At 68.4% G+C, this 54,827-nt stretch carries 57 protein-coding genes (2 of these 57 only partly in view); 31 read left to right on the top strand and 26 right to left on the bottom strand.

All coding sequences use genetic code 11. The annotated features are described in order from the left end of the window. The 4 genes from ACO06I_RS10935 to ACO06I_RS10920 all read right to left on the bottom strand — a co-directional run. Positions 1-763 carry the 5' portion of an MFS transporter gene (locus ACO06I_RS10935; RefSeq protein ID WP_421932595.1) on the bottom strand. Its footprint begins 407 nt before the window's first position, so the window shows 763 of its 1,170 coding nt (coding positions 1-763); it begins with the start codon at positions 761-763; its stop codon lies beyond the left edge, outside the window. Beyond that, positions 764-1,420 (bottom strand): TetR/AcrR family transcriptional regulator, encoded by a 657-nt coding sequence (locus ACO06I_RS10930; RefSeq protein ID WP_304698700.1) that lies wholly within the window; start codon positions 1,418-1,420, stop codon positions 764-766. 73 nt (positions 1,421-1,493) lie between these two features. Continuing rightward, positions 1,494-2,684, bottom strand: coding sequence for a vWA domain-containing protein (locus tag ACO06I_RS10925; protein ID WP_421932594.1), 1,191 nt, complete (start codon positions 2,682-2,684; stop codon positions 1,494-1,496). 92 nt (positions 2,685-2,776) lie between these two features. Beyond that, positions 2,777-3,766 carry an aldo/keto reductase gene (locus ACO06I_RS10920; protein ID WP_421932593.1) on the bottom strand — a complete coding sequence of 330 codons (990 nt, stop codon included), beginning with the start codon at positions 3,764-3,766 and terminating at the stop codon, positions 2,777-2,779. A 98-nt stretch (positions 3,767-3,864) separates the two neighbouring features. Between ACO06I_RS10920 and ACO06I_RS10915 the strand changes: the two genes are divergently transcribed. Beyond that, entirely contained in the window at positions 3,865-4,749 is an 885-nt protein-coding gene (locus ACO06I_RS10915; RefSeq protein WP_421932592.1) for a LysR substrate-binding domain-containing protein, read from the top strand. On the opposite strand, the gene ACO06I_RS10910 is transcribed toward ACO06I_RS10915, so the two are convergent. Both ACO06I_RS10910 and ACO06I_RS10905 read right to left on the bottom strand, forming a co-directional pair. Beyond that, a complete protein-coding gene (locus ACO06I_RS10910; RefSeq protein ID WP_421932591.1) occupies positions 4,746-5,255 on the bottom strand; it encodes a recombinase family protein in 510 nt (169 codons plus the stop codon). The genes ACO06I_RS10915 and ACO06I_RS10910 overlap by 4 nt on opposite strands. A gap of 135 nt (positions 5,256-5,390) precedes the next feature. After that, positions 5,391-5,945 (bottom strand): GNAT family N-acetyltransferase, encoded by a 555-nt coding sequence (locus tag ACO06I_RS10905; RefSeq protein WP_421932590.1) that lies wholly within the window; start codon positions 5,943-5,945, stop codon positions 5,391-5,393. Positions 5,946-5,983: 38 nt separating this feature from the next. On the opposite strand from ACO06I_RS10905, the gene ACO06I_RS10900 reads away from it, so the two are divergent. The 4 genes from ACO06I_RS10900 (at position 5,984) to dxs (ending at position 10,054) form a co-directional block, all read left to right on the top strand. Beyond that, positions 5,984-6,910, top strand: coding sequence for a histone deacetylase family protein (locus ACO06I_RS10900; RefSeq protein ID WP_421932589.1), 927 nt, complete (start codon positions 5,984-5,986; stop codon positions 6,908-6,910). Between the two features lie 69 nt (positions 6,911-6,979). Then, complete coding sequence (locus tag ACO06I_RS10895; RefSeq protein WP_304698706.1) at positions 6,980-7,222, top strand: exodeoxyribonuclease VII small subunit; 243 nt, start codon at positions 6,980-6,982, stop codon at positions 7,220-7,222. Beyond that, positions 7,222-8,103, top strand: a complete 882-nt coding sequence (locus ACO06I_RS10890) for a polyprenyl synthetase family protein (protein WP_421932588.1) — start codon at positions 7,222-7,224, stop codon at positions 8,101-8,103. Before ACO06I_RS10895 ends, ACO06I_RS10890 begins: the two co-directional genes overlap by 1 nt. Before the next feature lie 25 nt (positions 8,104-8,128). After that, complete coding sequence (gene dxs / locus ACO06I_RS10885; protein WP_421932587.1) at positions 8,129-10,054, top strand: 1-deoxy-D-xylulose-5-phosphate synthase; 1,926 nt, start codon at positions 8,129-8,131, stop codon at positions 10,052-10,054. On the opposite strand, the gene ACO06I_RS10880 is transcribed toward dxs, so the two are convergent. The 8 genes from ACO06I_RS10880 to flgF are packed head-to-tail and all read right to left on the bottom strand — an operon-like array spanning position 10,051 to position 14,833. Then, positions 10,051-10,470, bottom strand: a complete 420-nt coding sequence (locus tag ACO06I_RS10880; protein ID WP_421932586.1) for a type II toxin-antitoxin system VapC family toxin — start codon at positions 10,468-10,470, stop codon at positions 10,051-10,053. The two genes, dxs and ACO06I_RS10880, sit on opposite strands and share 4 nt — an antisense overlap. Continuing rightward, entirely contained in the window at positions 10,467-10,718 is a 252-nt protein-coding gene (locus ACO06I_RS10875; RefSeq protein ID WP_421932585.1) for a type II toxin-antitoxin system Phd/YefM family antitoxin, read from the bottom strand. The genes ACO06I_RS10880 and ACO06I_RS10875 overlap by 4 nt, the downstream gene beginning before the upstream one ends. A 41-nt stretch (positions 10,719-10,759) precedes the next feature. Next, entirely contained in the window at positions 10,760-11,257 is a 498-nt protein-coding gene (locus ACO06I_RS10870) for a hypothetical protein (RefSeq protein ID WP_421932584.1), read from the bottom strand. A gap of 32 nt (positions 11,258-11,289) precedes the next feature. After that, positions 11,290-11,763: a hypothetical protein gene (locus ACO06I_RS10865; RefSeq protein WP_421932583.1), complete on the bottom strand. Its 474-nt coding sequence runs from the start codon at positions 11,761-11,763 to the stop codon at positions 11,290-11,292. A gap of 47 nt (positions 11,764-11,810) precedes the next feature. Next, on the bottom strand, positions 11,811-12,533 hold the full coding sequence (gene flgH / locus ACO06I_RS10860; protein WP_421932582.1) for a flagellar basal body L-ring protein FlgH: 723 nt from the start codon (positions 12,531-12,533) through the stop codon (positions 11,811-11,813). Between the two features lie 14 nt (positions 12,534-12,547). Further along, positions 12,548-13,288 carry a flagellar basal body P-ring formation chaperone FlgA gene (gene flgA, locus ACO06I_RS10855; RefSeq protein ID WP_421932581.1) on the bottom strand — a complete coding sequence of 247 codons (741 nt, stop codon included), beginning with the start codon at positions 13,286-13,288 and terminating at the stop codon, positions 12,548-12,550. Positions 13,289-13,292: 4 nt separating this feature from the next. Beyond that, positions 13,293-14,081, bottom strand: a complete 789-nt coding sequence (flgG, locus tag ACO06I_RS10850) for a flagellar basal-body rod protein FlgG (protein WP_421932580.1) — start codon at positions 14,079-14,081, stop codon at positions 13,293-13,295. Positions 14,082-14,095: 14 nt separating this feature from the next. Beyond that, entirely contained in the window at positions 14,096-14,833 is a 738-nt protein-coding gene (gene flgF, locus ACO06I_RS10845) for a flagellar basal-body rod protein FlgF (RefSeq protein ID WP_421932579.1), read from the bottom strand. Positions 14,834-15,058: 225 nt separating this feature from the next. Between flgF and ACO06I_RS10840 the strand changes: the two genes are divergently transcribed. Genes ACO06I_RS10840 through ACO06I_RS10820 form a run of 5 tightly spaced genes read left to right on the top strand, consistent with a single transcriptional unit; the run spans position 15,059 to position 21,215 of the window. After that, entirely contained in the window at positions 15,059-15,655 is a 597-nt protein-coding gene (locus tag ACO06I_RS10840) for a flagellar basal body-associated FliL family protein (RefSeq protein WP_421932578.1), read from the top strand. A 26-nt stretch (positions 15,656-15,681) separates the two neighbouring features. Continuing rightward, on the top strand, positions 15,682-16,749 hold the full coding sequence (gene fliM / locus ACO06I_RS10835) for a flagellar motor switch protein FliM (RefSeq protein ID WP_304698724.1): 1,068 nt from the start codon (positions 15,682-15,684) through the stop codon (positions 16,747-16,749). Beyond that, positions 16,746-17,288 (top strand): DUF6468 domain-containing protein, encoded by a 543-nt coding sequence (locus ACO06I_RS10830; RefSeq protein WP_421932577.1) that lies wholly within the window; start codon positions 16,746-16,748, stop codon positions 17,286-17,288. The genes fliM and ACO06I_RS10830 overlap by 4 nt, the downstream gene beginning before the upstream one ends. Next, entirely contained in the window at positions 17,285-18,274 is a 990-nt protein-coding gene (locus ACO06I_RS10825) for a MotE family protein (RefSeq protein ID WP_421932576.1), read from the top strand. Before ACO06I_RS10830 ends, ACO06I_RS10825 begins: the two co-directional genes overlap by 4 nt. A gap of 4 nt (positions 18,275-18,278) precedes the next feature. After that, entirely contained in the window at positions 18,279-21,215 is a 2,937-nt protein-coding gene (locus tag ACO06I_RS10820) for a tetratricopeptide repeat protein (protein ID WP_421932575.1), read from the top strand. Here ACO06I_RS10820 and fliP read toward each other — a convergent pair whose 3' ends face one another. Both fliP and ACO06I_RS10810 read right to left on the bottom strand, forming a co-directional pair. Beyond that, the gene (gene fliP / locus ACO06I_RS10815) at positions 21,216-22,013 is read right to left on the bottom strand and encodes a flagellar type III secretion system pore protein FliP (RefSeq protein ID WP_421932574.1); all 798 of its coding nucleotides are present in this window, start codon (positions 22,011-22,013) and stop codon (positions 21,216-21,218) included. It lies immediately after the preceding gene. Then, positions 22,013-22,282, bottom strand: a complete 270-nt coding sequence (locus ACO06I_RS10810) for a flagellar biosynthetic protein FliO (RefSeq protein WP_421932573.1) — start codon at positions 22,280-22,282, stop codon at positions 22,013-22,015. The genes fliP and ACO06I_RS10810 overlap by 1 nt, the downstream gene beginning before the upstream one ends. 107 nt (positions 22,283-22,389) lie before the next feature. On the opposite strand from ACO06I_RS10810, the gene flgB reads away from it, so the two are divergent. From flgB to cckA, 9 genes are all read left to right on the top strand, one after another. Beyond that, positions 22,390-22,809 (top strand): flagellar basal body rod protein FlgB, encoded by a 420-nt coding sequence (flgB, locus tag ACO06I_RS10805; protein WP_421933621.1) that lies wholly within the window; start codon positions 22,390-22,392, stop codon positions 22,807-22,809. Between the two features lie 10 nt (positions 22,810-22,819). Further along, positions 22,820-23,239: a flagellar basal body rod protein FlgC gene (flgC, locus tag ACO06I_RS10800; RefSeq protein ID WP_304698734.1), complete on the top strand. Its 420-nt coding sequence runs from the start codon at positions 22,820-22,822 to the stop codon at positions 23,237-23,239. A gap of 11 nt (positions 23,240-23,250) precedes the next feature. Further along, positions 23,251-23,556, top strand: coding sequence for a flagellar hook-basal body complex protein FliE (locus ACO06I_RS10795; RefSeq protein ID WP_421932572.1), 306 nt, complete (start codon positions 23,251-23,253; stop codon positions 23,554-23,556). Between the two features lie 23 nt (positions 23,557-23,579). After that, on the top strand, positions 23,580-24,353 hold the full coding sequence (locus ACO06I_RS10790) for an ATP-binding cassette domain-containing protein (protein WP_421932571.1): 774 nt from the start codon (positions 23,580-23,582) through the stop codon (positions 24,351-24,353). After that, the gene (locus ACO06I_RS10785) at positions 24,350-25,888 is read left to right on the top strand and encodes a glycine betaine ABC transporter substrate-binding protein (protein WP_421932570.1); all 1,539 of its coding nucleotides are present in this window, start codon (positions 24,350-24,352) and stop codon (positions 25,886-25,888) included. The genes ACO06I_RS10790 and ACO06I_RS10785 overlap by 4 nt, the downstream gene beginning before the upstream one ends. A gap of 128 nt (positions 25,889-26,016) precedes the next feature. Beyond that, positions 26,017-26,280 carry a flagellar biosynthesis protein FliQ gene (fliQ, locus tag ACO06I_RS10780; RefSeq protein WP_304698743.1) on the top strand — a complete coding sequence of 88 codons (264 nt, stop codon included), beginning with the start codon at positions 26,017-26,019 and terminating at the stop codon, positions 26,278-26,280. 10 nt (positions 26,281-26,290) lie between these two features. After that, positions 26,291-27,049, top strand: coding sequence for a flagellar biosynthetic protein FliR (fliR, locus tag ACO06I_RS10775; protein ID WP_421932569.1), 759 nt, complete (start codon positions 26,291-26,293; stop codon positions 27,047-27,049). 1 nt (position 27,050) lies between these two features. Further along, a complete protein-coding gene (flhB, locus tag ACO06I_RS10770) occupies positions 27,051-28,157 on the top strand; it encodes a flagellar biosynthesis protein FlhB (RefSeq protein WP_421932568.1) in 1,107 nt (368 codons plus the stop codon). Between the two features lie 132 nt (positions 28,158-28,289). Then, a complete protein-coding gene (gene cckA / locus ACO06I_RS10765; protein ID WP_421932567.1) occupies positions 28,290-30,356 on the top strand; it encodes a cell cycle histidine kinase CckA in 2,067 nt (688 codons plus the stop codon). 256 nt (positions 30,357-30,612) lie between these two features. Here cckA and ACO06I_RS10760 read toward each other — a convergent pair whose 3' ends face one another. Continuing rightward, positions 30,613-31,611, bottom strand: coding sequence for a hypothetical protein (locus tag ACO06I_RS10760; protein ID WP_421932566.1), 999 nt, complete (start codon positions 31,609-31,611; stop codon positions 30,613-30,615). After that, on the bottom strand, positions 31,608-33,206 hold the full coding sequence (locus ACO06I_RS10755; RefSeq protein ID WP_421932565.1) for a P-loop ATPase, Sll1717 family: 1,599 nt from the start codon (positions 33,204-33,206) through the stop codon (positions 31,608-31,610). The genes ACO06I_RS10760 and ACO06I_RS10755 overlap by 4 nt, the downstream gene beginning before the upstream one ends. 375 nt (positions 33,207-33,581) lie before the next feature. Between ACO06I_RS10755 and ACO06I_RS10750 the strand changes: the two genes are divergently transcribed. After that, complete coding sequence (locus ACO06I_RS10750) at positions 33,582-34,568, top strand: SDR family oxidoreductase (RefSeq protein WP_421932564.1); 987 nt, start codon at positions 33,582-33,584, stop codon at positions 34,566-34,568. A 45-nt stretch (positions 34,569-34,613) separates the two neighbouring features. Here ACO06I_RS10750 and ACO06I_RS10745 read toward each other — a convergent pair whose 3' ends face one another. Beyond that, the gene (locus ACO06I_RS10745; protein ID WP_421932563.1) at positions 34,614-34,895 is read right to left on the bottom strand and encodes a hypothetical protein; all 282 of its coding nucleotides are present in this window, start codon (positions 34,893-34,895) and stop codon (positions 34,614-34,616) included. A gap of 175 nt (positions 34,896-35,070) precedes the next feature. On the opposite strand from ACO06I_RS10745, the gene ACO06I_RS10740 reads away from it, so the two are divergent. Beyond that, a complete protein-coding gene (locus tag ACO06I_RS10740) occupies positions 35,071-37,041 on the top strand; it encodes a DEAD/DEAH box helicase (protein ID WP_421932562.1) in 1,971 nt (656 codons plus the stop codon). 18 nt (positions 37,042-37,059) lie between these two features. On the opposite strand, the gene ACO06I_RS10735 is transcribed toward ACO06I_RS10740, so the two are convergent. Beyond that, positions 37,060-38,340 carry a M20/M25/M40 family metallo-hydrolase gene (locus ACO06I_RS10735; RefSeq protein WP_421932561.1) on the bottom strand — a complete coding sequence of 427 codons (1,281 nt, stop codon included), beginning with the start codon at positions 38,338-38,340 and terminating at the stop codon, positions 37,060-37,062. A 96-nt stretch (positions 38,341-38,436) separates the two neighbouring features. On the opposite strand from ACO06I_RS10735, the gene ACO06I_RS10730 reads away from it, so the two are divergent. After that, positions 38,437-39,030, top strand: coding sequence for a response regulator (locus tag ACO06I_RS10730; protein WP_421932560.1), 594 nt, complete (start codon positions 38,437-38,439; stop codon positions 39,028-39,030). Beyond that, on the top strand, positions 39,027-39,485 hold the full coding sequence (locus ACO06I_RS10725) for a hypothetical protein (RefSeq protein ID WP_421932559.1): 459 nt from the start codon (positions 39,027-39,029) through the stop codon (positions 39,483-39,485). Before ACO06I_RS10730 ends, ACO06I_RS10725 begins: the two co-directional genes overlap by 4 nt. Here ACO06I_RS10725 and ACO06I_RS10720 read toward each other — a convergent pair. Continuing rightward, a complete protein-coding gene (locus ACO06I_RS10720; RefSeq protein WP_421932558.1) occupies positions 39,482-41,116 on the bottom strand; it encodes an AMP-binding protein in 1,635 nt (544 codons plus the stop codon). The genes ACO06I_RS10725 and ACO06I_RS10720 overlap by 4 nt on opposite strands. 157 nt (positions 41,117-41,273) lie before the next feature. Here ACO06I_RS10720 and ACO06I_RS10715 point away from each other — a divergent pair, with 157 nt between their 5' ends. After that, positions 41,274-42,293, top strand: a complete 1,020-nt coding sequence (locus ACO06I_RS10715; protein ID WP_421932557.1) for a calcium-binding protein — start codon at positions 41,274-41,276, stop codon at positions 42,291-42,293. A gap of 111 nt (positions 42,294-42,404) precedes the next feature. On the opposite strand, the gene ACO06I_RS10710 is transcribed toward ACO06I_RS10715, so the two are convergent. Then, the gene (locus ACO06I_RS10710; protein ID WP_421932556.1) at positions 42,405-43,109 is read right to left on the bottom strand and encodes an SOS response-associated peptidase family protein; all 705 of its coding nucleotides are present in this window, start codon (positions 43,107-43,109) and stop codon (positions 42,405-42,407) included. 154 nt (positions 43,110-43,263) lie between these two features. Here ACO06I_RS10710 and ACO06I_RS10705 point away from each other — a divergent pair, with 154 nt between their 5' ends. Both ACO06I_RS10705 and ACO06I_RS10700 read left to right on the top strand, forming a co-directional pair. Then, entirely contained in the window at positions 43,264-45,126 is a 1,863-nt protein-coding gene (locus ACO06I_RS10705; protein WP_421932555.1) for a DUF885 domain-containing protein, read from the top strand. 29 nt (positions 45,127-45,155) lie between these two features. Further along, a complete protein-coding gene (locus ACO06I_RS10700) occupies positions 45,156-46,979 on the top strand; it encodes a DUF885 domain-containing protein (RefSeq protein ID WP_421932554.1) in 1,824 nt (607 codons plus the stop codon). A 4-nt stretch (positions 46,980-46,983) separates the two neighbouring features. Here the strand turns inward: ACO06I_RS10700 and ACO06I_RS10695 are convergent, their stop codons facing one another. Continuing rightward, positions 46,984-48,606 carry an EAL domain-containing protein gene (locus tag ACO06I_RS10695; protein ID WP_421932553.1) on the bottom strand — a complete coding sequence of 541 codons (1,623 nt, stop codon included), beginning with the start codon at positions 48,604-48,606 and terminating at the stop codon, positions 46,984-46,986. Positions 48,607-48,858: 252 nt separating this feature from the next. Here ACO06I_RS10695 and ACO06I_RS10690 point away from each other — a divergent pair, with 252 nt between their 5' ends. Further along, positions 48,859-49,338, top strand: coding sequence for an NUDIX hydrolase (locus tag ACO06I_RS10690; RefSeq protein ID WP_421932552.1), 480 nt, complete (start codon positions 48,859-48,861; stop codon positions 49,336-49,338). Here the strand turns inward: ACO06I_RS10690 and ACO06I_RS10685 are convergent. Further along, a complete protein-coding gene (locus ACO06I_RS10685) occupies positions 49,335-50,852 on the bottom strand; it encodes an ATP-binding protein (protein WP_421932551.1) in 1,518 nt (505 codons plus the stop codon). The two genes, ACO06I_RS10690 and ACO06I_RS10685, sit on opposite strands and share 4 nt — an antisense overlap. A gap of 159 nt (positions 50,853-51,011) precedes the next feature. Here ACO06I_RS10685 and ACO06I_RS10680 point away from each other — a divergent pair, with 159 nt between their 5' ends. Both ACO06I_RS10680 and ACO06I_RS10675 read left to right on the top strand, forming a co-directional pair. Next, on the top strand, positions 51,012-52,112 hold the full coding sequence (locus ACO06I_RS10680; protein ID WP_421932550.1) for a phosphatidylinositol-specific phospholipase C1-like protein: 1,101 nt from the start codon (positions 51,012-51,014) through the stop codon (positions 52,110-52,112). 76 nt (positions 52,113-52,188) lie between these two features. After that, positions 52,189-52,965: a sulfotransferase gene (locus ACO06I_RS10675; protein WP_421932549.1), complete on the top strand. Its 777-nt coding sequence runs from the start codon at positions 52,189-52,191 to the stop codon at positions 52,963-52,965. A 13-nt stretch (positions 52,966-52,978) separates the two neighbouring features. On the opposite strand, the gene ACO06I_RS10670 is transcribed toward ACO06I_RS10675, so the two are convergent. Next, complete coding sequence (locus ACO06I_RS10670; RefSeq protein WP_421932548.1) at positions 52,979-53,380, bottom strand: GFA family protein; 402 nt, start codon at positions 53,378-53,380, stop codon at positions 52,979-52,981. A 1-nt stretch (position 53,381) separates the two neighbouring features. Further along, positions 53,382-53,633 (bottom strand): hypothetical protein, encoded by a 252-nt coding sequence (locus tag ACO06I_RS10665; protein ID WP_421932547.1) that lies wholly within the window; start codon positions 53,631-53,633, stop codon positions 53,382-53,384. Positions 53,634-53,766: 133 nt separating this feature from the next. Here ACO06I_RS10665 and ACO06I_RS10660 point away from each other — a divergent pair, with 133 nt between their 5' ends. Together ACO06I_RS10660 and ACO06I_RS10655 are read left to right on the top strand one after the other, a co-directional pair. Continuing rightward, positions 53,767-54,615 (top strand): TylF/MycF/NovP-related O-methyltransferase, encoded by an 849-nt coding sequence (locus tag ACO06I_RS10660; RefSeq protein WP_421932546.1) that lies wholly within the window; start codon positions 53,767-53,769, stop codon positions 54,613-54,615. Between the two features lie 14 nt (positions 54,616-54,629). Then, on the top strand, positions 54,630-54,827 hold the 5' end (the start) of the coding sequence (locus ACO06I_RS10655; protein ID WP_421932545.1) for a class I SAM-dependent methyltransferase. 381 nt of this gene lie beyond the right edge of the window; 198 of the gene's 579 nt are visible here — the first part of the coding sequence; it begins with the start codon at positions 54,630-54,632; the stop codon falls past the right edge of the window.

Raw genomic sequence — 54,827 nt, 5'->3', positions numbered from 1 at the left:
GGGCGGCGCTGATGGCGGCGACGAACAGGGCCACGCTGGAGGCGGGCAGGCCGGTCTGCGACCCGAAGATCGGCCAGAACCCCTCCAGCCCGCCGCCGAAGGCGTTGCTCAGGGCGGCGAAGGCGATGAAGCCCAGGATCGGCGGCGCCCCGGCCACGGTGTGGAAGCCCTGCTTGAGCAGGGCCAGGTAGTGTCGCCCGACCCTCAGGGTCTGGCGGGCGCGGGGCAGGGCCAGGGCGGCGGCGGCGGCCCCCAGCACGCAGACGATGCTCGCCAGCAGGATGGCGGTGTAGCCGAACCGCACCGCCACCGAGGCGCTGAGCGAGGCCAGCAGCACGGCGACGAAGCCCACCCCCTGGGCGCGGCCCATGACGCGGGAATAGTCCTCGGCCCGCTCCTCGCCGTGCAGTTCGTCATAGACCAGGGCCTCGAACACCCCGTTGGTGAAGGCGCTCTTGGCCCCCCACAGCACCATGCCCAGCAGGCAGCCGGCGAAGCTGGGCCAGACGATCCAGGCGGCGAAGCCGATCACCCGCAGAATCTGGGCCCCGGCCAGGATCCAGCGCCGCGACCAGCGATCGGCCAGGACGCCGGAGGGGATCTGCAGCAGGAAGGCGGTGATCGACCAGGCCATCAGGGTGGCCGAGACCTGCACCGGCGTCAGGCCGCGGGCGACGAACATCACCGTATAGAGGGGGTAGATCAGGACGAAGGCGTCCAGCGCCTTGAAGGCGTAGACCCGGCCGACGAAGGGCCTGGCCACCTAGGCCAGGAAGCCGGCCTCGGCGAAGTCGAGCATCCGCTTCAGCAGGCCGTCGATGTCGCTCTCGCGGGTGGCGCCGTCCGACAGCACGTGCAGGCGGTCGAACTCGGCGAAGCGGTTGTTGTGGACCATGCCCAGGCAGAAGTGCAGCCGCCAGTAGACGCTTTCCCGGGGCAGGTCGGGCCGGGCGGCGATCAGGGCGTCGGCGAAACGGGCCAGGTGGGAGACGTCGTTGGTCAGCGCCTCGCGCATCTCGGCGGTCCCCTCGCTGCGCGAGCGGATGATGAACTGGACCGAGATGCGGCGGTCGTTCTCCGGCGAGGCCCAGCGCAGCGGCGGGGCGAACAGGGCCTCCAGGATGTCGCGCACCGGCGGCTTGCCGTTGTGGCGGTCGCGGGCCTCGTGCAGCATCCGGGCCCGCTCGCGGTTCAGCTCGGCGGTGCGCCGGCGGAAGATCTCGAACAGCAGGGCGTCCTTGGACCCGAAATGGTAGTTCACCGAGGCCAGGTTCACCCCGGCCTCGGCGGTGATGTCGCGCACCGAAACGTTCTGGAAGCCGTGCAGGGCGAACAGCCGCTCAGCGGCGGCGAAGACCGCGGCCTTGGTCGCGGCCTCGTTGGGCGGGTCCGGGTCGTTGGCCGGCACGGGGTCGGTCACAGGCGAATCCTTCACGGTTGCCGGCAGCTTAGCAGGCTCGCGTCGGTCGCAAACGATTGTCCGCGTGCGACCTTTAGCGCGACAGCTCCCGCATGGCCTTGTCGAGCCCCTCGATGGTCAGGGGATACATCCGGTCGCCGACCAGCTGCTTCATGACCTCGATGGAGGGGGTGTAGTCCCAATGCCGTTCGGCGGTGGGGTTCAGCCAGACCATGTTCTCGTAGATGTTGGCCACGCGATCCATCCAGACCGCGCCGGCCTCCTCGTTCCAGTGCTCCACCGAGCCGCCCGGATAGGTGATCTCGTAGGGGCTCATGGTGGCGTCGCCGACGAAGATGACCTTGTAGTCGTGGCTGAACTTGTGGAGCACGTCCCAGGTGTTCAGCTTCTCGGCGTGCCGGCGACGATTGTCCTTCCACACGCTCTCATAGAGGCAGTTGTGGAAGTAGTAGAACTCCATGTTCTTGAACTCCGACCGCGCGGCGGAGAACAGCTCCTCACAGACCTTGATGTGGCTGTCCATGGAGCCGCCGATGTCGAAGAAGATCAGGACGCTGATCTTGTTGCGGCGCTCGGCGCGCAGGTTGATGTCCAGATAACCCTTCTCCGCGGTGCCGCGGATGGTGGCGTTCATGTCCAGCTCTTCGGGGGCGCCCTCGCGGACCCATTTGCGCAGGCGGCGCAGGGCGACCTTGATGTTGCGGGTGCCGAGCTCGACGGAGTCGTCGAGGTTCTTGTACTCGCGCTTGTCCCAGACCTTGATGGCCTTGCCGTGCCGGCCCTTCTCCTGGCCGATGCGGACGCCCTCGGGATGGTAGCCGTTGGCGCCGAAGGGCGAGTCGCCCTTGGGGCCCTGGCCGCCCTTGCCCTCGTCGCCTTCGCCGCCGTCCTTGCCTTCCTTGGCGTCCTTCATGCGCTGGGCCAGCGCCTCCATCAGCGCCTCGAAGCCGCCCATGGCCTCGATCTGGGCCTTCTCCTCATCGGTGAGGAACTGGTCCGACAGCTTCTTCAGCCACTCGGCCGGGATGTCGGAGACGCCGATCCCATCGACCTTCTCCAGCCCCTTGAAGACGTGGCTGAACACCTGGTCGAAGCGGTCGAGATTCTTCTCGTCCTTCACCAGGGCCGAGCGCGACAGGTAGTAGAACTCGTCCACCGACCGGTTGATGACCACCTTGTCGAGCGCCTCCATGAGCATGAGGTACTCTTTCAGCGTCACCGGGACCTTGGCTTCCCGAAGCTCGGTGAAAAAGCGCATGAACATGGCGGGTTTCCCTAATAGGGGGACGAACGATTGTTTGATCCCCGAAGATGGAGGCCCGCGCGCCTTATGTCCAGTATGGCGCGCGGGAGGGATCAGCGTTCGCTGTCGAGCATGGCCATCTGGGCCGAGGCATAGCGATCGCCCGCGGCGGCGCCCTTGGGGGCGGCCGTCTCGATGGCCGTCAAGTCCGCCGGGGTGAGGACCACCTCCAACGCGCCCAGGGCTTCGGTCAGCCGGTCGCGGCGGCGGGCGCCGATCACCGGGACGATGTCGGTCCCCTTCGCAAGGACCCAGGCGATGGCGATCTGGGCGACGCTGACGCCACGGGCCTCGGCCACGGCCCGCAAAGCCTCCACCAGGTCCAGGTTGCGGTCCAGGTTCTCGCCCTGGAAGCGGGGGCTGTGGGCGCGGAAGTCACCGGCGGAAGGAGCCTCCTTCGTCCAGTGGCCACTGATCAGGCCGCGTGAGAGCACGCCATAGGCGGTGATCCCGATCCCCAGTTCGCGGCAGGCCGGCAGGATGGCGTCCTCGATGCCCCGGGAGATCAGCGAGTACTCGATCTGCAGGTCGGCGATGGGGTGGACGGCGGCGGCGCGGCGGATCGTCTCGGCGCCGACTTCGGAGAGGCCGATGTGACGGACATAGCCCGCCTTCACCAGGTCGGCGACGGCGCCGATGGTCTCCTCGATCGGCACGGAGGGATCGAGCCTCGCGGGGCGGTAGATGTCGATGTGGTCGACCCCGAGACGCTTGAGGCTGTAGGCGACGGCGGTCTTCACGGCCTGGGGACGGCCATCGAAGCCGAGGAAGGCGCCGGCCGGATCGCGCTGGGCGCCGAACTTCACGCTCAACAGGACCTGGTCGCGGCGGCCCCTCAGGGCCTCGCCGATCAGCATCTCGTTGTGGCCCATGCCGTAGAAGTCGCCGGTGTCGATGAGGTTGATCCCGGCCTCCAGGGCCGCATCGATGGTGGCCAGGCTCTCGGCGCGGTCGGAAGGACCATAGAGGTCCGACATGCCCATGGCGCCGAGACCGAGGGCGGAGACCGTGGGGCCGGTGGTTCCGAGTTGGCGGGTGATCATGGGGCGCTCCTTCGTGTGATGACGAGGGCGGTTATGCGCCTGAGGACATCGTGCGATAAGTCGGCCGATATCAAACAGACTGTGCGGAAAATCGTACAATGAGTTCTCTGGACGATCTCGACGCCTTCGCCGCCGTGGCCCGGCATCGCAGCTTCCGCCGGGCGGCGGCGGCGCGCGGGGTCTCAGCCTCGACTCTCAGCCAGGCCCTGCGGGACCTGGAGGCGCGGCTGGAGGTGCGGCTGCTGAACCGGACGACGCGGAGCGTGGGGCTGACCGAGGCTGGCGCCCGGCTGCTGGAACGCCTGTCGCCAGCCCTGGCCGATATCGCCGCCGCCATGGACCAGGTCCATGCCGAGCGCGGGGTGCCGGCCGGCTCGGTGCGGATCAACGCCCCGGAGCCGGCGGTGGAGCTGGTGCTGGCGCCCATGGTGGCCCCCTTCCTGGCGGCCTATCCGCAGGTGCGGCTGGAGATCATCGCCGAGACCGCCTTCGTCGACATCGTCGCCCAGGGCTATGACGCCGGCGTGCGCTGGGGGGAGAGCCTGGCCCAGGACATGATCGCCGTGCCGATCGCCGGCCCGCAGCGATTCTGCGTGGTGGCCTCGCCGGAGCTCATCGCCCGGACGGGCGTGCCCCAGAGGCCGCAGGACCTGCTGGCCCAACCCTGCCTGCGCACCAGATTCCCCAGCGGAGTCCGGCCGGCCTGGGAGTTCCAGCGGGACGGCAAGGACCTGAAGATCGAACCGGAAGGGCCGCTCACCTCCAGCAGCACGCGCCTGCAGCTGGCCGCGGCTCTGGCCGGGGTCGGCTTCTTTTCCACCTTCGAAGGCCATGTGACCGAGCACATCGCGGCGGGCCGGCTGGTGAGCGTGCTGGAGGACTGGCTGCCGCCGTTCCCAGGCCCGTTCCTCTACTATCCCAGCCGCCGCCACGTGCCCGCGGCGCTGCGGGCCTTCATCGACTTCGCCCGGGTCAAATCCTAGGCGGTCGCGCGGGCCTCGACGTCGCGCAGCTTGCGCCAGACGGTCATGCGCGAGACCCCGAGACGCCGCGCGATCTCGACGGGGCCGACGCCGGCGGCCTGCAGGGCTCGAATCTCGTCGACAGCCGACTGGCCGCGGCGACGCCGGACGCCGCCCATGGGTTCCACGGCCAGCACGGCCTGGAGCGCCGCGCGCAGGGCCCGGCCGCCCTCGCCCTGGCTGGAGATCTCGGGTTCGACGATATAGACGCTGGCCTTGCGCTCCTCGAGGCGGTCGATGACGTCGAGCACGTCGCGGCTGGCGCCGCCCAGGTGTTCCAGGCGGGTGACGACGAGCTGATCGCCCTCGCCGATGAAGTCGAGAATCGAGCTCAGCACCGCGGACTCGTCCATCATCGGGCCAGCAGGCTCCTCAGCCCGGACCACGTGACATCCGTTCGCTTTCAACGTCGCCGTATCGTCCGCGGAGCGTTCGTCACGCAACCGGACATATCCAATTCTCAGCATCCCACCCGTCGCTTTCAGCTACTGCGATGATTGACCGCAAAGTCGCAAAAGCTGGCCGCGCCGTCAAAGCGTAGAAGCTTAAATCTCCGCAATAATTCTCCGGTTATCGGCGTTCACCTACCGCTTGGCTGCAAACTAGGCAGGCAAACTGACGGGTTTGTGAGAAAAACTATCCGCGCGCCGACAAAGAATGAACTCCCGGTCTGTCGTCGACCCGACCTTGAAGCCGTACTCGCCCACCTTCTCGAAGCCGGCGCGCTGATAGAATCGCTGCGCACCGTGGTTCTCCGACCAGACTCCGATCCACAGGTCGCGCGGTCCGTCCTCCAGCATCCAGGCCATGGTCTCCTGGAACAGCCGCGTCCCGGTCCCGCCGTTCTGCCAGGCCTTGAGCAGGTAGAAGCGCTTCAGCTCCCGGCTCCCGGGCGTCACCGCCTCGTGGGGCAGTTCGCAGGGGCCGCACTGGGCGTAGCCCACCGCCTCGCCCTGCGCCTCCACGATCCAGGCGGCCCGGGCGGGATCGGCGAGGTCGGAGGCCATCTTCTCCACCCCGTAGGCGGCGGCCAGGAAGCGGGCGAGGTCGGCGGGATCGTAGAGGTGGGCGAAGGTGTCGCTGAAGGTCCGCGCCCCGAGGGCGGCGAGGACCGGGGCGTCGTCGGGGCGGGCGCGGCGGATCTTGATATCGGACATTTCGGGTCGGGACGGTTTCAGGGTTAGGATCGATTCCAATGACTGTCGCGCTCTACACCCATGCGGACATGCTCGACCACCGCCCTGGTTCCGGCCACACGGAGCGGCCCGAACGACTGTCGGCGGTGATCGACGCCCTGAGCGACGCCTCGGATCTGGACCTCGAGCCCTGCGACGCCCCCCTGGTGAGCCCGCAGGACCTGGCCCGGGTGCACCTGCCGGCCTATGTCCAGGCCATCTTCGAGGCCGCGCCGACCCAGGGCCGGCTGATGCTGGACGCTGACACCTACATGTCGCCGGGCAGCCTGAACGCCGCGCGCCGGGCCGCGGGCTCGGTGGTCCAGGCGGTGCAGGACGTGGCCGCCGGTCTGCAGGGGCGGGCCTTCTGCGCCGTGCGGCCGCCCGGCCACCATGCCGAGCCGCACAAGCCCATGGGCTTCTGCATCTTCTCCAACATCGCCGTCGCCGCCCGGGTCGCCCAGGCCGCGGGCCTGAAGCGGGTGGCGGTGGTGGATTTCGATGTCCACCACGGCAACGGCACCCAGGCGGCCTTCGCCGGCCACGAGGACCTGTTCTTCGCCTCGGTCCAGCAGTGGCCCATGTGGCCCGGCACCGGCCACCCGGACGAGCCGGTCCCGGCCAACATCAAGAACGCCGTCGTTCCGCCCGGCGCGCCGGCGGAGGCGTGGCGCAAGGCCTTCGAGAGCCTGATGCCCCACGTCGACGCCTTCGCCCCCGACCTGATCCTGATCTCAGCCGGCTTCGACGCCCACGCCTTCGATCCCGTCGGCGACGCCCACCAGAACCTGGAGGCCGAGGACTTCGCCTGGGCGACCCGGGCCATCGCCTCGGTGGCGGCCCGGCACAGCCACGGCCGCATCGTCTCCTCCCTGGAGGGCGGCTACGGCCTGGAGGCGCTGGGCCGTTCGGCCCTGGCTCACGTTCGCGCGTTGTCCGACGCCTAACGTCGGGCGCCCCGTTGCAGGGCGGATCGGGCCTCTCTAGGTTGGCCGTCCTTACCTCCAGGAACCGACATGGCCGACGCCGCTGACATCGAAGGGCTTTCGTTCGAGCAGGCCCTCGCCGAACTCGAGAAGATCGTGGCCCAGCTGGAATCGGGCCAGGCGCCGCTGGAGCAGTCCATCGAGCTCTATGAGCGCGGCGCCAAGCTGAAGGCCCACTGCGAGTCGCGGCTCGAGGCCGCCCGCCTGCGGGTCGAGAAGATCGTCATGGGCGCCGACGGGGCGCCGGGGGTCGAGGCGGCGGAATTCAACTGATGCCCGAACTCGCCCACCGCGTGACCGAGGCCGCCGACCTGGTCACCGTGGCGCTGGACGAGCTGCTGCCTCGGGCCGATGGCCCGGAATCGCGGCTGACCGAGGCCATGCGCTACGCGGCGCTCGGGCCCGGCAAGCGGCTGCGGCCCTTCTTCGCCATCGAGACCGGCAAGATGTTCGACTTGGACGAGCGTCCGGTTCTGCGGGCGGCCTGCGCCGTGGAGTGCGTCCACGCCTACAGCCTGGTGCACGACGACCTGCCGGCCATGGACGACGACGACCTGCGCCGCGGCCGGGCCACGGTGCACAAGGCCTATGACGAGGCCACGGCCATCCTGGCCGGCGACGCCCTGCAGACCGCCGCCTTCGAGATCCTGGCCCATCCCGACACCCACAAGGACGGCAATGTGCGGGCCGAGATGGTGGTGCGCCTGGCCCACGCGTCGGGCGCCAAGGGCATGTGCGGCGGCCAGATGATCGACCTGCTCGGCGTGCGCGACGACCTCGGTGCGGTGGCGCGCATGCAGCGGCTGAAGACCGGGGCCCTGATCGCCGTGGCCTTCGAGCTGCCCCTGATCATGGCCCACGCCGGGGAGGGCGAGCGCCACGCCCTGATGGCCTTCGCCCAGGACCTGGGCCTGGCCTACCAGATCGTCGACGACCTGCTGGACCACGACGGCGAGGACGCCGTCCTGGGCAAGAAGGCCGGCAAGGACGCCGCCAAGGGCAAGGCCAACTATGTCACATTGCTGGGCGCCGACGCCGCCCGCGAGCGGCTCAATTTGCTGATCGAACAGACCAAGGCGCACCTCGACCCCTTTGGTCCGCGGGCTGAATTCCTGCGGGCCAGCGTCGATTTCGTGCTAGAGCGCCGAAACTGATTTCAGAGAGATCTGTTCGCGTAACATGCCGCCCCATACGCCTCTGCTCGACCAAGTCGCCTCGCCTGCCGATATGCGGGGTTTCAACGCCGCCCAGCTCAAACAGCTGGCCGACGAACTGCGGGCCGAGATGATCGACGTCGTGTCCCAGACCGGCGGGCACTTCGGGGCGGGCCTCGGGGTGGTCGAGCTGACCGTGGCCCTGCACCATGTCTATGAGACGCCCAAGGACATCCTGATCTGGGACGTCGGCCACCAGGCCTATCCGCACAAGATCCTCACCGGCCGCCGCGATCGCATCCGCACCCTGCGCCAGGGGGGCGGCCTTTCGGGCTTCACCAAGCGGTCCGAGAGCGAATACGACCCCTTCGGCGCGGCCCACGCCGCCACCTCGATCTCGGCGGCGCTGGGTTTCTGCGCGGCCCGCGACGCTCGCGGCAAGGACAACAGCGTCGTGGCGGTGATCGGCGACGGCTCGATGAGCGCCGGCATGGCCTATGAGGCGATGAACAACGCCTGCGAGACCACGGGCCAGCTCACCGTCATCCTCAACGACAACGACATGTCCATCGCCCCCCCGGTGGGCGGGATGAGCGCCTATATGGCGCGCCTGGTCTCCGGCGGCGGCTACCAGTCCCTGCGCCACCTGGGCAAGTCGATGGCCAAGGTGTTGCCCAAGCCGCTGCAGGAAGCCGCCCGCAAGGCCGAGGAATACGCCCGCGGCATGGTCACCGGCGGCACCTTCTTCGAGGAGCTGGGCTTCTACTATGTCGGCCCCATCGACGGGCACGACCTCGACGCCCTGGTGCCGATCCTCAAGAACGCCCGCGAGATCAAGGACCGTCCGGTCCTGGTCCACGTGGTGACCCAGAAAGGCAAGGGCTACGCCCCGGCCGAGAGCGCCGCCGACAAGCTGCACGCGGTGGCGAAGTTCGATGTCGTCACCGGCCAGCAGGCCAAGTCCACCGCCCCGGCGCCGCCCCAGTACACCAAGGTCTTCGCCCAGGAGCTGATCAAGCACGCCGAGCGTGATCCGACCATCGTGGCGATCAACGCCGCCATGCCCTCGGGCACGGGCCTGGACCTGTTCGGCAAGCGGTTCCCGGACCGCACCTTCGACGTCGGCATCGCCGAGCAGCACGCGGTGACCTTCGCCGCCGGCCTGGCCGCCGACGGCATGAAGCCCTTCTGCGCCATCTATTCCACCTTCCTGCAGCGCGGCTACGACCAGGTGGTCCACGACGTGGCGATCCAGCGCCTGCCGGTGCGCTTCGCCATGGACCGGGCGGGCCTGGTGGGCGCCGACGGGCCGACCCATGCCGGCTCCTTCGACATTGGCTTCATGGGCGCCCTGCCGGGCATGATCCTGATGGCGCCCTCCGACGAGGCCGAGTTGGCCCACGCCATCTCCACCGCCGTGGCCATCGACGACCGGCCCTCGGCCTTCCGCTATCCGCGCGGCGAAGGCGTTGGCGTGGCGATCCCCGACCTGGCCGCGCCCCTCGAGATCGGCAAGGGCCGCATCGTCCGCGAGGGGACCACGGTGGCCATCCTGTCGCTCGGCACCCGTCTGGCCGAGAGCCTGAAGGCCGCCGACCTGCTGGGGGCGCGAGGCTTCTCCACCACGGTGGCCGACGCCCGCTTCGCCAAGCCGCTGGACATCGAGCTGCTGCTGCGCCTGGCCCGCGACCACGAGGCCCTGATCACGGTGGAGGAGGGCGCCATGGGCGGTTTCGGCGCCTTCGTGCTGCAGGCGCTCGCCGAGCACGGCGCGCTCGATCGCGGCCTGAAGGTGCGCACCCTCGTCCTGCCCGACATCTTCCAGGACCACGACAAGCCCGAGATCATGTACGCCCAGGCCGGCCTCGACGCCGAAGGCATCGCGCGCGGCGCCCTCCACGCCATGGGCGTCGACAACGTCGCCGCGGCCGGCGCGGGACGCCGGGCCTAGACTGGCGCCAGCGCGACCCCGAGCGCAAAGGCCGCCTCGGCCATGCGCTTGTCGAAGGTCGCAAGGCTTGCGCCCAGCCGTTCGGCGATGGCGATGTTCAGCGCGTCCGGCGCGCGCAGGTTCATGTCGAGCCGTCTCAACCACACCTCGGTGGCCTTGATGTCCTGTGGCGCGGTTTCCGTCAGGGGTGACGATGCGGTCCAGGCGTCGAAATTGCTGAAGATGCGGGACGCCTCGGCCGCCGACAGATCCCCGGTGCGCACAGCGCGGGAGATGACCGAGGCGAACTCCGCTCGGGCGAAGTCGCTGATGACCACCTCGGGCAGGGCGGTCAGGACATAGGCGCGGGCGCGGTCGGAAAAGAGATCGTGGGTGAACAGCGCCACCAGGACGCTGGCGTCGAAATAGACGCTCACCGCCAGTCTTCATCCCGCATGCGGGATACCAGGACGCCGGCGTCTTCGCGGGAGGTCGTTCGGCCCACCCGACGGGCGTCCAGCCACTCGACATCAGCCGGGGTCATTCGCCGCGCCGGCGCCTTGACGGCCTTCAGCTCGACCATCGGCTTGCCATGTCGCGTGATCACAACAGCCTCGCCCTTCAGGGCGCGGTCGATCAGGTCGGACAGGTTGTTCTTGGCCTCGACGACGCTGTGTTCGCTCATGGCCGCAAATATAGCCATCCGATGGCCATTTTGTCCAGATGTCAGCGGCAGGCGCTGAGGAAGGGCCGAACCTGCTTCAGCGGGGCCGGCGGGGCGTCCTTTGTCTCGTTCAGGCCCGTCAGGGTGATGACCCCGGTCTTCCTGAAGGATGCGATGACCGGCGCGCGGGTGGCGACCTCCGCCGACAATAGCGAGCCGCCGTCCAGGTCGTTGGCCGACGCCTGACCCCGTAGGGTCGCCGAGGCGGCGCCCGAGGCGATGGTGACGCTGGCGGGCCAGGGGGCCGGGCGTCCAATCTTGTCCACCCAGACCTCGCCCTGCCGGTGGTCGGCGAGCTTGGCGGCGACGGCGAAGCTGGCCGTGATCTGGCCGGTTTGGCGCGGGCAGCGAAGGGCGATGACCACGTCGTCGGAATTGGGCGCGCCATAGACCAGGGTCACGTCCGGCAGGGCCTTGTCATTGCCGAGGGTCCAGACGCGGCCCTCCTGCGCCTGGGCGGCGGAGGCGGTCAGCATCAACAGGGCGAGAGCGAGCTTCATGCGGAGAGGCTATCACCGCATTCGGGCGGCCTCTAGGCGCGGCAGGCGGCGAAGAAATCGTTCACCGCCGCGCGCTCCGGCCCGCGGACCGGCATGGCGGCCTTGCGGCCGCCCGCGACCACAGCCAGGTCGCCGGTGGCGGCGAAGCTGGCCAGCGCCGGATCGGTGACCGCGGCCCGGGCCTCCACATAGGACGCGCCCTCGCCCATGCCGGGCGTGGCGTCGGCGGCGAGGCGGCTGTTGTGGTCGCGGGAGGTGATTTCGATGGCGTCGGAGGGCGCGTCCACCGGGGCGGTCATGGAGACCAGGACCCGGCCCGACCGGGGCTGGCAGGTCATCATGATCAGCACGTTGTCGCTCTGCGGCTGGCCATAGGCCAACTTGGCGCCTTCGCCCTCGGCGTGGTTCAGGGACCAGGCCATGCCGGGCAGGCCGCTCTGGCCCTGGTGGGCGCAGGAGGCGAGCAGGCAAGAAATGCCCAGTCCGATGATCGCGCGACGTTTCATGAGCGACGCTCCCTTCGGTAAGGGGAACGCCGCCGGTGCGCTTCGGTTCAGAAGGGCGTGAAGCGCTCCACCAGGGACTGGACCGCCGGGGTCTTCTGCACGCGGCTGATGTCCCCGCGGCCGCCGTAGCTGATGCGGGCCTCGGCGATCTGGGTGTGCTTGACGGTGTTGGCCGAGGAGATGTCCTCGGGCCGCACGATGCCGGCCACGGTGAGCTGGCGCAGCTCGGAGTTGGTGCGCACCTCCTGGGTGCCCTGGATCACCAGGTTGCCGTTGGGCAGGACGGCGGAGACCACCGCGGCGATGGTCAGGGAGATCTTCTCCGACCGGGTCACGGCGCCGGAGCCGGCGTTGGAGGAGTTGGAATTGGTCTCGATCCCGCCCGCCAGGTCCGTGCCCGGGGGCAGCAGGCGGCCGAGGCTGCCGGTCAGGCCGTACAGCGACGGCGCGGCGGCCTTCATGCCGGCTGTCCGGCTGCTGTTGGAGGCGTTGGAGGTCTGGGCGCTGTCGTTGATGTCGATCTGGACGGTGAGGATGTCCCCCACCTTCGACGCGCGCTGGTCGATGAAGAAGGCGCGCGCGCCCGAGCGCCACAGGGAGTTGGCCGAGGCCGCCTGGCCCTGGTTGCTGGCTAGGTAGACCTGCTCCTGCGGCACGAGGGCGGAGGGATAGCCCACCGGCGCCAGGGTCGGGCCGACCACGGCCTCCTTCACGGTGGAGCAGGCGGCGAGGGGAACGAGGGCGGCGATGGCGAGGATGGCGAGACGCATGGGGGACGCTTTCTCTAACGCTGGGCGTACTGGGCGCGGCCCAGCGACTTGAGTTGATCGGCGGCGGGGCCGACCACGGCCTGGCCGGGTCCGCTGGCCGTGGCCTGGATGATCTTCTTCGACGCGGTGTTCTGGACCGCGACCGTGTCGCCGATCCCGGCGGCGGCCATGGCCTTGCCCTCCAGGGCCAGGGTCACGCCCCCGGCCTCGTAGGTGACGGTGACCGCGTCGCCGGCCTTGATGACCTGGGGGGCGGAAACGTCGCGGCTGGAGACGGCCGCGCCGGCGCGCAGGGGACGCCGCGCGGCCATGCCGATCACGGCCTCGGCGTCGCGGGGGGCGTCGGCCGGGGCGGCGGCGGCCTTGGCCCAGACCACGTCCTGGGGCTGCACCATCTCGCCGGCCGACAGGCTGCGGGCATAGGTGAGAATCTCGACATTGCCGCGGGTTACGGGCGCGCTGGCGCCGCCGTCGGACCCGGCGCGGACGACGATGCGGCGGATGCCCTCGGCGTTGGCCCAGTCGAGGCCCGCGCGGCGGGCGGCCGACTGCACGGCGCCGGCGTCGAGCACGGCCGAGGTCCCGGGTCGCGAGGCCACCGCGATCTTGCCGGCGCCGCCGGCCCCATCGAACAGGTCGCCAAGGGTGATGACCCCGTCGGAGTCGAAGGTGTCGGACCGCAGGGTCACGGCCTGGCCGGCCAGGGCCGGCGCGGCGGCGAGGGTGAGGGCGCAGGCCAGGATCAGGATGCGCATCGCCCTAGCCCTTCAGCTGGTTGGCGGCCTGCAGCATCTGGTCGGCCGAGGAGATGACCTTGGAATTCATCTCGTAGGCTCGCTGGGCGACGATCAGGGAGGTGATCTCGGTCACAGCGTCGACGTTGGACGCCTCGGTGTAGCCCTGCAGTAGGTTGCCGAACCCCGCGTCGCCGGGGACGCCGGTGGTGGCCGCGCCGGAGGCGCCGCTCTCCATGAACAGGTTGTCGCCGATGGCCTCCAGGCCCGACTCGTTGATGAAGGTCGCCAGCTCGATGCTGCCCACGACGCTGGGGGTCGGAGACCCGGGCTTGGTGACCTGGACCTGGCCGGTCTTGGAGATGATGACGTCGGTGGCGTCCGACGGGATCGTGATGGCGGGCTGGATCTGGTAGCCGTCCTCGGTGACCATCTGGCCCTGGTCGTTCACCGACAGGTTGCCGGCGCGGGTGTAGGCGGTCTCCCCGGAGGGCTTGAGCACCTGCAGGTAGCCGCGGCCTTCGATGGCCAGGTCGTAGCGGTTGCCCGTGGCGGTCAGCGAGCCCTGCTCGGTGATGCGATAGACCGAACCGGCCTTCACGCCGCCGCCGACCTGGACCCCGGTGGGAACGATGGTGCCCTGGTCCGAGGACTGGGCGCCGGCCCGTTCCAGGGTGTTGTAGAGCAGGTCCTGGAACTCGGCCCGTTGGCGCTTGAAGCCGACGGTGTTCATGTTGGCGATGTTGTTGGAGATGACCTCGACATTGAGCTGCTGGGCAGCCATGCCGGTCGCGGCGGTGCGAAGTGCTTGCATCTCTTAGACTTTCCTTACTGGACGCGACCCATCCGCTCGATCGAGCGGCGGGACAGGTCGGCGTTGGAATCCATCATCTTGGCCATCGACTCGTAGGCGCGGGTGACTTCCATCATCCGGGTGATCTCGAGGACCGTGTTGACGTTCGAGCTCTCGAGCATGCCCTGGTGGACGCGGGCGTCCGGGGCGGCCTGGGGCTGCTGGTTGGAGGTGTTGCGGTAGAGATTGTCGCCGGCCTTCTCGAGCACCGAGAGGGTGTCGAAGCGGACCACGCCGACCTTGCCGATGCGTTCCGTGCCCTGGCTGACCGTGCCGTCCGTGGCGATGGTGAGCGGGCCCTTAATGGGGTCGACCGTGATCTCGCCGCCACCCTCGTCGAGGACGGCCTCGCCGTCCTGGGTGGTGACTTTGCCGGCGTCGTCCATCCGGAAGTGGCCGTCCCGGGTGTAGCGCTCGCCCTCGGCGGTGCTGATCTTGAAGAAGCCCTGGCCTTCGATGCCGAGGTCGAAGGGCGCGTCGGTCTTGTGCAGGGCGCCGCCGGTGAAGTCGCGGGCGACGCCGGAATCCAGCACGAACTTCACCGGCTTGGGGCCGCCCTGGGTCATGGCCGGAGAGCGTGCGGCGGTCTCGAGCATCAGGCTCTCGACCTTGAAGCCGGTGGTGTCGGCATTGGCGATGTTGTTGGCCACGATGTCGAGTTCGCGGCGCAGCGTCATCTGCCTCGACAATCCGACGTAGAGGGCGTTGTCCATCGAAGGCGCTCGAACCTTTAACCTGCGACACTTTCGTCGAAGCCAGGACTGCAAGGTTCGGGCCAGTCCAAAAAAGCTGCAAAAACAACAGATAAGAAGGTTAACGCGGGCCTTCCGGCCAATTCTGCCGGGCAGGGTTGGACCGCCCCTTCGCGCCCCGAAAAAACCAGTCCTTAACCATGTCGGCCCCATGCACAGGGGGTAAGATTCTAAGGAGCCGCGCGCGTGGCCAAGGACAAGGTCAAGGAAGCCCCCGAGGGCGAGGCCGCCGCCGAGGGCGAGGACGGCGCGGTCGTGGGCAAGAAGAAGCTGCCCATGAAGATGATCATCATCGCCGGCGTCGCCGCGGTGCTGGTCCTGGGCGGCGGCGGAACCGCGGCCTTCATCTTCCTCAAACCCAAGCCCGACGAGGCTCACGCCAAGGCCGACGAGCACGGCAAGGACAAGAAGAAGGAAAAGAAGGGCGAGAAGGGCAAGGAAGAAAAGACCATCGGCACCATCGCCGAGGGCCCGGACGGCGTCCTGTTCTACACCATGCCCAATGTGGTGGTGAACATGCAGACCGCCGACGGCCGCGCCACCTTCCTGAAGCTGAAGCTCACCCTGGAGGTCCCCGATCAGGAGACCGTCGACCTGCTGGAGCCGAACATGCCCAGGCTGCAGGATATGTTCCAGACCTTCCTGCGCGAACTGCGGCCGGAAGACCTGCAGGGCAGCCAGGGGTCCTACCAGCTGCGCATGGAGATCCTGCGCCGGGTGAACCTCGTCATCGCCCCGTCAAAAGTAAATGCGGTCCTCATTGAGGAGATGTTGATCAACTAGGGCCTATCCCTGGTTGGCGTGCTCCCATGGACGATGAACTCGAAAACCCCAACGCCGCCGAGGGCGAGAACTGGTCGGACGCGGAAGCGTCCGGCGAGAGCCTGATCGGGTCTGAGCGTATCCTCAACCAGGATGAGATCGACAGCCTGCTGGGCTTCGATCTGTCTGACGAGGAGGCGGCCGAGCGTTCGGGCATCCGCGCCATCATCAACTCCGCGCTCGTCTCGTACGAACGCCTGCCGATGCTGGAAATCGTCTTCGACCGCCTGGTGCGGTACATGACGACCTCCCTGCGCAACTTCACCTCCGACAACGTCGAGGTCAGCCTCGACAACATCTCCTCGATCCGCTTCGGCGACTATCTGAACTCGATCCCCCTGCCGGCCATCCTGTCGGTGTTCAAGGCCGAGGAGCTGGAGAACTACGGTCTGCTGACCGTCGACTCCAACCTGATCTATTCCATCGTCGACGTGTTGCTGGGCGGCCGCCGCGGCACCGCGGCGATGCGCATCGAGGGCCGCCCCTACACCACCATCGAGCGCGTGCTGGTGCAGCGGATGGTCGAGGTGGTGCTGGCCGACGCCAAGCTGGCCTTCGAGCCTCTGACCCCGGTGACCTTCACCCTCGACCGCCTGGAGACCAATCCGCGCTTCGCCGCCATCGCTCGGCCGCCGAACGCCGCGATCCTGGTCAAGCTGCGGGTGGACATGGAGGACCGCGGCGGCCGCATCGAGCTGCTGCTGCCCTACGCCACCCTCGAGCCCATCCGGAAGATGCTGCTGCAGCAGTTCATGGGCGAGAAGTTCGGCCGCGACAACATCTGGGAAGGCCACCTGGCCACCGAGCTCTGGACCACCCAGATGGAGGTCCGTGCCGTCCTCGACGAGCAGCAGATCAGCCTCAAGGAGGTCCTGAACCTCGAGGTCGGCCAGACCATCATGCTGAACGCCACCCCCGACAGCCTCATCGAGCTGCGGGCCGGAACCATTCCCCTGACGCGGGGCCGCATGGGCCGCCGCAACCACCACATCGCCGTCCGTGTGGAGGCGCCCCTGACGCCCCACGCCCGGCGCGCCATCCAGAGGTTGAAATGAGCCTGATCGCCATTGGGATGAACCTCATGCTGGCGGGCCTGCTGGTCGCCGCCCTGATGATGGGTTTCCGTCTGAACATCCGCCTGAAGCACCTGCGCGACAGCCATGACGGCTTCGCCCGCGCCGTGGCGGAGCTGGACGTCGCCGCCGCCCGCGCCGAACAGGGCCTGGCCGATCTGCGCGCCGCCACCGACGAGGCCACCGACGCCCTGGCCGACCGTATCGAGAAGGCCCGCGCCCTGACCGCCAAGCTCGATCGCCAGCTGCAGGGCGCGCCCCAGGCCGCGGCGGCGAGCTCGCCCCGCGCCGCCCGCGTCGCCTTCCGCCAGGAAGAGGCCGAGGTCGATGTGGCCGACGTCGAGCGCGTCACCCACCGCCTGGGCGCCCTCCTGTCGGCGGCCCGCGAGCCCCGCGTCCGGCCCGAGCCCGAGCGGTTCGTGCGGCCCGACGTCGCCCCGACGCGCCAGCGTCCCCGTTTCGAAGACGACCTGTTCGATGGTCCCGCCGAGCGCGTGACCATGGGTGGAGCCCGCCGATGAAGAACATCCCCCGCATCCTGCCCCTGGTGGGCATCGCCGCCGCCGGGGTCCTGGCGGTCAACGCCATGGCCGGCGCCCGCTCGCTGCCCGACATGATCTCCGGCGCCAAGGCCTTCGCCGAGGAAGCCGCCAAGCCGCTCAAGGGCGCCAAGGGCGAGAAGGCCGCCGAGGAGAAGGCGACCGAGGGCAAGGCCGGCGCCGAGGGCGCGGCCATCGGCTCGGCCCTGGACGCCTCGACCCTGGCGCCCGCCGCGCCGCGGGCCCCGGCCGTCTGCGCCCCCACCGCCGCCGAACTGGCCAAGGAGGCCGGTCTCTCGCCGGCCGAACTGCAGATCCTGCAAAGCCTCGGCTCCCGCCGCGGCCAGCTGGATCAGCGCGAGCAGGACATGGACGTCCAGCTCGCCCTGCTGGCCGCCGCCGAGGCCAAGCTCGACGCCAAGGTCAAGACCCTGACCGGGCTGAAGGGCGACGTGCAGTCGCTGCTCAACCAGGCCGACGGCAAGGAGCAGGCCGAGGTCGACCGGCTGGTGAAGGTGTTCGAGGGCATGAAGGCCAAGGACGCCGCCCCGCGCATGGTGCTGCTGGACGACTCCGTGCGCCTGCCCATCGCCGGCAAGATGAAGGAACGCGCCCTGTCGGCCATCATCGCGGCCATGCCGCCGGCCGAGGCCAAGCGCCTGACCGAGAGCCTGTCGCGCCGCTTCGCCGACGCCCGCAAGGTGGCCGCCTCCGCCGACGCGGCCGCCACCAACGCCGCGGCCTCCACCCCCTCGGCGCAGCAACTGGCCGCGGCCGATCCTACCGCCGAGAAGGCCGCCGCGCCGCCCGCCGCCAAGCCCAAGGCCAAGGCCGCGCCCAAGAAGGTCGCCGCCCGCAAGCCCGCCGCCAAGGCCGCCCCGGTCAAGCAGGCCGCCGCGACCCCGGCGACCCCGGCCGCCGCCCAGCCCGCGGCTCCCGCCGCGGCGGCTCCGCCGAAGGCCGGCTAGTTCCTTGAGCCTGCGCCGGGCCCTTCACTCCAGCGTCGCGGCGATCTGCATCGCCGGGGTGATCGCGCCTGCGGGCGTGGCCGCCACGACGCCGGTGCAGGTCGCCCCCCGCGGGCCGCTGGACGTGCATGTCGCCCAGGCCAAGGACTTCTCGCGCATCGAGCTGCACTGGGCGGGCGGCGCGCGGACCATCACCAAGCGTGACGGCCAGGTCCTGACCCTGAAGTTCAACCGGGACGCCAATCCCGATATCGCCCGCCTGCGGGTCGATCCCCCCCGCTGGCTGAAGACCGCCGAGGCGCGCCATTCCGCCGGTGGTCTGGAACTGGTCCTCACCCTGGCCGACGACGCCGAGGCCAAGGTTGGAACCGCCGACGGCGCCACCTATGTCAATCTCTTCGAACGGCCGCCACCCCCGGAGCCGGAGATCGCCGAGACCGCGCCGCCGGTGGGCGAACCGGAGCCGGCGCGGCCCAACCCGATCCCCGCCGGCGGGGTCGTCCAGATGGACGCCAAGCTGGTCAACGGCCAGGTGTTGCTGAGTTTCCCCTGGGCCAATCCCAACGGCGCGGCGGTGTTCCGCCGCGGCGACGCCATATGGGTGGTGTTCGACGCCCCCGCCGACCTCGACGTCTCCAGGGCCCCTCGGGGCCTTCGCCAGTTCTCGAAGGTGCAGAGCTTCAAGGGCGCCGACTATTCGGCGGTGCGCATCGCCGCCCCCAAGGGCACCCCCTTCTTCGCCTCGTCCGTGGGCGCGGTCTGGACCGTCGCCATCGGCCCCGGCGCCCAGAGCCAGAGCAGCCAGGTCCGGATCGTCCGCGACGATGTCGGCGGCCCCGCCGCCCTGAAGGCCGTGGTCTCCGGAACCACCCGGACGGTGAGGGTCGATGATCCGGTGGTCGGCGACGCCCTGTCGGTGGTCACCGCGCTCGGCCCCTCCAAGGGCGTGCCGAGCCGTCGCGAATACGTCCAGATGGCGGTCCTGCCCTCGGCCCAGGGCCTGGCCCTGGAATCCTATGTCGAGGACCTGTCCCTCTCCCACGATGGCGATCTGGTGCAGATCGGGCGTCCGGCCGGCCTGACCCTGTCGCCCGCCTCGGCCGGGGTGGAGCGGGCCGAGGCCGAGCTCGGGGCGCCGCAGCCGGCGGGCATGCCGGCCCTGATCGACTACGCCAATTGGCCGAAGACCGGCCATGGGGGCTTCCTCGCCCGCTACAACGGCCTGCTCAACGCCTCCATGGAGGAGGCCGCCCAGGGCCGCGACGCCCCCGTGGCCGCGCGGATGGCGCTGGCCCGCTTCCTGGTGGGCTCGGAGCTGTCCTTCGAGGCCATCGGGGTGTTGAACGACACCGCCCGCACCCACCAGGAGCTGCTGGAGGACCCGGAGTTCCGCGGCCTGCGCGGCATCGCCCGGGTGATGGCGCGCCGGTACAAGGAGGCCCAGGCCGACTTCTCCGCCCCGATCCTGGCCGACGATCCTTCGGCGGCCCTGTGGCGCTCCTATATCGCCGCCCAACTGGCCCAGTGGCCGGAGGCCCGCAGCCAGTTCGCCGCCGGGGCCGAGGCCTTCAACCAGTTCACGCCGATCTGGAAGGCGCGCTTCGCCCGCGCCGACGCCGAGGCGGCCCTGGCCCTGGGGGACATCGACGGCGCCGACGCCCGCATCAAGCTGGCCCTGATGGACCGCACCGAACCCCTGGAGGAGCTGGCGACCCGTCTGATCCAGGCCAAGGTGGTGGAGGCCCAGGGTCATCCCGACCGCGCCCTGCGCATCTACGCCGCCCTCACCGGCGCCCCGGTGGAATCGATCTCGGCGCCGGCCCTGCTGCGGGCCACCCAGATCCGCATGACCTCGGGCAAGATCACCCCGGTCCAGGCGGCCGACGTCTTCGACGGCCTGCGCTATCGCTGGCGCGGCGACTCCACCGAGCTGGAGACCATCCGCGCCCTGGGCCAGCTCTACCTGAACCAGGGCCGCTATCGCGAGGCCCTGGAGGCGTTGCGGTCGGCGGGCCAGCGCCTGCCCGACCTGCCCGAGGCCTTGCAGCTTCAGAGCGACTTGGCAAACGCCTTCCGCAGCCTGTTCCTGGACGGCGCCGCCGACGGCCTCGAGCCGATCCAGGCGCTCGCCCTGTTCTTCGACTTCAAGGAGCTGACCCCCCTGGGCGCCGACGGCGACCTGATGGTCCGCCGCCTGGTCCGCCGGCTGGTGGACGTCGACCTCCTGGACCAGGCCGCCGACCTCCTGAAGTACCAGGCCGACAACCGCCTCGACGGCGTGCCGCGCGCCCAGGTGGCCACCGACCTGGCGGTCATCTACCTGATGGACCGCAGGCCCGAGCAGGCGCTGGGGGCCATCAACGCCTCGCGCACCACCATCCTGCCCATCGCCCTGAACAACGAGCGCCGCCTGGTGGAGGCCCGCGCCCTGATGAACCTCGGCCGCCTCGACGCCGCCTTGGAGGTGATCGAGCGCGACACCTCCAAGGAGGGCTCGGACCTGCGTGCCGAGGTCGTGTGGAAGAAGAAGGACTGGGCCGGCGCCGGCATCCTGTTCGAGAAATCCCTCGGCGACCGCTGGAAGGGCCCGGGCCCGCTGGCCAGCGACGAGGAGGGCAAGCTGCTGCGCGCCGGCGTCGCCTACAGCCTGGCGGGAGAGGACATCGCCCTGACCCGCCTGCGCGAACGCTATCAGGGCTTCACCGAGCAGGCGCGCAATCCCGACGCCCTGCGCGTGGCCCTCTCCGGCGTCCAGGACGGCCGGCTCAGTGTCGCCGACTTCGGCCGCATCACCGCCGACAACGAGGCCTTCGCCGGCTGGGTCAGCAAGATGAAGGTCAAGTTCCGCGACAGGCCCGCGCCCGTCGGCCTGCGCACGGCGGCCACCCCGGCGCCGGCCAAGACCGCCCAGGCGGCGGCTCCGGCGGCGAAGAAGGGCTGATCAGCCCCCGCCGGCCCCGCGCTGGAAGCTCTCCACCAGGCTGCCCGCCACCAGCCGCCAGCCGTCCACCAGGACGAAGAAGATCAGCTTGAAGGGCAGGGACACCACCACCGGCGGCAGCATCATCATGCCCATGCTCATCAGCACGCTGGCCACCACCAGGTCGATCACCAGGAAGGGCACGAAGAGCAGGAAGCCGATCTCGAAGGCGCGCTTCAGCTCCGAGATCATGAAGGCCGGAGTGACCACCCGGATGGGGATCTCCTGCACGGTCTTGGGCCGCTCGATCTTGGACAGGCGCACGAAGAGGGCCAGGTCCTCGCGGTCCACCTGGGCCAGCATGAAGGTCTTCAGGGGATCGCTGGCGGCGTCGAAGGCCTGGGGCAGCTCGATCTGCTGGTCCAGCAGGGGCTTGATCCCCTCGTCATAGGACCTCTGCATGGTGGGGCCCATGACGATGGCCGACAGGAACAGGGCCAGGCTGATGATCACCGCGTTGGGCGGGCTCTGCTGCAGGCCCAACGCCGTGCGCAGCAGGGACAGGACCACCACGATCCGCACGAAGGAGGTGGTCATGATGACGATGGAGGGGGCCAGCGACAGGACCGTCAGCAGGCCCATCAACTGGACCACCCGCTCGGTCAGGCCAGCGCCGGTGCCGAGGTTGATGTTCACCGCCTGGGCCAGGGCGGTGGCGGGGACCACGAGGCTGGCCAGGGTGGTGAGCGCCGCCAGCAGGAAGGCCTTGCGCCAATCCTCGGCGCGCAGCTCGGTGACGGACTTGAACATTCCGGCCATCAGGCGCGGCCCTTCTTCACGGGGGGCAGGACCTGGCCCTCCCCCAGCAGCAGCAGACGTTCCTCGCCGTCGCAGGAGACCAGGACCAGGCGCCGGGCGGGATCGAGCACCAGGCTTTCCACCACCGCGAGCCGGCGGTCCTTGCGGGTAGGGGCCAGGCGCGCCAGCGCCTCCGGCCCGAACCGGCGCAGGGCGACGGCGGCCAGGCCCACGAGCCCTAGGGTCACGGCCAGGGCGAACACGGCCCGGGCGAAGATGGCGAAGTCCATCGCGATGAGACGATTAAGGAGACGGCCGGCCGAAAGCGCCGGTCGGGCCCAGGAGTGCCGCAAGGGTCTTAAGGAGCGATTAACCCTATTTATTCACCATGTTCGGCATGGATATCGGCGACATCCCCCTGTTCTCGATGCTGCGCAGCCGGCTCGGCTATCTGTCCGAGCGGCAGAAGCTGATCGCCCAGAACGTCGCCAACTCCGAGACCCCGGGCTTCGCGCCCAAGGATCTGAAGCCCTACGACTTCGCCGCCCAGATGAAGCTGGCCACCGGCGGGGCCGGGATGCAGGCCGTGACCCAGCCGGGTCACATGCTGCCCCCCAGCCAGAGGGGCGGGGCGACCCGGGCCTTCAAGGCCCAGACCATGAAGGACTCCGAGACCACGCTCGACGGCAATTCGGTCGTGCTGGAGGAGGAGATGCTGAAGATGTCCGACGCCCGCATGAGCTACGACGCGGCCATCGGCTTCTACCAGAAATCCCTGAACCTGCTGCGGATGGCCGCGCGGGCGCCGGGTCGCTAGGACGCCTTAGATGCCTGAGATCAAGCCCGTCAGCGGCGCCGCCCAGGCCATCGCCACCTCGGCCCTGCGCGCCCAGCAGGCGCGGATGCGGATCATCGCCGAGAACCTGGCCAACGCCAATTCCACCTCCAAGACGGCCGGGGGCGATCCCTATCGCCGCCAGGCGCCGGTGCTCACCGCGGTGAAGATCGACGGCGCCATGGGGGTCCGCATGACCCGCGTCGCCCAGGACATGAGCGACTTCAAGACCGAGTATGAGCCCGGCCATCCCTCGGCCGACGCCAAGGGCTATGTGAAGACGCCCAATGTCGACCCGCTGATCGAGGCCCTCGACATGAAGGAGGCCCAGCGGGCCTACGAAGCCAACCTCAACGTGATCGAGACGGCGCGCGCCATGGAGACGCGCACCCTCGATCTGCTGAAGCGATAGGACCCTAGGCCATGATGACCGCGCTCGCCGCCGCCAAGGCCTACGCCTCCACTCAGGGGATCGGCGGCTCCAAGCCGATCGGAGGCTCCGCCGAGGGCGGGCTCGACTTCGGCGCCATGGTGAAGTCGGCCATGACCGACGCCATGCAGGCCTCCAAGCATGCGGAAAACCAGATCAAGGCCAATGTGGCCGGCAAGGCCGAGCTGATCGACGTGGTCACCTCCATCTCGGCGGCCGAGGCCAGTCTGGAGACGGTGATGGCCGTCCGCGACCAGGTGATCAGCGCCTATCAAGAAATCATGCGTATGCCGATCTGAGCTTCGTTCGCTAAGGTCCGGGCATGGCCCAGACCGCGATCGAACTTTCGTCCATCGAGAAACGCTACGGCGCGCACGCCGCCCTGGCCGGCGTCAGCCTGGCCATCGCGCCCGGCGAGTTCGTGGCCCTGGTGGGGCCGTCGGGGTCTGGCAAGACCACCCTGCTCAAGACCATCAACGGCCTGGTGACCCCCGACGCCGGGACCGTGCGGGTGATGGGGGAGGACGCTGGCGCGGTCCCCGTCCACGTCCTGCGCCGGCGGATCGGCTACGTCTTCCAGGAGATCGGCCTCTTCCCGCACCTCACCGTGGCCGAGAACATCGCCATCACCCCCAAGCTGCTGGGCTGGCCCCAGGAGCGGATCGCCGCCCGCGTCGCCAACCTGCTGGGGCTGGTGGATCTGCCGGCCGAGATGGGCGCCCGGTTGCCGGCCGCCCTGTCCGGCGGTCAGAGGCAGAGGGTGGGGGTGGCCCGCGCCCTGGCGGCCGAGCCGAAGATCATGCTGATGGACGAGCCCTTCGGGGCCCTGGACCCGGTGACCCGCGACCAGCTCGGGACCGACTACCGCGCCCTGCACGACCAGCTCTCCCTGACCACGGTCATGGTCACCCACGACATGAGCGAGGCCGTGCTGCTGGCCGACCGCATCGTGGTGCTGAAGGCCGGCGTCATCGTCGCCGACGGCGGGCCCGCCGAGCTCAGCCGGCAGAGCCAGGACCCGGACGTGCGCGCCCTGCTGGACGCGCCCAAGCGGCAGGCCCAGCGCCTGGCCGAGCGCCTGGGAGGCGCGGCGTGAGTCCCCGTCTCGCGGCCGCCTGGGCCCTGCTTCCGGAATACCTCGCCTGGCACGTCCTGCTCAGCGCCAGCGCCCTGGCGCTTGGCCTGATCATCAGCCTGCCGCTTGCGGTGGCCGCCAGCCGCAGCCCGCGCCTGCGCTGGCCGGTTCTGGCCTTCGCCGGCCTGATCCAGACCATTCCCAGCCTGGCCCTGCTGGCCCTGTTCTATCCCTTGCTGCTGGCGGTCTCGGCGCTCAGCCTCTCCACCTTCGGCCACGGCTTCTCGGCCCTGGGTTTCCTGCCGTCCCTGCTGGCGCTCACCCTCTATTCGATGCTGCCGATCCTGCGGACGGCCACCACCGGCATCCTCGGCGTCGATCGGGCGGTGCGCGAGGCCGCCGACGGGGTGGGCATGACCGCGCGCCAGAAGCTGTTCCAGGTCGAGCTGCCCCTGGCCATGCCGGTGATCATGGCCGGGGTCCGCACCGCGGCGGTCTGGACCATCGGGGCGGCGACGCTCTCGACACCGGTCGGTCAGACCAGCCTGGGCAACTACATCTTCGCCGGCCTGCAGACCGAGAACTGGGTCAGCGTCCTGTTTGGCTGCGCGGCCTCGGCGGCCCTGGCCATGACCGCCGACCAGTTGCTGGGCCTGATCGAGACCGGGGCGGCCAAGCGCGACCGCCGGCTGATGATCGGCGGCGCCGTGGGCCTGGCGGTGGGGGTGGCGGTGGCGCTGCTGCCGCTGGCCACCTTCGGCAAGCCGGCCAGCTATGTGGTCGGCGCCAAGAACTTCTCCGAGCAGTATATCCTGGCCGAGCTGATGGCCGACCGGCTGGAGCGGGCCGGCGCCACGGTGAGCCGCAAGGAAGACCTGGGTTCGGCGGTGGCCTACCGGGCCTTGGCCGCCGGAGAGCTGGACGTCTATGTCGACTATACCGGCACGCTCTGGACCAACGTCCTGAACCGGCAGGACAATCCCGGCCGCCAGGCGGTGCTGGAGGGCCTCACCACCGAGCTGAAGAAGAAGGATGGGGTGACCGTCCTGGGCTCCCTGGGCTTCGAGAACGCCTACGCCTTCGCCATGAAGGCCGATCGGGCCAAGGCCCTGGGGATCGTCAGCCTGGCCGACCTCGCTCGCGAGGCGCCGAAGCTGACCCTGGGGACCGACATCGAGTTCCTGTCGCGGCCGGAGTGGAAGGCGGTGGACGCCGCCTATGGCTTCCACTTCAAGGCCCAGCGGTCCTTCCAGCCGACCTTCATGTATCGGGCGCTGTCGGGGGGCGAGGCCGACGTGATCTCGGCCTTCTCCTCGGACGGGCGGATCGCGGCGGACAAGCTGGTGGTGCTCACCGATCCCAAGGGCGCCCTGCCGCCCTATGACGCGGTGATCCTGGTCTCGCCCAAGCGCGCCGGCGACCAGCGACTGATCGCCGCGCTCAAGCCGCTGGTGGGGTCGATCCCGGTCGCCGCCATGCAGGCGGCCAACTACAGCGTCGACCGCGACACCGCCAAGGCCAGCCCGGCGGAGGCGGCGAGGGGGTTGGTGAAGTGATGGCGGAGGGCCGCAGCCCCCTCCGAATGATCCACCGATCGGTCGAGTGTTAACGGCCGGTAGCCCTTCGTTAACCATGTCCGCGCCACATGGAGGGGTCTTCAATCCCCCCTTTCGAGAGGCCCTTCATGAACGGCGCCGAGGTTCTGGACGTCGGTCGGGACGCCATCTGGCTGACCCTGCAGCTCTGCGCGCCGGTGCTGATCGTGGGCCTGGTGGTGGGGGTGGGCATCGGCCTCATGCAGGCCCTGACCCAGATCCAGGAGGCCACCCTGGTCTATGCGCCGAAGATCGTGGCCATCTTCGTGTCGCTGCTGATCTTCCTGCCGCTTATGGGCGCCCTGATGAGCAGCTTCATGCGCCACATCGCCGCCCGCATCGCGGCGATGTGAGGACGGCCCGGTGGAATCCTACGCCACCGCCCAGCAGGTCTATGTCGCCGGCCTGATCTTCTCGCGGCTGTCGTCCCTGGTCATGCTGATGCCCGGGATCGGCGACACCACCGTGCCGCCGCGCATCCGCCTGGCCTTCGCCTTCGTCATGAGCCTGATGCTGATGCCGGTGGTGGCGCCGCACCTGCCGCCGGTGCCGAACGCCGTGGGGGGCATGATCACCGGCATCCTCAAGGAGGTGCTGATCGGCCTGATGATCGGCTCGATCCTGCGCATCTTCCTGATGTCCCTGGCCACGGCCGGCGAGATCATCTCCATCCAGACCACCCTGTCCTTCGCCCAGACCGCCGCGCCCGGCGTGGCGCCCGGCTCCTCGACGGTGAGCACCTTCCTGGGCCTGATCGGCCTGGTGCTGATCATGGTGACGGACCTGCACCACCTGTTCCTGGCCGCCATCGTGAAGTCCTACACCCTGTTCCCCTTCACCCGGGACCTGCCGGTGACCGACTCCGCGACGCTCGCGGTGCAGACCGTGGCCGGCTGCTTCAAGCTCGGCGTGCAGCTCTCGGCGCCGATCCTGGTCTTCTCCCTGGTGTTCAACATCGCCACCGGCCTGGTGGGCCGGGTGATGCCGCAGTTCCAGGTGTTCTTCGTCGCCTCGCCCCTGATGGTGATCTTCGGCCTGTCGATCCTGGCCTTGAGCCTGGGGGTCATCGGGACGGTCTGGATGAGCCACTACCGCGACCTGCTCATGATCTTCGGAGGCTGAGATGGCCGACGACACAGATCCCGAGTCAAAAACAGAAGAACCGTCAGCCCAGAAACTGGGCAAGGCCCGCGAGAAGGGCGACGTCGCCAAGACCGCCGACCTGCCGACGCTCGCCGCCTTCGCCGCCGCCGCCAGCGTCATCGCCGTGGCCGGAGGCTGGATGTCGCGAGACCTGGCCAACGCCCTGGTGCCCTTCATCGCCCATCCGCAGTCCATCAGCCTCGAGGGCGGCGGCGGGCAGGGGGTGCTGCGCCACGTCATGGGGGCGGCCGCGCCGCTGATCCTGGGGGTGATGGGCGCCGCGGCCCTGGCCGGCGTCGCCGGCAACGTCATCCAGACCGGCCTGATGTTCAGCCCCGACAAGCTGAAGATCGACTTCAAGAAGGTCTCGCCGGTGGGCGGCCTCAAGCGGATGTTCGGCATCGACGCCTTGATGCAGTTCGTCAAATCCCTGGTGAAGATCGCCCTGGTGGCCTGGATCGGCTACCTGGTGGTCAAGCCGCACATGGCCGAGCTGTCCAACCTGGCGGCCATGGACGCGATGTCGATCCTCCCCTTCGCCATCGACATCATCCGCCGGCTCACCTTCTCCATCGCCGGCTTCCTCCTGCTGATCGCCGGCCTGGACTGGTTCTGGCAGCGGCAGCGCTTCATGACGCGCATGCGGATGAGCAAGGAAGAGCTGAAGGAAGAGTACAAGCAAACCGAGGGCGACCCCCACATCAAGGGCAAGCAGAAGCAGCTGCGCATGATGCGCGCCCGCTCACGGATGATGCAGAACGTGCCCAAGGCCACGGTGGTGGTGATGAACCCGACCCACTACGCCGTGGCGCTGAAGTACGAGGACGGCGCGGAGTCCGCGCCCCAGTGCGTGGCCAAGGGCATGGACGCCGTCGCCCTTCGCATCCGCAAGGTGGCCGAGGACGCCGGCGTGCCGGTGATCGTCGACCCGCCCCTGGCCCGCTCGCTCTACGCCTCGGTGGAGATCGAGGACTTCATCCCCCAGAAGCACTACGAGGCCGTGGCCAAGATCATTGGCTTCATCATGCAGACCGCGCAGAAGGCCAAGCCGAAGATGGCGCCGATGCGCGCCCGGGTCGGCGGATGACCCGACCCCCGCCGGACGCCTGACGCCGCACCATCCCCATTCACCGTAAAGCCGCGTAATATCTGGGCTTCATGTATGCTGAACACCGATTCGCCGGGCCAACCCGTTCAGGGCGCCCGCCTGGGACACCCCATGGCTGAGCCGACCGCAAAACGCCGGTTTGATCCGCTGACCGCCGCGGCGGTGGTGTTCTTCCTCATGGCCGTCGCCTTCGCCGCCGCCCCGGCCATCAACGCCGGGCCCGCGACCCTGGCCGGCCTGATGCTGCTGATCGGTCTGGCCGGCGTCGCCTGCCTCGGCCTGTTCGCCCTGCGCGGCTCGGTGGAGGCCGCCGCCGAGAGCGAGCCCGGCGCCGACAAGCTGATCGAGGCCCTGTCCGAGCCGGCCGCCATCGCCGCCGCCGACGGCCGCATCCACGCCGCCAACGGCGCGTGGAAGACGGTGCTGGGCATGGCCCCGCGCCTGCCCAAGGGCGGGCCATCCGCCGCCAGCCTGTTCTCGGCCCTGACCTCGGCCCGCCGCGGCCTGACCGCCCAGGCCTCGATCCGCGCCAATGGCGCCGAGCACAACGCCACAATCTCGCCGCTGGGCGCGCGCCGCTTCCTGGTGCGCCTGGCCGCCGGTCCCGCCGAGCCGCTCGCCCTGCCGTCGGCGGCCATGGAGGTGCTCACCGCCTTTTCCGCCGCCGTGCCGCCGCCCCCCAAGGTGCTCGACGCCTTCGCCGCGGCCTCGCCCTTCGGCGCGGCCCTGCTGGAGGGCGACGACCCCCTCGAGGCCACCATCATCGAGGCCAATCCGACCCTGGCCGCCGCGCCGGGCTATGGAGGGGTGGGCTCGGTGTTCGGCGACCTGATCGAGACCGCCAGCCGCGCCGACGCCGCCCAGAAGCTGAAGGATGGCACGGCCAGCGCCGGGGCCCTGGAAGTCCGCCTGGCCAAGGACCCCACCAAGATCGCCCACCTCTATCTCTCCAAGGGCTCCGGCCGCTGGGTGGCCTATCTGGTGGACGTCTCCGAGCAGAAGCAGATCGAGCTGCAGCTGGCCCAGAGCCAGAAGATGCAGGCCATCGGCCAACTGGCCGGCGGCGTGGCCCACGACTTCAACAACCTGCTCACCGCCATCTTCATGCAGCTCGACGTGCTGTCGACGCGCCACCCGGTGGGGGACCCCTCCTATGAGGGCCTGAGCGAGATCCGCTCCACCTCCACCCGCGCCGCCGACCTGGTGCGCAAGCTGCTGGCCTTCTCCCGCAAGCAGACCGTCCAGCGCGAGATCCTCGACCTGGGCGAGCTGATCAGCGAGTTCGAGGTGCTGCTGCGCCGGGTGCTGCAGGAGGACGTGCGCCTGGAGACCGAGTACGGCCGCAATCTGCCCCACGTGCGCGCCGACCGCGGCCAGCTGGAGACCGCGGTGATGAACCTGGCGGTCAACGCCCGCGACGCCACCCGCATGAACGGCGGCTCCTGCGTCACCATCCGCACCGCCCGTGTCACCGAGGCCGAGGCCCATGCGCTGGGCTATCCCTCGGCTCAAGGCGAGCAGGCCCTGATCGAGGTCTCCGACGACGGCCCCGGCATCGCCAGCGATGTGGTCGACAAGATCTTCGACCCCTTCTTCACCACCAAGCCGGTGGGCGAGGGGACGGGCCTGGGCCTGGCCACGGTCTACGGCATCGTCAAGCAGTCCGACGGCTGGATCAGCGTCGACTCCCGCCCCGGCGAGGGCGCGGCCTTCCGCATCTTCCTGCCGGTCCATGCCGCCCCGGCCGTGCTGGACAAGCCCCTCGTGCCCAAGGCCACCCGGCCGGCGGCGCGGGATCTCTCCGGCGCCGGGCGCATCCTGTTCGTCGAGGACGAGGACGCCGTGCGCGGCGTCGCCGCCAAGCTGCTGCGCGCCCGCGGCTATGAGGTGATCGAGGCCGCGTCTGGCGAGGAAGCCCTGGACCTGGCCGAACAGCACGCCGGCACCATCGACCTGATGATCTCCGACGTGGTCATGCCGGGCATGCAGGGCCCTGACCTGCTGAAGCAGGCCCGCATCTACCTGGCCGGCGCGCCGGTGATGTTCATCTCCGGTTATGCCGAGGCGGAGTTCTCCAACCTGCTGGAAGGCGAGACCAACGTCTCCTTCCTGCCCAAGCCCATCGACATCAAGACCCTGGCCGAACGGGTGAAGCAGGAGCTTCAGAAGGCGGCCTAGGGGTCGGCCGAGGCCGTTTCCTGACATCCAGGCGCAGATCGCCGCGCTGATGATGCCGCCGACTAGCACGGTAGGGACGCAAGGTCTCACGGTAATGGGGAACCTCGGGCCGATCCCGCTTGGCCGGTCGGCCGAGCGAGCCAGGCCGGGCGCATCAAGCGGCTAGGCACCCGCCCGAGCTTCGTGGTGACGGTAGGCAGCCTTCAGACGTTCGTGAACGTCTAAAGAGAGAGCAACAGACTAACCCCAAATTTCTCTAGTCGCGTGATCCACCTCCAAGCTGGATCACGTTATCCACCTTCCCTCGCATAAATAGAGGTATTAACCAGTCATATTTCTTAGGCTTAAGCGCGTACAAAGCAATCTTCAGGCGCAGAAGCCGATCTCGAAAGCCGTACTTCTCAAGGTCGATTTGTTCAATAGCTGCCCACGCTCGACGAAGTTCGTCCACTAGAGCAGCGTGAGCGCTAGATACACCCTCCCCGTCATGTTTGTCTAGAATGCCGATGATCAGGGCCTTTGCGTCATCTTCATTCACGCTCGGCCCAACTAATGCCTCGACGGCAGCTAACGTTTCGACCCAACTCAACTCCTCCGCCACCGATCTACGCTCTTCATGGCGGGGAAGGTCGCGAATTAGCTCAATCTGTCCGTCTAACGACTCTAGCTGCGCTGCAGTTCCCGCAAACACCCTTAGCATGGCTTCCGTAGCTGGGAGTTTTCCCTTGTATACAAGCTTATGGCTGTGCCTTGCCCAAGCATCTGATAAGAGTGTCCGAACCTGCACTTCTACACCGAGGCTCCTTATCTCGCTTCCGTCAAGCAACGTGTCACCCGAGTGATCGAAGTTCAAGTGAGCTGCTCGGTACCCGAACCGAGAACCTCTCTCAGCGTCATGCACAGTCAGTTTCTCTTCAAGCAACGCGCGCGGATAGGAGACCAGAAGTGCTTTCTTTATAAAATCCACGTCGTCATTGTAGTAAGTGATAACCCGTATGCCGATTAGATCGTTTGCGTCGCGTAAGAATTCAGTTAAGGCAACGTCCGCCACTGGGGTTCCATGGTCACGCACGTAATTGTCTCGGATGCTTGTAAAGCTCTTTGTCCGGCTTTCTATCCGATCTATTCGGTCCCGGTGAGCGTCCAGCGCGGCGCGCAGATTTGATGCGATTGATATCTCAACGCAGCGTGCAATTCTCTCTAGGTCCTTGTACGCCCCTCTTGCCTCGCGGAAGAGTTTGGTCAACTGCGTCACGGCCCAAGCTCCACGAATAGTGACTTCGCCACCCCGTAGTGCATGACATAGCGCCGACCAGTAGGGACCTTCGGGCGAAGATTCGCAAAGGATCGCTGGCGAAATGAGTAATTCGTAAACACTCGCTTGTCGCCGCTGCGCAGCGTTCTCTCCTCATAATATCCAAGTACATTAAGATCAAACATGAACTGCAACGTAATATCGGCGGTAGCAAAAGAGGGAACCGTCTTGATGCTGTTCTTCTTGTTGTACGCAAGATATTCCGCGTGAGCGCTCTCAAAAGCGTCGTAGGTCACGACCCGTGTTCTTTTGTCCACGTGAGGACCAAGAAAGCCGTTCGCGAAATCAAGGAACTGTTGGTACTCATCATTTGTATAATAAAACGAGAGCTGGTCCCGTATCTCTTGCAAAAGGTAACTGCTGAACTCTCGCCGGATCTCACGATCATCAAATACGTCTGAGCCAAATTCGCGAGCGTCTGAGTGAGAGGGTTGATTGTATAGGTCTCGCATTAAGCTGAGGTACTTGATTATGTCCCTCGGTTTATAGAAGGAGTGTCGCAAGAATAGGATAAACGGATCATCGCCTATTTCGCTAACGCGGCTCTCGATTTTAAAGGGAAAGTATCTGGACCAAGTGTCTCCGGGATGAAGGTCGGTTTTATCGTCTTGCTGCGACAACAAAACCAGGTCGGTAAATTTGAATATCTCCGATTCCTGATAAGTGCGGTAAAATGCGGACCATTCAACCAGATGGGCGTGATTTTGAAGTTTTGGGCCTCGATTTTGGAAGGGTACTGCTTCAAAGATATCCGGGCGTAAGAGGAGAGATATCTTAAATGACGGTGGAATTCGGGCCAACTGAGTCGCGTTTAGAACCCAGACTGAATTGCATATGCTAGATACAACATTGAGATAGTCGGGATATGCAACTTCATCGGGTCTGACGTCCAAGCCATCGACAAATACAGTAAATTGGGATGTTGAATCCAAGGCACCGAGAGATTCTATGCATAGATCGATAAGCCTGGTCATCTTGAACGCTGGTTTTGCGGACGAGATCATATGCTTGGGGACTTTGAGTCCAGATTGCTCGACAAAGCTCGCGAAGACCGCGTCAATTTCGGCGGCCGTCTCTATGCATTGGGAAATCGTCCTAGCGTAGCCAGCGAGGTTGATCTCACGGACCGCGTCTATGAGGTTTCGCGCGTGTCCATTGGCTGGGCACGTAAAGCGCATGTCTAGGCGCTGGACGAATAAAATGAGAAATATGAATACCCAAAGTGTAGAATATTGCGATTTCTCAATAGATAGATTAGATGCGACCTCGATGAACCGTGTAAAGTCGTTCTTATCAAAAAACTCGCAGTCGGCGTTATACTCATCCTTCATGAATAGGGAGGCATACACAGCATAAGCTGTCTTGCCGGTGCCTTTTTCACCTAATAGGAAGTATATATCGGGGTCTACTGCTTTGGCTAGATGAGTCGATTTATAGAAGGACCGGCGAAAGAACTCCGAAAGGGGGTCGTCTGGATCCTGTAGATACCGCTGCGCATCGATAAAGCCGAATTTGAGTTCGGAGCACCTCTTCATGATCGCCCACCTTTCTCGCCCAGGTGGTAAGTCTAGTCACGCTTTCAGCTATGCGTCGAGAGGTGGGAGGTTGGGGGATCGCGAGATCGCGGCGGTCATGAGACGCTCGGGATTTCCTTGACGGCGACGGTGCCCGCGAACGACCCGGCAACCTCCAGGGCGAATATTGCGCTGACACGGTGTGAGTTGCCGGGCTTCCACGGCGTGGCCGATCCGGTTGATGACAAGGCTTACCCACTTCATACAGCGTCACCTTAGCTCCCAATCTCGCCCCCTCCCCGCGACGGGCGTCCCCCTCCTCCATGAATGGGGGTGCCTCGGAACAAGATCGCTCCTCCATCGCTATCTGCGCAGACCGCCGCACAGGAGCCCGCCATGTCCAACAATCCCCAGGCCCAAGGCGAAGCCAAGGCCGAGCAGGGCCGCAAGGTGCAGGATCAGGTGGAGGCGGCCGAGGAACGGTCCTTCGCGCCCGAGAAACCCAAGGCCATGCAGGCCGGGGCGCGCGAATATCCGGTCCCGCCCTTCCCCAAGCAGCACCAGGACAAGCCCGGCAGCGAAGCGGCGCTGGATCCGCAGCCGATGTACGACGCGCCGTTCTGGACGGGGTCGGGCAAGCTGAGGGACAAGGTGGCCCTGATCACCGGGGCGGATTCCGGCATCGGCCGGGCGGTGGCGATCCTGTTCGCCCGCGAGGGCGCCGACGTGGCCATCGCGTACCTGACCGAGGAGAAGGACGCCTTGGTCACCAGGAAGGCTGTGGAGGCGGAGGGGCGCCGCGCCATCCTGATCGCCGGGGACGTCTCGGTTCCCGGCTTCGCCCGCGACGCCGTGGCGCGCACGGTGGGCGAACTGGGCAGGCTGGACATCCTGGTGAACAACGCGGCCTACCAGGAACATGTGGGGGACTTCCTGGACCTCACCGACGAGCACTTCGACCTGACGATCAAGACCAACCTCTATGGCTATTTCTACATGGCCAAGGCGGCGGTGGCGGCGATGAAGCCGGGGGGCGTGATCCTCAACACCGGCTCGATCACCGGCATCGAAGGCAACAAGGACCTGCTGGACTATTCGATGACCAAGGGGGGCATCCACGCCTTCACCCGGTCATTGGCCACCCACCTGATCGACAAGGGCATCCGGGTGAACGCCGTGGCGCCCGGCCCGGTTTGGACGCCGCTCAACCCCGCCGACAAGGACGCCGAAAAGACCTCGAAGTTCGGGTCGCAGACGCCCATGGGACGGCCCGCCCAGCCGGAGGAGATTGCGCCCGCCTATGTCTTCCTCGCCTCGGCCCAGTGCTCGAGCTTCATCACCGGCGAGGTGCTGCCGATCATCGGGGGGTACGGGGGCGGGTGAGGGCGGCCAAGGAGAAGGTCGACCACGAACCTCACGAACCTTGGGCTAGATCTTCAGCTCGAAGTATCCGGTGGCGCTACCGGGCGTGTAGCCCACCATGGTGATGCGGTACTCCTTGCCATCGGCCAGGCGCAGGTGGCCGTCGCAGGCCTTGAAGGCGGCGTCAGCGATCTCCTCGGTGGTCATGAAGGAGCCGCGCAGGGCCGCGCCCCCCTGGCGCAGGCCGGCCAGGGCCCCGATGATCTCGTAGGCGACATTTCCCTTGAAGCCCGCATAGGACAGCACGCCTTCCCCCGTGGTGGTGGGCGGGGTGCGACCGTTCTTCATCGTGTATGCCATGGGCCCTAAACGGCTGAGTTGGCGTTTCGATCCGCGAGGGGCTCGCAAGTATTCCGCGGGATTTCTGACGCGCGGGCTTGTATAAGCCGCGCCGTGGCGCCATTAGCCGCGCCCCCCGGCGTTTTCTCAGCGCCGCGGTTGACCGATCGGACTGTCGACACAAATGCCCTTCCCCCCGACCCACCCGGCCCTGGAGCGCGCTCTGGCCGCCCACGGCTATGCCGAACCCACCCCCGTCCAGGACGCCGTGCTGGCGGAGGAAGCTCTCGGCCGCGACCTGCTGGTCTCGGCCCAGACCGGTTCCGGCAAGACCGTGGCCTTCGGCCTGGCGGCCGGACCCACCCTGCTGGAGGGCGCCGAGAAGTTCGGGCCGGCCGGCTCGCCCCTGGCCCTGGTCATCGCGCCGACCCGCGAGCTGGCCATGCAGGTGAGCGTCGAACTGACCTGGCTCTACGCCCAGACCGGCGCGCGGGTGGAAACCTGCGTCGGCGGCATGGACCCGCGGCGCGAGCAGCGGGCCCTGGCCAACGGCGTCCACATCGTGGTGGGCACGCCCGGCCGCCTGAAGGACCACCTGGAGCGCGGCAATCTCGACCTCTCGGCCCTGCGCGTCGTCGTGCTCGACGAGGCCGACGAGATGCTGGACATGGGCTTCCGCGAGGACCTGGAGGAGATCCTGGACTCCGCGCCGGCCGACCGCCGGACCCTGCTGTTCTCGGCCACCATCGCCCGCGAGATCGCGACCCTGGCCAAGCGCTACCAGAAGGACGCGGTGCGGATCGACACCTCCAACCGCCACGAACCGCATGGCGACATCGAATACCGCGCCATCCGCGTGGCCCCCAACGAGGTCGAGAACGGCGTCGTCAACGTGCTGCGCTTCTTCGAGAGCCCCTCGGCCCTGGTGTTCTGCAACACCCGTGAGGGCGTTCGGCACATGCATGCGGCCCTGCGCGAGCGCGGTTTCGCCGTGGTGGGCCTTTCCGGCGAGCTCGGCCAGCGGGAGCGCACCGACGCCCTGCAGGCCCTGCGCGACGGCCAGGCCCGGGTTTGCGTCGCCACCGACGTCGCCGCCCGCGGCCTCGACCTGCCCGACCTCGGCCTGGTGATCCACGCCGACCTGCCGGTGAACAAGGCCGGCCTGCTGCACCGTTCGGGCCGTACGGGCCGCGCGGGGAAGAAGGGCGTCTCGGTCCTGCTGGTCTCCTACACGCGCCGCCGCAAGGCTGAGCAGCTGCTGGCGTCGGCCAATATCGAGGCCACCTGGCAGGGTCCGCCGACCCCCGAAATGATCCGCGAGCGCGACCAGACCCGGCTGCTGGAGGACCCGATCCTCACCGAACCCCTGGCGGAAGAAGACATGGCCCTGGCCAAGCTGGTCCTGGCCACCCGGACGCCGGAGGAGGTGGCCGCGGCCCTGATCCGCCTGCACCGCTCGCGCCTGCCGGCCGCCGAGGACCTGCACACCGATCCCCGCGACGGCCAGCAGGGCTCGTCCTCGGGACCCATGCCCCGCGCCGACCGCTGGAGTCCCGACCGCGAGGGCCCGGTGGGCCGTCCCGAACGGCTGGACCCCAACGAGGTCACCTGGTTCCGCATCAATGTCGGCCGCGCCAAGAACGCCGACCCCAAGTGGCTGATCCCGATGATCTGCCGCCTGGGCCACGTGACCAAGCCGGAGATCGGCTCCATCAAGATCTTCGACCAGGACACCAAGTTCGAGATCGCGCGGCACGCCGAGGCGAAGTTCGCCGCCGCCGTGAAGGCCACGATCAACGACGAGATCAAAATCGAGCCCACCGTGGCCCCGGCCTCCGGCCAGAAGACGGCCCCGCCGCGCGGCGCCGGCGGCCCCCCGCGGGGCGCGCCCTCCGATGGCCCGGCGCGATCCTTCAAGACCGGCCCGCGTCCGGCCTACAAGGGCAAGGGCGACGCCGCGCCGCGCCCTGAGTACAAGGGCAAGAGCGACAGTCCTTACAAGGGCCCGCCCAAGGAGGGCGGCGGCTACAAGGGCAAGCCCGAGAACTTCAAGGGCCCGCCCAAGAGCGGCGCCCCCTTCAAGGGCCCGCCCAAGGAGGGCGGTTTCAAGAAGCCCTTCAAGAAGAACAAGTCCAACGCCGGGCCGAAGGGCTAACTCCCTTACGGGGCGGGATCATTCCACCCCCGCCACCGCCAGCAGCGCGGCCAGCCCCACGCTCATGCCCCTCACGCTGGGGGCCTTCTCCACGTCGATCCATTCGTCGAGGGCGTGCGCCCGGCCGCCCTTGCCGCCGGATCCGATGGTGACGGCGGGGATGCCCAGGCTCATCGGCACATTGGCGTCGGTGGAGGAGGCGTCGTGGCCAGGCGTGAAGCCCAGGGCGGCGATGGCCGCGTGGGTCTGGGTGACGATGGCGGCCTTGGGATCGGTGCGGCCGGCCGGGCGCTCGCCGATGACCTTGGCCTCGAAGCTGACCTTGCCGTAACGGGTGGAGCGGGCGGCGTTCTCGCCCTCCACGGCCTGGGTCAGGATCGTCTGCAGCTTGGCGTCCAGCCGGGCCAGTTCGGCGGCGCTCTCCGAGCGCAGGTCGAAATCCATGAAGACCTCGCTCGGGATGGCGTTCACCGAGGTCCCGCCGCCGGTGACGCCGGCCGAAAAGGTGGTCTTGGGCGTGGCCGGTGGCTTGACGGCGTAGAGGTCGACCACGGCCCTGGACATGGCCGCCATCGGATTGACCATGCCGAAGGCCCCGTAGCTGTGGCCGCCTGGGCCACGGAAGATCACGTGATAGCGCTTGGACCCCACCCCCTGGTCGACCACCCGGGAAGGATCATTGCCGTCCATGGAGAAGAAGGCGCTGATCCGGCCCTTGTACTTGCCGCTCTTGAACAGGTAGCGGGTCCCGCGCAGGTCGCCGGCCCCCTCCTCGCCGACATTGCCGACCACGAGGATGTCCGAGGTGGTCCTGATCCCGGCGGCGTCCATGGCCCGCAGATAGGCCAGCAGGACGGCCAGCGAGCGGGTGTCGTCGCCGATGCCGGGCGCCATGAGTTTCGTCCCCTCGCGGCGGACCTTCACGTCGGTCCCCTCCGGGAAGACGGTGTCCAGGTGGGCGGCGATCACCACATAGGGACCCTTGCCTCCGGTCTTGGCGCCGGGGCGGACGCCCATGACATTGCCCTCGGGATCCATCTCCACCTGGGTCAGGCCATGGGCCTTGAGACGGGCGAGATAGGCCTGGCCCCGGGCGGTCTCTTTGAAGGGCGGGGCGGGGATCTCGGTCAGCGCCACGATGTCGGCCACGGTGCGGTCGTGGTCAGCGTCGAGCTTGGCGACCGCGGTCTTGAAGGCGGGGCTCGCCACCAGGGCCGAGACGCTCCCGACCGGTCCCGCGCCGGCGTCGGTGGCCAGGGCGAGGACGGCGAGCAGGGGGGCGAAGGCGATGGGGCGCATGGCGAATCCTGTGACCAAGTGTCCTTTCATGCCCCCGAATTGGGTAAATGACGTATTGAAAAGGCCTCGTTTACCCATGGCGGTTCAGGTGAGGACATGCAGAGCACGACGCGCCTGAATCTGGAGAACGCCGCCGGCCTGATCGTCGACGACAACGCCCAGGCGCTGGACCTCCTGGCCAGCGTGCTCAGCAGCTTCGGCATGAAGGACCTGCAGCGCGCCTCCAGCGCCATGGAGGCGATGGAGATCGTCAAGGCCCGCCGCATCGACATCATCCTCACCGACGGCCAGATGCCGGTGATGGACGGCTACGACTTCGTCCGCTGGCTGCGGCACGAGAGCGGGGAGCAGACCCGGACCATCCCGGCCATCGTGGTGACGGCGCACTCGCGCCGGACCCAGGTGATGCGGGCCCGCGACTGCGGCGCCAACTTCATCATCACCAAGCCCATCACCCCCAAGGTCATCCTGGAGCGGATCCTCTGGGTGGCCCAGGGCCGGCGGATGTTCATCGAGACCGACACCTATATCGGGCCCGACCGGCGCTTCAAGCAGTCGGGAATGCCCGCCGATTTCCCCGACGGACGCCGCCGTGACGACAAGCCGGCCGAGGTCGGCGCCCTGGCGGGTGACAACCTGTCCCAGGACGAACTGAACAACATCATCGCGCCCCAGAAAGTCGCCCTATGAGCGTCGTCCGCAAGTTCCACGTCACGACCAACCTCTCCAAGCTGATCAAGGCGCCGGGGGGCATGTACGTCCCCGAGGCCCTGAAGCGGGGCGACGCGGCGGTGGAGGCCTCCCGCGAGACCTGCCTGACCGAGGTGGACCAAGCTCTGGACGCCATGGAGGCCATGGTGGCCACCCCCGGCTTCGACCCGGAGGCCGTCTACCAGCAGTCGGCTCGGCTGATCACCTTCTGCGGCGTGTTCGCCGACGACAGCCTGGCCACGGCGGCGCGGTCGCTCTGCGAGCTGCTGGACCGTTCGGGGGAGGCTGGCCGCCGCGACGACCGCGGCGTTCAGGTCCACCTGTCATCCCTGCGCCTGCTGCACCGCACCGAGGCCGACGCGGCCACCCGCCAGGCGATCCTCGCGGGCCTGGCCCAGGTGGTGGACCGCTACGAGCGCGACGCCAACGCCTAGGCCGACACGCCCAGGGTCTTCAGCGCCCGGTCCTTGACCGCCTTGTAATCGACCTTGCCGTTGGGGGCGCGGCCGATGGAGTCCACGATCACCAGCTCGCGCGGCGCCTTGTAGGCGGCCAGCTGGGCGCGGACGTGGGCCGAGAGGTCGGGCAGGGTCAGCTCGACGGCGCCGTCGGGCTCCACCACCGCGCAGATGCGCTCGCCGAACCGCACGTCGGGAACGCCCACCACCACCGCGTCGCGGACGTGGGGGTGGTTCTTCAGCGCCTCCTCCACCTCCTCGGGGAAGACCTTCTCGCCGCCGGTGTTGATGCACTGGGAGCCGCGGCCCAGCAGCTTCAGGGAGCCGTCGGCGTTGACCATGGCCCAGTCGCCCGGGACGCTCCAGCGCTGGCCCTCGATGATCTGGAAGGTCTTGGCGGTCTTCTCGGGGTCCTTGTAGTAGCCGAGCGGCAGGAAGCCCGAGACCGCCACCATGCCGCGCTCGTTGGAGCCGGGTTGCACCCGGCGGCCGTCCTCGGTGAACACCGCGCAGTTGGGGCCCAGCATGAAGTCGGCGGTCTTGACCTCCGCCCCCGGCGCCGAGGCCGAGGCGCCAAGGCCCACGGCCTCCGAGGAGCCCAGGGAATCCATGATCATGGCGTTGGTGACGTGGCGCAGCAGGCCGCGCTTGTTCTCCTGGCTCCACATCGAGCCCGAGGAGCTCATGGACTTGACGCTGGAGAGGTCCCAGCGGCCGGGATGGGCCTCCAGGGCCTCCAGCATGGGGGTTGAGAAGGCCAGGCCGACGATCACCACCCCATCGGCCCCTAAGCGCTCGACCTCGTTCCACAGCTCGATGGCGTTGAACTGGCGCGAGGGCAGGACGGCGACGGCGCCGCCGAGGTTGAAGGTGATGAAGGCCGAGAACTGACCGGTGCCGTGCATCAGCGGGCAGCAGATGATGTTCAACGGCGGGCGAGGCCCCTTGGGATCAAGCCGGTCGGCGGCCTCCTGGGCGCTGGTGAGCGGCGGCACGCCCTGCAGGGCCTGGCCCCCGGCGCCGATGACGTTGAAGAGGTCGTCCTGCCGCCACATGACGCCCTTGGGCATGCCGGTGGTGCCGCCGGTATAGAGCAGCATCAGGTCGTCGGGCGAGCGTCCCCAGGGGGATTTGAAGGGCCGCGCGGCGGGAGGCTTGGCCACCACCGCGTCATAGTCGTCGGCCCAGGCGGGGACCGCGTGGCCCGGCTCGGCCACGGCGATGTAGCGCTTCACGCTGGGCAGGCGGGCGCGGATGGAGTCCAGCATCTCGGCGAACTGGGCGTGGAAGACCACCACCTCGGCGTCGGCGTTGTCGAAGAGGTAGACCAGCTCCTCCCCGCCATAGCGGTAGTTGGTGTTGATCGGCGAGACCCCGGCTTTGAAGGCCGCGTAGTAGGTCTCCATGTATTCCGGGCCGTTGTAGAGATAGGCCGCGATCTTGGCCTCGGGGGTGATCCCGGCGGCGACGAGGTGGGCGGCCAGGGCGTCGGCGCGGGCGTCGAACTGGCCCCAGGTGATGACCCGCTCCCCCTGGATCAGGGCGGGGCGGTCGGGCTGTTTGGCGGCGATCGCCTCCCAGACGTCGGCGAACATCCACGCGGTCATCGCATCCTCCCAGGGCCGTCTTTTTGTTGGGAGAATTGGCGACCCGGCGCGCGCGCCTGTCAACGGTGACGCGGGGGCGCCTATGTCGGCTACACGCTAGACGCGTGTCCCAGCTTACCGTATATGCCGAACAGAAAGAGAACGTCTGGGGGCTAAGATGACGACTGTTACGGCTGGAACTATCGCGCTCAACTTCGATCAGTTGAGTGTTCAATCGCTTCTCTCGGGGATCGTGACCTTCGCCAGCGCCACTCAGATATCCACCTCGGACAGCGGGTATACCGACAACTTCTTCGGCAGTTTCACCTATAACGGCCAGGGCCTGCTGACCGGCGGAACCCTGACGCGTCTCCAGGAGACCTATCTCGGCCAGGTCCTCTTCGACATCAGCAACACCAGCGTGTCGATGGCCACCTTCATCCAGTGGGCCGAGATCGACGACACCGCCTCGGCCAAGGCCTACATCCTGGCTGGCGCGGACAGCATCTCCGGCTCCACCCTGGGCGACGTCCTGCGCGCCTATACCGGCGCAGACAGCATGGCCGGGGGCTCGGGAAACGACACCTTGGACGGCGGCGCGGGCGCTGACGTCATCAACGGCAACGACGGCGACGACGTGATCCTGGGCGGGGCGGACGCCAACTACCTGCGCGGCGACACCGGCAATGACAGCATCGTCGGCGGCGCCAATTTCGACGACATCAACGGCAACCAGGGCGACGACACCCTTCGCGGCGGCGAGGGCTTCGACTGGGTGGTGGGCGGCCAGGCCAATGACATGCTCTACGGCGAAAACGGTGGCGACATCGTCTACGGCAACCTCGGGAACGACACCCAGTTCGGCGGCGAGGGCGAGGACTGGGTGCGCGGCGGTCAGGGCAATGACAGCCTCGATGGCGGCGGCGGCAATGACCTGATGTGGGGCGACCGGGGCGACGACACCGTCGCGGGCGGGACCGGCGCCGACACCTTCCACGCCTTCGTCGGCGGCGGCCTCGATCGGATCACCGATTTCAACTACGCCGAGGGCGACCGTCTCGTCCTCGACTTCGCCCCGCCCTATACCGTGAGCCAGGTGGGCTCCGACACCGTGGTGGACCTGGGCGGAAGCGACCGCGTGGTGCTGGTGAACGTGACCCTGAGCAGCCTGCCGGGCGGCTGGATCTCGCTGGGCTAGACCCTGACCGCTTCAGATGGCCTCCATCTGAAGCGGCAAGAAGGGTCTAGATTCCAAGACATGAGAGCACGTCGGGCGGCGGAACCGGTGTCCACTTCCGCCTGACGTGCGCTAGAGCGCCCGGCGCATCTCGCGGGACATGACCGCGTCGCGCGGCGCCTCGGTGAGTTCGTAGGTCCCGGCGGGAGTCTCGGTGACGAGGCCGGCCTTGCCGGGGCCGTCGAGCGTCAGCCACGCCAGGCCCTGGGCCAGGGTCAGGACCGCCGGCTGGCTGTCCTGCAGTCCGGCGATATCGGCCCCGGCCGGACCGGTGACGATGGCGAAGCTCTCCAATGGGCCGTCGGCGGTCTCGGCCCGGTCCCAGATGGCGGCGAAGTAGCGGACCTGGTCGGCGGAGTCGGTCGGCGTCCAGGTCGCCTCCCAACGGCGCTTGGGCTGGCCCTTGCGCCAGCCGGGCGGTTCCTCATAGGCGATGAAGGAGGTCAGCGGGACCAGGGCGCGGCGCGCGGCGTAGGCCTCGCGGAACAGGGGCGAGGCGTCCAGGGACTCGATCTCGGCGTTGGCGCACAGGGTCTTCCAGGCCGCGACCGGCCCCTTGTGGAAGGCCGGCACCATCCACCAGCGGCGGGCGACGCCCTCGAGCCCGCTGCCCGGATCGGCGGGATCGGTGGGACGGATCATGAAGGCCAGGTCGGTGGGCCGGACCGGTTCGTCCCGGCCGCGGGCCGGCGGGGCGTCGATCCAGAAGACCGGAGCGGCCTCGAAGCGCCGCAAATCCTCGCCCGGATGGGTCCGCAGGTGGAACTCGATGCACATGGGGCGAGCTATGCGCGCAGGTCCCTGGGCGGGCAAGCCGCCGGACCGGACAGCGGCCGGATTACAGGGAATTAACCCGCGCCGCGGCTTCCGCCAGGGGGGCCGTACCCCTAGGGTTCCTCGTAACAAGTGTAACAACCTCAGGGAGGGCGCCATGCAACAGAGCCGCCGCCAACTTCTGCTCTCGGCCGGCGCGATGCTGGCCCTGGCCGGATGCGCCACCGCCAGGCCCGCCCCGCTTCCGGTCGCGCCTCCGCCGCCGGCGCCACTTCCGCCGCCCGGTCCCAGCGCCGGCCAACAGCTCTCCAAGCTGCTGGACGCCCTGTTCGAGGAAGCCCTGGACGACTCCCCGGAGCTGGTCACCCAGCTGGGCCTCGACAAGGGGCCGCGGGCCGAGGCCAAGCGCCGGCTGTCGGACGCCTCCATCGAGGACCTGGAGAAGGACCGCGCACGCACCGCCGACCAGCTGGCGCGGATGAAGGCCATCGACCGGTCGCAGCTCACCGGCATGGCGGCGGTCAACTACGACTCGGTGATCTTCGGGATCGCCAACGCCGACGAGGCCAACAAGCGCTTCAAGTACGGCTCGGAGGGCGCGGGCCAGCCCTATGTCCTGTCGCAACTCAACGGTTCGTACCGCTCGACCCCGGACTTCCTGGGCAACCAGCACGTCATCGAGACCAAGGCCGACGCCGACGCCTATCTGTCGCGGCTGGAAGCCTACGCCGTCCAGATGGACCAGGAGACCGAGCGGGCCCGCCGCGACGTCGGCCTGGGGATGGTCCCGCCCGACTTCGCCATCGACAAGGCGCTGACGCAGATGAACAACCTGCGCACCTCGCCAAGCGCTTCACCCCTGGTGAGCCAGCTGGTCAAGAAGGTGAAGGACAAGCAGATCGCCGGCGATTACGGCGCCTATGCCTCCAAGATCTATCTGGAGAAGGTGCGGCCGGCCCTGGAGCGGCAGATCGCCTTCATGAAGGAGGCCCGGACCAGGGCGACCCATGACGCCGGAATCCGCAGCCGGCCGGACGGCGAGGCCTATTACGCGCTGGCCCTGCGCAACTCCACCACCACCACCCTTTCGGCCGCCGAGATCCACCAGATCGGCCTGGAGCAGGCGAGGGAACTGTCCGCGCGAGCCGACACCATCCTGAGGCGCCAGGGCTACACCAGGGGCTCGGTCGGGGCCCGGATTCAGGAGCTCTTCAAGGAGAAGAAATACCACTACCCCAACACCGACGCGGGCAAGGAGAAGCTGATCGCCGACCTGAACCTGCAGGTCCAGGCCATGTCCAAGCGGCTGCCGGAGTATTTCGGGACCCTGCCCAAGGCGCCGCTGGACATCAAGCGGGTGCCCAAGTTCATCGAGGCCGGGGCGCCGGGCGGCTACTACAACCAGGCGACCCTGGATGGCTCGCGGCCGGGCATCTACTGGATCAACCTGCGCGACACCGCCGAATATCCCCGCTGGAGCCTGCCGACGCTCACCTATCACGAGGGGATTCCCGGCCACCACCTGCAGCTCACCCTGCAGCAGGAGGCCGATCTGCCGATGATCCGGCGCGCCACCTTCCTCTCGGCCTATGGCGAGGGCTGGGCCCTCTACGCCGAGAAGCTGGCCCAGGAGATGGGGGTCTATGAGAACGATCCATTGGGGGAGATCGGCTACATCCAGTCCTCCCTGTTCCGGTCGGGCCGCCTGGTGGTGGACACCGGCATGCACGCCATGGGCTGGAGCCGCGAGAAGGCCATCGCCACCATGATGGAGATCGACGGCGAGCCGGAGAGTTCGGCCATCACCGAGATCGAGCGCTACAGCGTCTGGCCGGGCCAGGCCTGCAGCTACATGGTGGGCAAGCTCACCTGGCTGCGGCTGCGGGAGAAAGCCCGCGCGGCGCTCGGGCCGCGCTTCGACATCCGCAAATTCCACGACGCCGGCCTGTTGTCGGGCGCCATGCCGCTCGTCGTGCTGGAGTCGGTGATCGACCAGTACATCGCCGCCAACAAAGCCTAAGCCACTTCAGATTCCGGGGCCTTGAGTTCATGACCAATCTCGACCGACGCAGTTTCCTGCTGACCACCGCCGGCGCGGCCCTGATGACGGCGGCTCCGGCCCTCGCCCAGGGGTCGGAGGACGCCAAGCTCAAGGCCCTGCTGGACAGGATCTTCGAGGATCAGGTGGACGACAGTCCCGAGCGGGCCACCTCGCTCGGCCTCGACAAGGGCGCGCGCGCCGCGCTGAAGGGCCAGCTGGACGAGGTCTCGACGGCGGCCCGCGAGGCGCGGCTGGCCAAGGTGCGGACCCGGGTCGCGGCGCTGAACGGCATCGACCGCCAGGCCCTGTCGACGGCGTCGAAGGTCGACCTGGACGTGGTGCTCTACCAGAACAGCCACGCGCTTTCGAACGGCGAGAAGTACAAGTTCGGCAGCGTCGGCGGCCGGTTCTCGCCCTATGTGATCAGCCAGCAGAACGGGGCCTATCAGGAGATCCCGGACTTCCTGGACAACCAGCACCGCGTGGCGAACGCCGCGGACGCCGACGCCTGGATCTCGCGCCTGCACGCCTTCGGGAAGGTGCTGGACCAGGACCTGGAGCGCATGAAGATCGACGTGGCCGCCGGCGTCGTGCCCCCCGACTTTGTCTGCGACCTGACCCTCGCCCAGCTCCGGGCCCTCCGCGACCAGCCGCCGGAGAAGACCGTGCTGGTGACCTCGCTCGCCGCCAAGGCCAAGGCCGCCGGCCTGACCGCCGACTACGCCACGCCGGCCGCCAGGATCGTGGCGCAGGAGATCTTCCCGGCCCTCGACCGCCAGATCGCCGCGGTGGAGGCCAACCGCAAGATCGCCACCTCGGAGGCCGGCATCGGCCGGCTGAAGAACGCGGAGGCCTACTATGCCGGCGCCTGCGAGGCGTCGACCACCACCACCCTGACGCCGCAACAGATCCACCAGCTGGGCCTCGACCAGGTGGCCGACATCACCGCGCGCCTGGACACCATCCTGAAGAGCCAGGGCATGACCACCGGGAGCGTGGCCGAGCGGCTGAAGGGGCTGAACGACAATCCGGCCCAGGTCTATCCCAACACCGATCCGGGCCGCGCCGAACTGATCGCCGCGCTCAATGTCCAGATCGGCGAAATCTACAAGAAGCTGCCCCTGGCCTTCAACACCCTGCCCAAAGCCAAGGTGGAGGTGAAGCGGGTGCCCGCCTTCATCCAGGACGGGGCGTCCAACGGCTACTATCAGAGCGCGGCGCTGGATGGCTCCCGCCCGGCGGCGTTCTTCATCAACCTGAAGGACACCCACGAATGGCCGAAATATAACCTGCCGACCCTGGTCTATCACGAGACGGTTCCGGGCCATCACCTGCAGATCGCGCTGGCCCAGGAGAGCGACCGCATCCCGATCATCCGGCGCACCGGCGGCGGGTTCTCGGCCTTCTCGGAGGGCTGGGCGCTCTATGCCGAGCAGTTGGCCAGTGAGACCGGATCCTATGACGGTGACCCGCTGGGGCAGGCGGGTTTCCTGCAGAGCCTACTGTTCCGCGCCTCGCGCCTGGTGATCGACACCGGCCTGCATTCCAAGGGCTGGAGCCGGGAGAAGGCCACCGACTACATGGTCAGCGTCACCGGCTATCCCAAGAGCCGGGCCCAGCGGGAGGTGGAACGCTACTGCGTCGCCCCGGGTCAGGCCTGCAGCTACAAGGTCGGCCACACCATCTGGATGCGCATCCGCGACGGGGCCAAGGCCAAGCTGGGGACGAAGTTCGACATCAAGGCCTATCACGACGCGGCCCTGCTCTCGGGCTCGATGCCGATGACGGTGCTGGAGCGCCACATGGCCGACTGGCTTGCGGCCCAGGGGTAGGGGGTTAGCCCCAGCTGTCCACGGCTCCGACCCGGCGGCCGGGCCGGACGGAGGTGGCGGCCGTGGCCGAGAGCGGGCCGGTGGGCTGCTCGCTCGGCGCGCCGTAGAGCCAGCCCTGGGCGTAGTCGACCCCCGCGCGGCGGACGGCTTCCTCGGCCTGGGGGGTCTCGACCATCTCGGCCAGGGTCTTGACCCCGAGCTCGCCGCACATGGAGACCAGGTGGCGGATGAAGGTGGACTCCCGGCCGCCGTGCTGCAGCTCGCGGATGTAGCGGCCGTCGATCTTCACGATGTCGAGGGACAGCTGCTGGAGATAGGCCAGGGAGGCGGCTCCCGCGCCGAAGTCGTCCAGGCAGATCAGGATTCCCTCGGCGCGCAGGGCCTGCAGGTGACGATCGGCGAGCGCCAGGTCCTCGATGGCCGCGCTCTCGGTCAGTTCGAACAGCAGGCGGCCTTCCGCCTTGGGATGGCTCGCCAGCATGTCGCGGACGGCCTCGACGAAGCTGGAGCTGATGATGCTGCGGCCGGAGATGTTGGCCGCCAGATGCAGGGCGGGATCGGCCACCAGCTTGTCCAGGGTGCGCTCGACCACGGCCAGGTCCAGGGGCTCGATCAGGTCCAGCTCCTCGGCCATGCGGATCATGGGGAAGGGGCTGGCGTTGTCGCCGAAGCGGACCAGGACTTCGTGATGGTGCAGGGCGCCGCTCTTCTTCAGATCGACGACCGGCTGGTAGACGAGGCGGAAACTGCGGTCGGCCACGGCCTGGCCCAGGGCGCCCACCTCCACCAGGGTGCGGCGCACGGAACGGCTGACCGCTTCATTGAGGGAGGCGGGGCCGTCGGCCGCCAGGCCGTCCTTGATGAAGCCGTCGAGGGAGTAGCGGATCGCCCGGATCAACTGGGCGGGGGAGACGTCGCCCTTCAGCGCCAAGGTCTTCGCGGCGGCCTCCACGCCATGGGCGGGATCGATGGCGAGCAGGCGGACCAGGCGCTTGGCCAGGGCTTCGCCGCTCTCGCCGGCATGGCGGACGAGGGCGTAGCGGTCGCCCCCCAGGTCGGCGGCGGCGCCGCCGCCGTGAGACTGGGCGCGGAGCACGCCGGCCAGGCGCTGCTCCAGTTGGGTCACGGCGTCGGGTCCGAGGGCCTTGCGCACCGCGGCCAGGCCGGCCATCTCGATAAGGGCGAGTTCGAGCTCCAGGCCGGTGGCCTTGCCGGTCTCGAACAGGGCCGCGGTGACGGATTCGAGGCCGGAGCGGTCGTGCAGGCTGTGGCTCTGGCTGGGGGCGGCGCGGCTGAAGGTGCAGGAGACGGCGCCGTCGTTGCCGGGCAGGCGGAAGGTGGACATGGCGGCCGCCCGCTCGCCCTTTCCGTTGCTGGCCAGGCTGACCACCAGGGGGCCGCCGCGCTGGCCCTCGCACAGGCCGTCGAGCAGGGCCTGGACCATGCCGCGGTCGCGAGGATCGATGAAATCGCGCCAGGCGCGGCCCACCAAGGCCGTCTCCTGAGAGCCGGACAGGGCTTCGCTGGCGCCGATCGCAAAGGCGATCTGGCCGTCGCTGGCGATCTCGAGCAGGAGATCGGCGTTGGCGAAGGCGAACCCGAGTAACCGGTGTGATGCGACGGCCAAGGGACGGCTTCCTGTGATTGCCCCTCAATTCCTGCGCCGCTCAGCTTAACGGCCTGTGAAAACATCGTTCTTTGGCCCGCGTCAGGGTGCGGCGAACTGGCGCAGTCGAGGGTCTCCGGCAATGTCTGGCGTCGTACATGCTGTGCGCCGAAAGAACTTGCGGCCGTCCACGACTGGCGGTGTTGCCTAGGACACCTCATTTCGAGGATAGTTTTCTCAAAGCGTCCTTGGGTGTTCGGAGCGGTTTCTAAGATGCGGGAGCGGCTGACGGCGCGGGTTCTCTTGTTCGACCCGGACGGGCGCATCCTGTTGATCCGCGGCCGGCTGACCGCCGAGGCGCCCAGCTTCTGGTTCACGGTGGGGGGCGGGGTCGACGAGGGCGAGACCCTGGAGGCCGCGGCCCTGCGCGAGGTGGCCGAGGAGAGCGGTTTCACCCAGGTGGAGCTGGGTCCGGTGGTCTGGCTGCGCGCCAGTCCCCTGACCCTGCACGGCGGCGAGCGGGTCCTGCTGAAGGAGAGCTACTTCGTGGCCCGCTGCCGGGGCGGGGATCCCAGCCGCGCGGCCTGGGAGGCCCACGAGGTGGAGCTGATGGACGACCTGCGCTGGTGGAGCCCCGAGGAGATCGCCGCCAGCCGGGAGATGATCTATCCCGAACGCCTGCGGGAACTGCTGCCCGACATCGTCGAGGGCCGCCTTCCCGAGGCACCGCTTGAGATCAGCATGACGCTCTAGGCGATCGCGGCGAGGTCGCCACCCTCTTCGCAGTTGGCCACGGCGGCCATCATGGCCGACACCAGGCTCTGGACCTGGACCGGCTTGGTGACCAGGCCCGCGAAGCCCAGGTCGAGATAGCGTTCGGCGCCCAGGGTCATGGCGTCGGCGGTGACCGCGATCAGCGGGGTCTGGCGATTGGGCCCGGCCTCGGCGCGCAGCGCCTGGAGCACGTCGATCCCGGTCATCCCCGGCATCTGGATGTCCATCAGCACCAGGTCGAAGGTCTCCGTGGTCAGGGCCTCCAGGGCCTCGCGGCCGCCATTGGCCTTGCGGATGCGGAAGCCCATGGCGCCCAGCAGCTGCTCCAGGACCAGCAGGTTGGTGGGGTTGTCGTCGGCGCAGAGGATGGACAGGGCCGGCGCCTCGTCCTCGCCGATGGCCTGGGCGACGATGTCCTCGGCGGCCGGGGCGCAGGTCTCCTCCAGGGGCAGGGCCACGCGGAAGGTGGAGCCCACGCCGAGCGCGCTCTCCACGGCGATGTCGCCGCCCATCAGGGCCGAGAGCTCCCGGCAGATGGCCAGGCCCAGTCCAGCCCCGGCGAAGCGGCGGACGTCGGAGGCGTCGCCCTGGCTGAATTTCTGGAACAGGTGGGGCAGGTCCTCGGACGGTATCCCGACACCGGTGTCAGACACGGCGAAGGCAAGGGTTCCCGCGGCCCGGTCACGGCTCACCGTGACGGTGACGGCGCCGTCCTGGGTGAACTTCAGGGCGTTGCCCACCAGGTTGAACAGCACCTGGCGGATGCGCCGGGGATCGAGGGCCACGAAGGGCGGCACCGCGGCGTCGATATCGACGGCCAGGGTCAGGCCGCGCTCGGCGGCGGTGGGCGCCCAGAAGGTCTCCATCTCGCGGAGCAGGGCCCGCAGGTCGCAGGGGCTCTTGGCGATCTCCATCTGGCCAGCGTCGATCTTCGACAGGTCCAGGATGTCGCCCAGGATCACCATCAGGAGTTCGCCGCTCTTGATCAGGGTGTCGACCTGGCTGCGCTGCAGGCCCGAGAGGTCGGACCGCTGGAGCAGCTGGGCCATGCCCAGGACGCCGTTCATCGGGGTGCGGATCTCGTGGCTCATGGTGGCCAGGAAGGTGGACTTGGCCAGGCTGGCGCGGCGGGCCTCCTCCCGGGCGGCCTCGGCGTTCTCGGCCTGACGCACCGCCTCGTCGCGGGCCTCGGTGAGGGTCTGGATGAGGCGGTTCTTCTCGTCCTGGCGCACCAGCAGGTCGGCCCGGGCGCGGACCACGGTGCGGCCCACCAGGGCGGCGATGGCGAGGCCGACGGCGGCCAGGGCCAGGGCCAGGCCGGGATGGCCCACCATGGCCAGCAGGGTCGCGGCGGTGACTCCGAAGGCCAGGCGCGGCAGGATCGCCAGGCTGTGGGCGGCCAGCGTGGCGCGATAGGCGGCGCCGGCTCGGGGAGAGGGGGGCGGACCCATGGGGGCGGCCGTCGAGTCCTGCTGTTTCGCGACCGCGTCCATGTCCCCCCCTGAGGCGTCGGCGTGCCGAAACTCAGAAATTAGCCATGACACGCCAAGTCTTGAAAATTCCTTTGCCTTCCAGAGCTTGCGCCCGGGCGCCCTGCCAGGCGAGGTTGTGCTGTCACCAGGTCGACGCAGACCTGTTCCAAGAGGGTGTCCATGATCTCGCTGCTTCTCGCCGCCGGCCTCGCGGTCGCCGCCAACTGCGACCTGGAACACCCGTCCGGCGCGCCCGGCTGCACCCGCAGGGCGGTCGACGCCCTGCCGATGAACGCCATCCAGGTGGTGGGCACCCACAACAGCTACAAGCAGGCCATCGCCCCCAAGGAGATGGCCCTGATCCGCATGGCCAAGCCCGACCTGGCGGCCACCCTGGACTATGCCCACGCGCCCCTGAGCCAGGAGCTGGACGCCGGCGCCCGGCAGCTGGAGCTGGACCTGCTGAACGATCCGGAGGGCGGACGCTACGCCGACCCCCTGGCCATGCGGATGGCCCGCGACGCCGCCGAGGCGCCCTACGATCTCGCGCCCCTCAAGGCGCCGGGGTTCAAGGTGATGCACGTCCAGGACATGGACTACCGCTCCAGCTGTCCGACCTTCGTGGGTTGCCTGAAGGAGATCCGCGCCTGGTCCAGGGCCCATCCGCGCCACATGCCGATCCTGGTGATCATGAACCTGAAGGACGACAACCTGACCGGCGTGCCGGGCGCGGCCACCGTCCTGCCCTTCGACGCCAAGGCCATGGACCGGATCGACGCCGACATCCGCTCGGTCTTTCCGGAGCGCGCCCTGATCACCCCGGACAAGGTCCAGGGCCGCGCGGCGACTCTGGCCGCGGCGGTGAAGGCCGGCGGCTGGCCCCGCCTGAAGGCGGCGCGCGGCAAGGTGATGTTCGCCATGGACGAAAGCGGCCCCAAGCCCGAGCTCTATCGCGGGACCCGAGGCTCGCTTGAGGGGCGGGCCATGTTCATCAACACCGACGAGGGGCCGGCGGCGGCCTATGTCACCCTCAACGAGCCGGCCGAACTGGCGGGGCGCATCGAGACAGCCCTGGCCAAGGGCCTGATCGTGCGCACCCGGGCCGACGCCGACACCCTGGAGGCCCGGGCCAATGATCGGACGCGGCAGGCCCAGGCCTTCGCCTCCGGCGCCCAGTACGTCTCCACCGACTACCTGAAGCCCGATCCGCGGTTCGGGCCCTATGAGGCCCACCTGCCCGGCGGCGGGGTCGCCCGGCTCAATCCGAAGACCGGAAAGTAGGCGCAGTCCAGGCGGATGGCTTGCTCGCCGGGCCGGACGGCTCTACGGCAAGGCCCCCCACCGAGCCGAGACGCCCTTGACCGCAACCTCCCCTCAAAAGATCGTCTTTGTGGGTGGAGCGCCGCGATCAGGCACCTCGGTGACCCACGCCCTGATCTGCAGCGCCGACCGGGTGAGCAACTACCATCCCGAGGCCAGCTTCCTGCGCGGCCTGCTGCCGGCCTATCGGTTCGGCAAGGCGGCCTGGCAGGGGCACACCAAGGCGTTCTTCCCCGATCCGCAGGCGTTCCGCGCCCATATCCGCGAAACCCTGGACCTGTCGATCCGGCGCCTGTCCGAGGCGCTGGGGCGTCCCGAGATCCTGTGCCTCAAGGACCCGCACCTCACCCCGTTCTTCCCTGACCTGGCCGAGCTCTATGCCGACCAGGCGCGGTTCGTCACGGTCTGCCGTCATCCGCTGGAGGTGGTCCGCTCCCGTCAGGCGGTTCACGAGCAAGGCGAGGACCGGCCCTTCCTGGACGCCGGTGTCGTCCAGGTCGCGCGGGAATATCTCACCTACTACAGCACCGTCATCCGGACGGACTTCGGCGGCCGTCATTTCCTGTTCCGCTACGAGGACCTGAACACCGAGCGCGTTCAGGGCGGCCTGGCGGGGTTCGTCGGCGTCGAGCGGTTCAACCCCGACCTGATGTGGCGGACCGCCGCGCCGGTGGAGCGCGATCCCGCCTGGAAGTCGCCCAAGCATGGCGGCGTCATCGCGCTCGAGCCCCGGTTCGAGCCCCTGCAGGAGCCCTGGGCGGTGATGGTGCGGGAAATCTGCAGGCCGATCATGGCGCGCCTCGACTACGCCTAGACCGCGAGGGTGTTCAGGCCGGGCGCGGTCCGGGATAGCGGGGGGCGTCGCCGTCGATGAGGCACCAGTCCGCCGCCTCGGCCACGAAGGCCTGGGAGGCGATCTTCACCCCCAGAGGACCGTCGAGCAGGCCCGCCCGCAGGCGCAGCCGGTCGGGGAGCGCCGCGGCGCGGCTGAGGACCGGCGAACCGCAGACGCGGCAGAAGACCCGGTGTTTGCCCGGCGATGATTCGAAGGCGGTCAGCAGGTCCTCGCCGGCGGTGAAGCGGACGTCGGCCTTGGCCACCGGCAGGACCGCGACGAAGGCCGACCCCTGGGCCTTCTGACAGGAACGGCAGTAGCAGGCCTGGATATCGGGAAGGTCGCCGGCGATCTCCAGGCGGACGCCGCCGCAGAGGCAGGAGCCCGTCCGCATCTCAGGCGTCCAGGGCGCGGGGACCGGCGTGGGCGACGTGGAACTGGCCGCCGACCGTCAGGACGATCCAGTCGCCCGGGCGCGCGACCGTCCAGCCGTTGGGGGTGGCGACCTGGACCAGGCCGGTCTCGTCGAGGGGGTGGCCCTCGTCGCCCAGCCAATAGAGCAGCTTGCTCCAGCTTCGGCCGTCATGGGCCGGCGGCACGCGCAGGGCGGCGCCGTGGTCGAAGGCGGGGGAGGGGGATGGCCTCATCGAAACTCTTGTCACGCGTGCACCAAAACGCGGAGTAGCAGGTGACTCGGTGACCAGGACCTTAACCAGCTTGGCCGTGGGGGCGGCCTGAGGCGACTGGCGATTTCCCGAGGCTTCTGCTAGCTGGCGACCGATGACCGCGCCCCTGCCACCGGCTGACGCCTATCTCGACCTCGTCGGTCGCGCGCTGATCAATGCGCTGCACCCGGACCTCGGCGGCCGAATCGTGGCGCTGGTTCGAGACCTGCTGGCCGCCCAAGGACGCGCGCCGACGATCCCCGCCATCGAACAGGAACTCGCCCGGTTCTTCGCGCCGACCGCCAGCATCAACCTGTTCGATTCGTCCCAATGGCATTCGAAGATCGCCGGCGAACCGTTCACGATGTCGTCTCCGGAGCGGCTGCAGAATGTCCGCGAGGCGGCCGAGACCGTGCTGCGCGAGAACATCCCCGGCGACTTCGTGGAGACCGGCGTCTGGCGCGGCGGCCTGTGCATCATGATGAAGGCCGTGCCGGCCGCCCATGCCGCGCGGCGCCGGCTCTATGTCTGCGACAGTTTCCAAGGTCTTCCCGAAATCTCCGAGGGCGTGGACGCGCCGCTGAAGCTGCACGAGAATCCCCTGTTGGCCATCAGCGTCGACCAGGTGAAGGAGAATTTCACCCGGTTCGGTCTTCTGGACGAGGACGTGGTGTTCGTGGAGGGCTGGTTCGCCGACACCATGCCGAAGCTGCAGCAGGAGATCGGCGACATTTCCATTCTGCGGCTGGACGGCGACTATTACACCTCGACGCGAGAGGTGATCGACCCGCTGTACGACAAGGTTTCGCCGGGTGGGTTCATCATCGTCGACGACTACGGCTGCTATCAGCAGGCGCGGGACGCCATCCACGACTTCTGGAACGAACGGGGCCTTGCGCCGGAATTGGTCCAGGTCGACTGGACCTGCCACTACTGGCGCAAGAGCGGCCCGCAGCGCGATTAGGGAGGGCAGGCCCGATGGTGACGCCGTTGGACCTCGAAGGCTACGAGGGATCGGTCAGTCCTGAGGAGGTCGAATTCCTCCGGCGCTCGGCTGCGGCGGTCAGCGAGGGCTGTATCGTCGAGATCGGGTCCTGGCGGGGCAAGTCGGCCATCGCCCTCGCGGCGGGCGCGTCGGAGATCGCCGAGGCGCGACGGCCCATGGTCTATTGCGTG

Source organism: Phenylobacterium sp., assembly GCF_965229015.1.
Classification (GTDB): domain Bacteria; phylum Pseudomonadota; class Alphaproteobacteria; order Caulobacterales; family Caulobacteraceae; genus Phenylobacterium.
Note: the sequence above shows the minus strand (reverse complement) of the source record. Positions and strands in the feature narration are given on the sequence as shown.

Excerpts from the sequence above, each read along its gene's own strand:
- ACO06I_RS10925 (WP_421932594.1), bottom strand. The coding sequence starts at position 2,684 with ATGTTCATGCGCTTTTTCACCGAGCTTCGGGAAGCCAAGGTCCCGGTG.
- ACO06I_RS10920 (WP_421932593.1), bottom strand. The coding sequence starts at position 3,766 with ATGATCACCCGCCAACTCGGAACCACCGGCCCCACGGTCTCCGCCCTC.
- ACO06I_RS10915 (WP_421932592.1), top strand. The coding sequence starts at position 3,865 with ATGAGTTCTCTGGACGATCTCGACGCCTTCGCCGCCGTGGCCCGGCAT.
- ACO06I_RS10910 (WP_421932591.1), bottom strand. The coding sequence starts at position 5,255 with ATGCTGAGAATTGGATATGTCCGGTTGCGTGACGAACGCTCCGCGGAC.
- ACO06I_RS10905 (WP_421932590.1), bottom strand. The coding sequence starts at position 5,945 with ATGTCCGATATCAAGATCCGCCGCGCCCGCCCCGACGACGCCCCGGTC.
- ACO06I_RS10900 (WP_421932589.1), top strand. The coding sequence starts at position 5,984 with ATGACTGTCGCGCTCTACACCCATGCGGACATGCTCGACCACCGCCCT.
- ACO06I_RS10895 (WP_304698706.1), top strand. The coding sequence starts at position 6,980 with ATGGCCGACGCCGCTGACATCGAAGGGCTTTCGTTCGAGCAGGCCCTC.
- ACO06I_RS10890 (WP_421932588.1), top strand. The coding sequence starts at position 7,222 with ATGCCCGAACTCGCCCACCGCGTGACCGAGGCCGCCGACCTGGTCACC.
- dxs (WP_421932587.1), top strand. The coding sequence starts at position 8,129 with ATGCCGCCCCATACGCCTCTGCTCGACCAAGTCGCCTCGCCTGCCGAT.
- ACO06I_RS10875 (WP_421932585.1), bottom strand. The coding sequence starts at position 10,718 with ATGAGCGAACACAGCGTCGTCGAGGCCAAGAACAACCTGTCCGACCTG.
- ACO06I_RS10870 (WP_421932584.1), bottom strand. The coding sequence starts at position 11,257 with ATGAAGCTCGCTCTCGCCCTGTTGATGCTGACCGCCTCCGCCGCCCAG.
- ACO06I_RS10865 (WP_421932583.1), bottom strand. The coding sequence starts at position 11,763 with ATGAAACGTCGCGCGATCATCGGACTGGGCATTTCTTGCCTGCTCGCC.
- flgH (WP_421932582.1), bottom strand. The coding sequence starts at position 12,533 with ATGCGTCTCGCCATCCTCGCCATCGCCGCCCTCGTTCCCCTCGCCGCC.
- flgA (WP_421932581.1), bottom strand. The coding sequence starts at position 13,288 with ATGCGCATCCTGATCCTGGCCTGCGCCCTCACCCTCGCCGCCGCGCCG.
- flgG (WP_421932580.1), bottom strand. The coding sequence starts at position 14,081 with ATGCAAGCACTTCGCACCGCCGCGACCGGCATGGCTGCCCAGCAGCTC.
- flgF (WP_421932579.1), bottom strand. The coding sequence starts at position 14,833 with ATGGACAACGCCCTCTACGTCGGATTGTCGAGGCAGATGACGCTGCGC.
- fliM (WP_304698724.1), top strand. The coding sequence starts at position 15,682 with ATGGACGATGAACTCGAAAACCCCAACGCCGCCGAGGGCGAGAACTGG.
- ACO06I_RS10830 (WP_421932577.1), top strand. The coding sequence starts at position 16,746 with ATGAGCCTGATCGCCATTGGGATGAACCTCATGCTGGCGGGCCTGCTG.
- ACO06I_RS10825 (WP_421932576.1), top strand. The coding sequence starts at position 17,285 with ATGAAGAACATCCCCCGCATCCTGCCCCTGGTGGGCATCGCCGCCGCC.
- fliP (WP_421932574.1), bottom strand. The coding sequence starts at position 22,013 with ATGGCCGGAATGTTCAAGTCCGTCACCGAGCTGCGCGCCGAGGATTGG.
- ACO06I_RS10810 (WP_421932573.1), bottom strand. The coding sequence starts at position 22,282 with ATGGACTTCGCCATCTTCGCCCGGGCCGTGTTCGCCCTGGCCGTGACC.
- flgB (WP_421933621.1), top strand. The coding sequence starts at position 22,390 with ATGGATATCGGCGACATCCCCCTGTTCTCGATGCTGCGCAGCCGGCTC.
- flgC (WP_304698734.1), top strand. The coding sequence starts at position 22,820 with ATGCCTGAGATCAAGCCCGTCAGCGGCGCCGCCCAGGCCATCGCCACC.
- ACO06I_RS10795 (WP_421932572.1), top strand. The coding sequence starts at position 23,251 with ATGATGACCGCGCTCGCCGCCGCCAAGGCCTACGCCTCCACTCAGGGG.
- ACO06I_RS10790 (WP_421932571.1), top strand. The coding sequence starts at position 23,580 with ATGGCCCAGACCGCGATCGAACTTTCGTCCATCGAGAAACGCTACGGC.
- fliQ (WP_304698743.1), top strand. The coding sequence starts at position 26,017 with ATGAACGGCGCCGAGGTTCTGGACGTCGGTCGGGACGCCATCTGGCTG.
- flhB (WP_421932568.1), top strand. The coding sequence starts at position 27,051 with ATGGCCGACGACACAGATCCCGAGTCAAAAACAGAAGAACCGTCAGCC.
- cckA (WP_421932567.1), top strand. The coding sequence starts at position 28,290 with ATGGCTGAGCCGACCGCAAAACGCCGGTTTGATCCGCTGACCGCCGCG.
- ACO06I_RS10755 (WP_421932565.1), bottom strand. The coding sequence starts at position 33,206 with ATGAAGAGGTGCTCCGAACTCAAATTCGGCTTTATCGATGCGCAGCGG.
- ACO06I_RS10750 (WP_421932564.1), top strand. The coding sequence starts at position 33,582 with ATGTCCAACAATCCCCAGGCCCAAGGCGAAGCCAAGGCCGAGCAGGGC.
- ACO06I_RS10745 (WP_421932563.1), bottom strand. The coding sequence starts at position 34,895 with ATGAAGAACGGTCGCACCCCGCCCACCACCACGGGGGAAGGCGTGCTG.
- ACO06I_RS10740 (WP_421932562.1), top strand. The coding sequence starts at position 35,071 with ATGCCCTTCCCCCCGACCCACCCGGCCCTGGAGCGCGCTCTGGCCGCC.
- ACO06I_RS10735 (WP_421932561.1), bottom strand. The coding sequence starts at position 38,340 with ATGCGCCCCATCGCCTTCGCCCCCCTGCTCGCCGTCCTCGCCCTGGCC.
- ACO06I_RS10730 (WP_421932560.1), top strand. The coding sequence starts at position 38,437 with ATGCAGAGCACGACGCGCCTGAATCTGGAGAACGCCGCCGGCCTGATC.
- ACO06I_RS10725 (WP_421932559.1), top strand. The coding sequence starts at position 39,027 with ATGAGCGTCGTCCGCAAGTTCCACGTCACGACCAACCTCTCCAAGCTG.
- ACO06I_RS10720 (WP_421932558.1), bottom strand. The coding sequence starts at position 41,116 with ATGACCGCGTGGATGTTCGCCGACGTCTGGGAGGCGATCGCCGCCAAA.
- ACO06I_RS10715 (WP_421932557.1), top strand. The coding sequence starts at position 41,274 with ATGACGACTGTTACGGCTGGAACTATCGCGCTCAACTTCGATCAGTTG.
- ACO06I_RS10710 (WP_421932556.1), bottom strand. The coding sequence starts at position 43,109 with ATGTGCATCGAGTTCCACCTGCGGACCCATCCGGGCGAGGATTTGCGG.
- ACO06I_RS10705 (WP_421932555.1), top strand. The coding sequence starts at position 43,264 with ATGCAACAGAGCCGCCGCCAACTTCTGCTCTCGGCCGGCGCGATGCTG.
- ACO06I_RS10700 (WP_421932554.1), top strand. The coding sequence starts at position 45,156 with ATGACCAATCTCGACCGACGCAGTTTCCTGCTGACCACCGCCGGCGCG.
- ACO06I_RS10690 (WP_421932552.1), top strand. The coding sequence starts at position 48,859 with ATGCGGGAGCGGCTGACGGCGCGGGTTCTCTTGTTCGACCCGGACGGG.
- ACO06I_RS10685 (WP_421932551.1), bottom strand. The coding sequence starts at position 50,852 with ATGGACGCGGTCGCGAAACAGCAGGACTCGACGGCCGCCCCCATGGGT.
- ACO06I_RS10680 (WP_421932550.1), top strand. The coding sequence starts at position 51,012 with ATGATCTCGCTGCTTCTCGCCGCCGGCCTCGCGGTCGCCGCCAACTGC.
- ACO06I_RS10670 (WP_421932548.1), bottom strand. The coding sequence starts at position 53,380 with ATGCGGACGGGCTCCTGCCTCTGCGGCGGCGTCCGCCTGGAGATCGCC.
- ACO06I_RS10665 (WP_421932547.1), bottom strand. The coding sequence starts at position 53,633 with ATGAGGCCATCCCCCTCCCCCGCCTTCGACCACGGCGCCGCCCTGCGC.
- ACO06I_RS10660 (WP_421932546.1), top strand. The coding sequence starts at position 53,767 with ATGACCGCGCCCCTGCCACCGGCTGACGCCTATCTCGACCTCGTCGGT.